General features: G+C 43.6%; 57 protein-coding genes and 1 riboswitch (1 of these 58 running past the window's edge). Of the genes, 40 read left to right on the top strand and 17 right to left on the bottom strand.

The annotated features are described in order from the left end of the window. Together NSQ50_RS22145 and NSQ50_RS22140 are read left to right on the top strand one after the other, a co-directional pair. Nucleotides 1–770, top strand: partial view of an amidase family protein gene (locus NSQ50_RS22145; protein ID WP_076223592.1) — the 3' portion only. It extends 703 nt beyond the left edge of the window; 770 of the gene's 1473 nt are visible here — the last part of the coding sequence; the start codon falls outside the window, past its left edge; it ends in the stop codon at nt 768–770. Between the two features lie 199 nt (nt 771–969). Beyond that, nucleotides 970–1545 carry a dihydrofolate reductase family protein gene (locus NSQ50_RS22140; protein WP_038572611.1) on the top strand — a complete coding sequence of 192 codons (576 nt, stop codon included), beginning with the start codon at nt 970–972 and terminating at the stop codon, nt 1543–1545. A 141-nt stretch (nt 1546–1686) separates the two neighbouring features. Here NSQ50_RS22140 and NSQ50_RS22135 read toward each other — a convergent pair whose 3' ends face one another. Further along, on the bottom strand, nt 1687–1884 hold the full coding sequence (locus tag NSQ50_RS22135; protein WP_036683067.1) for a hypothetical protein: 198 nt from the start codon (nt 1882–1884) through the stop codon (nt 1687–1689). 186 nt (nt 1885–2070) lie between these two features. Between NSQ50_RS22135 and NSQ50_RS22130 the strand changes: the two genes are divergently transcribed. The 4 genes from NSQ50_RS22130 to NSQ50_RS22115 all read left to right on the top strand — a co-directional run bounded on the left by NSQ50_RS22130 (nt 2071) and on the right by NSQ50_RS22115 (nt 5011). Next, the gene (locus NSQ50_RS22130; RefSeq protein WP_036683066.1) at nt 2071–2421 is read left to right on the top strand and encodes an MmcQ/YjbR family DNA-binding protein; all 351 of its coding nucleotides are present in this window, start codon (nt 2071–2073) and stop codon (nt 2419–2421) included. Between the two features lie 77 nt (nt 2422–2498). Then, complete coding sequence (locus NSQ50_RS22125) at nt 2499–2690, top strand: hypothetical protein (RefSeq protein ID WP_036683062.1); 192 nt, start codon at nt 2499–2501, stop codon at nt 2688–2690. A 244-nt stretch (nt 2691–2934) separates the two neighbouring features. Next, nucleotides 2935–3699 carry a GNAT family N-acetyltransferase gene (locus NSQ50_RS22120; RefSeq protein WP_176462640.1) on the top strand — a complete coding sequence of 255 codons (765 nt, stop codon included), beginning with the start codon at nt 2935–2937 and terminating at the stop codon, nt 3697–3699. Between the two features lie 172 nt (nt 3700–3871). After that, complete coding sequence (locus NSQ50_RS22115; RefSeq protein WP_076098609.1) at nt 3872–5011, top strand: 5-methyltetrahydropteroyltriglutamate--homocysteine S-methyltransferase; 1140 nt, start codon at nt 3872–3874, stop codon at nt 5009–5011. A gap of 446 nt (nt 5012–5457) precedes the next feature. On the opposite strand, the gene NSQ50_RS22110 is transcribed toward NSQ50_RS22115, so the two are convergent. From NSQ50_RS22110 to NSQ50_RS22100, 3 genes are all read right to left on the bottom strand, one after another. Further along, nucleotides 5458–6399, bottom strand: coding sequence for an NAD(P)H-binding protein (locus tag NSQ50_RS22110; RefSeq protein WP_076223589.1), 942 nt, complete (start codon nt 6397–6399; stop codon nt 5458–5460). A gap of 78 nt (nt 6400–6477) precedes the next feature. Then, nucleotides 6478–7377 (bottom strand): LysR family transcriptional regulator, encoded by a 900-nt coding sequence (locus tag NSQ50_RS22105; protein ID WP_036683054.1) that lies wholly within the window; start codon nt 7375–7377, stop codon nt 6478–6480. A 91-nt stretch (nt 7378–7468) separates the two neighbouring features. Next, nucleotides 7469–8659 (bottom strand): coenzyme F420-0:L-glutamate ligase, encoded by a 1191-nt coding sequence (locus NSQ50_RS22100; RefSeq protein WP_038572605.1) that lies wholly within the window; start codon nt 8657–8659, stop codon nt 7469–7471. A gap of 147 nt (nt 8660–8806) precedes the next feature. On the opposite strand from NSQ50_RS22100, the gene NSQ50_RS22095 reads away from it, so the two are divergent. From NSQ50_RS22095 to NSQ50_RS22085, 3 genes are all read left to right on the top strand, one after another. Beyond that, nucleotides 8807–10003: a macrolide family glycosyltransferase gene (locus NSQ50_RS22095; protein WP_076148253.1), complete on the top strand. Its 1197-nt coding sequence runs from the start codon at nt 8807–8809 to the stop codon at nt 10001–10003. After that, entirely contained in the window at nt 10000–10947 is a 948-nt protein-coding gene (locus NSQ50_RS22090; protein WP_076223587.1) for a helix-turn-helix transcriptional regulator, read from the top strand. The genes NSQ50_RS22095 and NSQ50_RS22090 overlap by 4 nt, the downstream gene beginning before the upstream one ends. 67 nt (nt 10948–11014) lie before the next feature. Next, nucleotides 11015–11548, top strand: coding sequence for a DinB family protein (locus NSQ50_RS22085; RefSeq protein WP_076223622.1), 534 nt, complete (start codon nt 11015–11017; stop codon nt 11546–11548). 92 nt (nt 11549–11640) lie between these two features. On the opposite strand, the gene NSQ50_RS22080 is transcribed toward NSQ50_RS22085, so the two are convergent. Both NSQ50_RS22080 and NSQ50_RS22075 read right to left on the bottom strand, forming a co-directional pair. Next, nucleotides 11641–13257 carry a response regulator transcription factor gene (locus NSQ50_RS22080; RefSeq protein WP_076098610.1) on the bottom strand — a complete coding sequence of 539 codons (1617 nt, stop codon included), beginning with the start codon at nt 13255–13257 and terminating at the stop codon, nt 11641–11643. 4 nt (nt 13258–13261) lie between these two features. After that, nucleotides 13262–15001 (bottom strand): cache domain-containing sensor histidine kinase, encoded by a 1740-nt coding sequence (locus NSQ50_RS22075; protein WP_036683043.1) that lies wholly within the window; start codon nt 14999–15001, stop codon nt 13262–13264. Nucleotides 15002–15348: 347 nt separating this feature from the next. Between NSQ50_RS22075 and NSQ50_RS22070 the strand changes: the two genes are divergently transcribed. The 4 genes from NSQ50_RS22070 (at nt 15349) to gnpA (ending at nt 20906) form a co-directional block, all read left to right on the top strand. Then, nucleotides 15349–16824: a carbohydrate ABC transporter substrate-binding protein gene (locus NSQ50_RS22070; protein ID WP_036683041.1), complete on the top strand. Its 1476-nt coding sequence runs from the start codon at nt 15349–15351 to the stop codon at nt 16822–16824. Nucleotides 16825–16914: 90 nt separating this feature from the next. Beyond that, nucleotides 16915–17856 carry a carbohydrate ABC transporter permease gene (locus NSQ50_RS22065; protein ID WP_235219487.1) on the top strand — a complete coding sequence of 314 codons (942 nt, stop codon included), beginning with the start codon at nt 16915–16917 and terminating at the stop codon, nt 17854–17856. A 9-nt stretch (nt 17857–17865) separates the two neighbouring features. Continuing rightward, nucleotides 17866–18720, top strand: a complete 855-nt coding sequence (locus NSQ50_RS22060) for a carbohydrate ABC transporter permease (protein WP_051491266.1) — start codon at nt 17866–17868, stop codon at nt 18718–18720. 26 nt (nt 18721–18746) lie between these two features. After that, nucleotides 18747–20906: a 1,3-beta-galactosyl-N-acetylhexosamine phosphorylase gene (gene gnpA / locus NSQ50_RS22055; protein ID WP_218641099.1), complete on the top strand. Its 2160-nt coding sequence runs from the start codon at nt 18747–18749 to the stop codon at nt 20904–20906. Between the two features lie 469 nt (nt 20907–21375). On the opposite strand, the gene NSQ50_RS22050 is transcribed toward gnpA, so the two are convergent. Beyond that, complete coding sequence (locus NSQ50_RS22050; RefSeq protein ID WP_076223582.1) at nt 21376–22281, bottom strand: AraC family transcriptional regulator; 906 nt, start codon at nt 22279–22281, stop codon at nt 21376–21378. 182 nt (nt 22282–22463) lie between these two features. Between NSQ50_RS22050 and NSQ50_RS22045 the strand changes: the two genes are divergently transcribed. Genes NSQ50_RS22045 through NSQ50_RS22035 form a run of 3 tightly spaced genes read left to right on the top strand, consistent with a single transcriptional unit; the run spans nt 22464 to nt 25391 of the window. Next, nucleotides 22464–23312, top strand: a complete 849-nt coding sequence (locus NSQ50_RS22045) for a sugar phosphate isomerase/epimerase family protein (RefSeq protein ID WP_036683033.1) — start codon at nt 22464–22466, stop codon at nt 23310–23312. 20 nt (nt 23313–23332) lie between these two features. After that, entirely contained in the window at nt 23333–24346 is a 1014-nt protein-coding gene (locus NSQ50_RS22040) for a Gfo/Idh/MocA family protein (RefSeq protein ID WP_076223579.1), read from the top strand. A gap of 31 nt (nt 24347–24377) precedes the next feature. Then, nucleotides 24378–25391, top strand: a complete 1014-nt coding sequence (locus NSQ50_RS22035; protein ID WP_076223577.1) for a Gfo/Idh/MocA family protein — start codon at nt 24378–24380, stop codon at nt 25389–25391. A gap of 77 nt (nt 25392–25468) precedes the next feature. Here the strand turns inward: NSQ50_RS22035 and NSQ50_RS22030 are convergent, their stop codons facing one another. After that, nucleotides 25469–25678: a hypothetical protein gene (locus tag NSQ50_RS22030; protein WP_036683023.1), complete on the bottom strand. Its 210-nt coding sequence runs from the start codon at nt 25676–25678 to the stop codon at nt 25469–25471. A 205-nt stretch (nt 25679–25883) separates the two neighbouring features. Here NSQ50_RS22030 and NSQ50_RS22025 point away from each other — a divergent pair, with 205 nt between their 5' ends. The 4 genes from NSQ50_RS22025 to NSQ50_RS22010 all read left to right on the top strand — a co-directional run bounded on the left by NSQ50_RS22025 (nt 25884) and on the right by NSQ50_RS22010 (nt 28637). After that, nucleotides 25884–26198: a hypothetical protein gene (locus NSQ50_RS22025; RefSeq protein WP_076223575.1), complete on the top strand. Its 315-nt coding sequence runs from the start codon at nt 25884–25886 to the stop codon at nt 26196–26198. A gap of 120 nt (nt 26199–26318) precedes the next feature. Beyond that, on the top strand, nt 26319–26852 hold the full coding sequence (locus NSQ50_RS22020; RefSeq protein WP_036683019.1) for a hypothetical protein: 534 nt from the start codon (nt 26319–26321) through the stop codon (nt 26850–26852). Between the two features lie 97 nt (nt 26853–26949). Further along, nucleotides 26950–28068, top strand: a complete 1119-nt coding sequence (locus NSQ50_RS22015; protein WP_038572593.1) for a DNA alkylation repair protein — start codon at nt 26950–26952, stop codon at nt 28066–28068. After that, nucleotides 28065–28637, top strand: a complete 573-nt coding sequence (locus NSQ50_RS22010; RefSeq protein WP_076223574.1) for a type 1 glutamine amidotransferase family protein — start codon at nt 28065–28067, stop codon at nt 28635–28637. Before NSQ50_RS22015 ends, NSQ50_RS22010 begins: the two co-directional genes overlap by 4 nt. Before the next feature lie 65 nt (nt 28638–28702). On the opposite strand, the gene NSQ50_RS22005 is transcribed toward NSQ50_RS22010, so the two are convergent. Beyond that, nucleotides 28703–29296 carry a hypothetical protein gene (locus NSQ50_RS22005; RefSeq protein ID WP_036683014.1) on the bottom strand — a complete coding sequence of 198 codons (594 nt, stop codon included), beginning with the start codon at nt 29294–29296 and terminating at the stop codon, nt 28703–28705. Nucleotides 29297–29504: 208 nt separating this feature from the next. On the opposite strand from NSQ50_RS22005, the gene rnhA reads away from it, so the two are divergent. The 3 genes from rnhA to NSQ50_RS21990 are packed head-to-tail and all read left to right on the top strand — an operon-like array spanning nt 29505 to nt 31308. Further along, nucleotides 29505–30161 (top strand): ribonuclease H, encoded by a 657-nt coding sequence (gene rnhA, locus NSQ50_RS22000; protein WP_076215337.1) that lies wholly within the window; start codon nt 29505–29507, stop codon nt 30159–30161. A 43-nt stretch (nt 30162–30204) separates the two neighbouring features. Next, nucleotides 30205–30873, top strand: coding sequence for a uracil-DNA glycosylase (gene ung, locus NSQ50_RS21995; protein WP_036683009.1), 669 nt, complete (start codon nt 30205–30207; stop codon nt 30871–30873). 30 nt (nt 30874–30903) lie between these two features. Then, nucleotides 30904–31308 carry a hypothetical protein gene (locus tag NSQ50_RS21990; protein ID WP_036683006.1) on the top strand — a complete coding sequence of 135 codons (405 nt, stop codon included), beginning with the start codon at nt 30904–30906 and terminating at the stop codon, nt 31306–31308. 110 nt (nt 31309–31418) lie between these two features. On the opposite strand, the gene NSQ50_RS21985 is transcribed toward NSQ50_RS21990, so the two are convergent. Beyond that, entirely contained in the window at nt 31419–32528 is a 1110-nt protein-coding gene (locus NSQ50_RS21985) for an AI-2E family transporter (RefSeq protein WP_036683003.1), read from the bottom strand. Nucleotides 32529–32719: 191 nt separating this feature from the next. Then, nucleotides 32720–32992, bottom strand: coding sequence for a hypothetical protein (locus tag NSQ50_RS21980; protein ID WP_036683002.1), 273 nt, complete (start codon nt 32990–32992; stop codon nt 32720–32722). Between the two features lie 251 nt (nt 32993–33243). On the opposite strand from NSQ50_RS21980, the gene NSQ50_RS21975 reads away from it, so the two are divergent. The 5 genes from NSQ50_RS21975 to NSQ50_RS21955 all read left to right on the top strand — a co-directional run bounded on the left by NSQ50_RS21975 (nt 33244) and on the right by NSQ50_RS21955 (nt 38668). Further along, nucleotides 33244–34008 carry a DeoR/GlpR family DNA-binding transcription regulator gene (locus tag NSQ50_RS21975; RefSeq protein ID WP_326046995.1) on the top strand — a complete coding sequence of 255 codons (765 nt, stop codon included), beginning with the start codon at nt 33244–33246 and terminating at the stop codon, nt 34006–34008. A gap of 117 nt (nt 34009–34125) precedes the next feature. Further along, on the top strand, nt 34126–35037 hold the full coding sequence (gene pfkB / locus NSQ50_RS21970) for a 1-phosphofructokinase (protein WP_076223573.1): 912 nt from the start codon (nt 34126–34128) through the stop codon (nt 35035–35037). Between the two features lie 38 nt (nt 35038–35075). Continuing rightward, the gene (locus NSQ50_RS21965) at nt 35076–37004 is read left to right on the top strand and encodes a PTS fructose transporter subunit IIABC (RefSeq protein WP_038572586.1); all 1929 of its coding nucleotides are present in this window, start codon (nt 35076–35078) and stop codon (nt 37002–37004) included. Nucleotides 37005–37180: 176 nt separating this feature from the next. Continuing rightward, nucleotides 37181–37681: a Crp/Fnr family transcriptional regulator gene (locus tag NSQ50_RS21960; RefSeq protein ID WP_036682996.1), complete on the top strand. Its 501-nt coding sequence runs from the start codon at nt 37181–37183 to the stop codon at nt 37679–37681. A 315-nt stretch (nt 37682–37996) separates the two neighbouring features. Next, on the top strand, nt 37997–38668 hold the full coding sequence (locus NSQ50_RS21955; RefSeq protein WP_076130250.1) for a YitT family protein: 672 nt from the start codon (nt 37997–37999) through the stop codon (nt 38666–38668). 254 nt (nt 38669–38922) lie between these two features. Here the strand turns inward: NSQ50_RS21955 and trhO are convergent, their stop codons facing one another. After that, the gene (trhO, locus tag NSQ50_RS21950) at nt 38923–39819 is read right to left on the bottom strand and encodes an oxygen-dependent tRNA uridine(34) hydroxylase TrhO (RefSeq protein WP_076223570.1); all 897 of its coding nucleotides are present in this window, start codon (nt 39817–39819) and stop codon (nt 38923–38925) included. 302 nt (nt 39820–40121) lie between these two features. On the opposite strand from trhO, the gene NSQ50_RS21945 reads away from it, so the two are divergent. Then, a complete protein-coding gene (locus NSQ50_RS21945; protein ID WP_036682990.1) occupies nt 40122–40916 on the top strand; it encodes a TIGR00266 family protein in 795 nt (264 codons plus the stop codon). Nucleotides 40917–41563: 647 nt separating this feature from the next. On the opposite strand, the gene NSQ50_RS21940 is transcribed toward NSQ50_RS21945, so the two are convergent. Together NSQ50_RS21940 and NSQ50_RS21935 are read right to left on the bottom strand one after the other, a co-directional pair. Beyond that, a complete protein-coding gene (locus tag NSQ50_RS21940; protein ID WP_340949722.1) occupies nt 41564–42652 on the bottom strand; it encodes a hypothetical protein in 1089 nt (362 codons plus the stop codon). Continuing rightward, nucleotides 42598–42879 (bottom strand): hypothetical protein, encoded by a 282-nt coding sequence (locus NSQ50_RS21935; RefSeq protein WP_036682987.1) that lies wholly within the window; start codon nt 42877–42879, stop codon nt 42598–42600. The genes NSQ50_RS21940 and NSQ50_RS21935 overlap by 55 nt, the downstream gene beginning before the upstream one ends. A 238-nt stretch (nt 42880–43117) precedes the next feature. Here NSQ50_RS21935 and NSQ50_RS21930 point away from each other — a divergent pair, with 238 nt between their 5' ends. The 8 genes from NSQ50_RS21930 to metE all read left to right on the top strand — a co-directional run bounded on the left by NSQ50_RS21930 (nt 43118) and on the right by metE (nt 52529). Next, nucleotides 43118–43564: an NlpC/P60 family protein gene (locus tag NSQ50_RS21930; protein WP_076223616.1), complete on the top strand. Its 447-nt coding sequence runs from the start codon at nt 43118–43120 to the stop codon at nt 43562–43564. Between the two features lie 162 nt (nt 43565–43726). Next, nucleotides 43727–44428 (top strand): response regulator transcription factor, encoded by a 702-nt coding sequence (locus NSQ50_RS21925; RefSeq protein WP_036682984.1) that lies wholly within the window; start codon nt 43727–43729, stop codon nt 44426–44428. Then, entirely contained in the window at nt 44425–45432 is a 1008-nt protein-coding gene (locus NSQ50_RS21920) for a sensor histidine kinase (RefSeq protein ID WP_076223568.1), read from the top strand. Before NSQ50_RS21925 ends, NSQ50_RS21920 begins: the two co-directional genes overlap by 4 nt. A gap of 85 nt (nt 45433–45517) precedes the next feature. Continuing rightward, a complete protein-coding gene (locus NSQ50_RS21915; RefSeq protein WP_036682980.1) occupies nt 45518–46288 on the top strand; it encodes an ABC transporter ATP-binding protein in 771 nt (256 codons plus the stop codon). Continuing rightward, the gene (locus NSQ50_RS21910; protein WP_076098617.1) at nt 46263–48212 is read left to right on the top strand and encodes an FtsX-like permease family protein; all 1950 of its coding nucleotides are present in this window, start codon (nt 46263–46265) and stop codon (nt 48210–48212) included. Before NSQ50_RS21915 ends, NSQ50_RS21910 begins: the two co-directional genes overlap by 26 nt. A gap of 18 nt (nt 48213–48230) precedes the next feature. Beyond that, the gene (locus NSQ50_RS21905; RefSeq protein WP_036682974.1) at nt 48231–48854 is read left to right on the top strand and encodes a DedA family protein; all 624 of its coding nucleotides are present in this window, start codon (nt 48231–48233) and stop codon (nt 48852–48854) included. A 50-nt stretch (nt 48855–48904) separates the two neighbouring features. Further along, nucleotides 48905–49765 (top strand): undecaprenyl-diphosphate phosphatase, encoded by an 861-nt coding sequence (locus NSQ50_RS21900; protein WP_036682972.1) that lies wholly within the window; start codon nt 48905–48907, stop codon nt 49763–49765. 99 nt (nt 49766–49864) lie between these two features. After that, nucleotides 49865–50070, top strand: a riboswitch (cobalamin riboswitch). Nucleotides 50071–50225: 155 nt separating this feature from the next. Beyond that, the gene (gene metE / locus NSQ50_RS21895) at nt 50226–52529 is read left to right on the top strand and encodes a 5-methyltetrahydropteroyltriglutamate--homocysteine S-methyltransferase (protein ID WP_076104363.1); all 2304 of its coding nucleotides are present in this window, start codon (nt 50226–50228) and stop codon (nt 52527–52529) included. 146 nt (nt 52530–52675) lie between these two features. Here metE and NSQ50_RS21890 read toward each other — a convergent pair whose 3' ends face one another. Then, entirely contained in the window at nt 52676–52828 is a 153-nt protein-coding gene (locus NSQ50_RS21890; protein WP_076098619.1) for a DUF1540 domain-containing protein, read from the bottom strand. A 428-nt stretch (nt 52829–53256) separates the two neighbouring features. Between NSQ50_RS21890 and NSQ50_RS21885 the strand changes: the two genes are divergently transcribed. After that, nucleotides 53257–54372, top strand: a complete 1116-nt coding sequence (locus NSQ50_RS21885; RefSeq protein WP_076141630.1) for a DUF4349 domain-containing protein — start codon at nt 53257–53259, stop codon at nt 54370–54372. A gap of 91 nt (nt 54373–54463) precedes the next feature. Here the strand turns inward: NSQ50_RS21885 and msrA are convergent, their stop codons facing one another. Next, nucleotides 54464–55450: a peptide-methionine (S)-S-oxide reductase MsrA gene (gene msrA / locus NSQ50_RS21880; protein WP_038572566.1), complete on the bottom strand. Its 987-nt coding sequence runs from the start codon at nt 55448–55450 to the stop codon at nt 54464–54466. 98 nt (nt 55451–55548) lie between these two features. Next, nucleotides 55549–56169 (bottom strand): TVP38/TMEM64 family protein, encoded by a 621-nt coding sequence (locus tag NSQ50_RS21875; protein WP_076098621.1) that lies wholly within the window; start codon nt 56167–56169, stop codon nt 55549–55551. A gap of 163 nt (nt 56170–56332) precedes the next feature. On the opposite strand from NSQ50_RS21875, the gene NSQ50_RS21870 reads away from it, so the two are divergent. After that, nucleotides 56333–57268 carry a Gfo/Idh/MocA family protein gene (locus NSQ50_RS21870; RefSeq protein ID WP_036682963.1) on the top strand — a complete coding sequence of 312 codons (936 nt, stop codon included), beginning with the start codon at nt 56333–56335 and terminating at the stop codon, nt 57266–57268. Nucleotides 57269–57291: 23 nt separating this feature from the next. Then, on the top strand, nt 57292–57615 hold the full coding sequence (locus tag NSQ50_RS21865) for a hypothetical protein (RefSeq protein ID WP_036682960.1): 324 nt from the start codon (nt 57292–57294) through the stop codon (nt 57613–57615). The last annotated feature ends 56 nt before the right edge of the window (nt 57616–57671 follow it).

Here is a 57671-nt window from a genome sequence, read left to right as displayed (position 1 = left end):
ATGTGACAGATGTTGCGATCTTATTAAATGCACTTACGGGAAAAGATGAAAGTGATCCTGCTACTTGGAAAAATGAATATTCTACTATGGACTACACAGCATTTTTGGATAAAGACGGATTAAATAAAGCGACCATAGGCGTTTTTAGAAATGCTCTACCTAAGAATTATTGTGACATGGGTGAATATGATGAACATTTATTTAATGATGCTGTGGCTAAATTAAAAGATTCTGGAGCCAACATAATAGAAGATATAGATATTCCATCGTTCCATAGAGAGTGGAAATATAACAAAATGAATCTTGAATTTAAGCATTCCGTTGAAAATTACTTATATAACCTTCCGGCTCAACTTCCTGTCCATAACCTAAATGAATTGATTGAATGGAACGAGCGGAATTCGGAAAAGGCTTTGAAATATGGACAAGATATGCTGAACTATCGATCACAGCTAGATAAACCGTTGAATCATTCGGAATATATTGTAGAGTCTATCTCTGACTTATATTATTCGCAAAATATAGGGATCGATCATGCTTTAGAAAAGTATGGATTGGATGCAATCCTGTTTCCTGCTTATGTCGGAGCTGATTTAAGTGCTAGAGCAGGTTATCCAACTATAGCAGTGCCCGCAGGCTTTCAAGAGAATGGAAGAGCCTTTGGGATCACATTTGCAGGAACGGCATTTAGTGAACCGACACTCATTCGGATTGCATTTGCATTCGAACAACAAACGAAACACAGAAAAATGCCGGCTCTAAAGAAATGAAAGATGATTTGAAAATTAGAAAAAGGTGCATTTACAAACGAACGTATGTTTGCTAAAATGTTGATGTGGATAAAAATACCAAAGTGAAGAAAAGAGCGTTTGAGATTAGCAATCCATAAAAAACAACCCAAGTTGAATTCTGCTAAAATGTAGTTAATGTCTAATGTAGATATCCCTCATGAACAAAGGAGAACTGAAAATGAGAAAACTCGTTCTATTTCTTCACGCATCGCTTGACGGTTTTGTAGAAGGGCCGAATGGTGAAATGGACATTGGCTGGGTTTCCTACGATGCTGATTTGGAGAACCATGCGAAAGAAATTCTGAGTACTGCCGACACTGTCATTTGGGGACGTGGGACTTATCAGATGATGCACAGTTACTGGCCATCTGTCCCTTCGAACCCATCAGCTTCGCAGCATGAACGGAATCATGCCGAGTGGATCGAAAAGACAGCTAAGATCGTTTTTTCCACGACGCTGGAGAAAGTCGAATGGAATAATTCCAGACTCGTGAAAGAAGCTGTCGAGGAAGAGATCAATAACCTCAAACAGCAGCCCGGCAAGGATATGGTCATCCTCGGCAGTCCTAGATTCGCACACCACCTTATGCAGCTTGATTTAATTGATGAGTATAAAATTACGGTTTCTCCCGTCCTGATCGGTAAGGGATTGCCATTATTCCAAGGTCTCAAGGAGAAGAGAAATCTTAAGCTAATCGAAAACAAGACCTTTGATTCTGGAGCCATAGGTCTCGTTTACCAGACGGTAAGATGACCTTGTCACTTAAGGTGATTACGCTCACGAGGAACGTTATTGGAACGACAACAGCGGCAGTCTAAGACTTTATTTATCAAGTCTTGGTCCGCCGCTGCTTGTTTTAATGGATCCAGTCTAATACTTTATTTTTACCAAACACTAATCAGATGTTGGTTCTTTCATAAACCATGAAATATGGGTGCATCGCTTACAAATAAGGATGGCAGCGTTTTTGTTCGCCCAGTCAAAGCCTAAAAATGATGCGCCGCTTGTGTTAAGCAGTTTATAATCCAGATCAAAGGTATCGTTTTGACAGCAAGGACAGGTTATTGGTGCGCCTGCAGCACTGTATCTCATTATAAAAACCTCCTGTAGATTTGTATATTACTTTAACGTATTTAAGGTTATTCAGGTTTCGTGCACTTGAAAGGATTACTCACGAGTTCATTTTGCCAAGGGCAAGAGTGTTAGGTTTATTTCAGTTATAATATTTGATATAAGGTATACAGGATTCGTTTTAATGAAGAAGGTGAGGGACTGATTTTGACCCATAATATTATCGAATACTGTTTACAAAAGAATGGAGCAACAAAGGATTTTCCTTTCGGCTTCGATCCAATGGTGATCAAAATTGCCGGTAAAATGTTCGCGCTTATATTTGAGAATAAGGGGAATTATGCTTACATAAATCTAAAATGTGATCCGGTGATTGCAGGGAACTTGCGAGAGCAGCATGAGAGCGTTCGGCCAGGATACCACATGAACAAAAAACACTGGAATACGATTGTTTTGGATGGCTCCTTACCAGAGTCGGATATCTATTTAATGATTGATCATTCTTACGATATGGTTGTCAAAAATCTCCCTAAGAGCCTCCGACAAACGATATATTGAAGGTGGCATTAAGTTGTCGTTAAAATGGCAATGAACTGGTATAATATGGTTTATATTCATGGGAAGGAGTTGTATTTATGTCTGACTTTTTTAATTCAGGACCTAATCCCAATTTGTCGGACCCTGCAGGCCATAAAGCAAACCATGATGTAAATGCGCAAAAATATCATACTGAAGGCGTTCCAGGATTCTGGAGTGAGGTAACCAATCTGTTGATCGTTGTGGCTATAATTGCTATCATTTTTTTAGTTATAAGGTTTGTTTTATGATTACCCTGGTTTAGAGTGAAGACATTGACTTTTAGGAGGCGGTTCCATTGGTAACTATCATTAGGTGGACAGAATTTAGAAGGATAACGCCTACTCGTCCATAAACTGCGTATTTCCTTCTTAATGAGGGTACTAGATGCAAGAATATAAAATTAGTACAATGAAAGACTATTCAAAGCAATCGATTGATCAAATCCGCATATTAGAACATCTTTGCAAGACGTCCGACAGATCAAGTTTGAGGGTGGGTATAGAAAGCCTTAAGGAGATAGACGGAGATGAGGCATTCTTGTGCCAGATCGATAACCAATTAGTCGGATTTCTCAGTTGGTATACTTCGGATGGCATCGAAGCTAATATTAACGGAATGGTTCACCCGGACTTTCGTCGCCAAGGTGTATTCCACGACTTACTGAAAAGTGCCGCATCAGATATGCAAATGCAAGGCATACAAACTTGCCGTTTTAGGATACCTTCTAATTCTGAATCAGGGATGGATTATATACGGTATTTAGGGGCAAGTGCTGCACCGTCTGAATTCCTCATGGTTTTTAATCGGGCACAAATCGCTGGATCAAGCCACTCCGGTTTAGCTGTGCGATTAGAAGAAGATCAGGATTTAGAGTTCATGGTTAAATGTTCATCACAAGCTTTTGGTGATTCAGAGTCCTGGACTAGGAATTATTTAACTCGTACAAGAGAACCGGCACGGATTACTTACATTGCTGTGGACAACATGATTCCGGTTGGGATGATCAGAGTCAATTATTTAGATACAAATACAGCGGTTATACATGATTTTTGTGTGCTTCCTTCGTGTCAAGGCAGAGGATACGGACGTGAAATTCTTTCAGAGGTAGTTAAAATCTTGCGAGATCAGAGGGATTTCCAGATTCGTCTTGGCGTGGTCACTCAAAATAGAAAGGCATTATCCCTCTATCAGTCGATTGGGTTTGAGGTGACTGCGGAGTCTAATTACTATGTAATATCCGTCGATATGATTTATTAAGAAAGAGGCGCTACTCATGCGCCTCTTCTTTTTTTATCATGCCCTTCTAATTATCACGCTGAATCTAGCTATAGTTAATACTTATAACCTGTCATAGCTCATTGGTAGATCGGTTTAGTCAGTCGGTTATGCTATATTTATTCTAATAATTTGTTTACGAGGAGATTAATATATGAGCATTCAAACCGTACCCCAAAAACGAACCGTTACTCCATTTCGATATGATATCGTGGGCAGCTTCCTGCGCCCCCAAGCGTTGAAAGATGCTAGATTAAAATTCAAGAATGGTGAAATTACTGCCGAGCAGTTGAAGGAAGTAGAGAACGACGAAATCGTTAAGCTCGTGCAGAAACAAAAAGAGGTGGGTCTTCAAGCAGTAACCGATGGCGAATTCCGCCGCTCTTGGTGGCACCTCGACTTCTTCTGGGGACTTGACGGTGTAGATCGGACAATTATTGACCAAGGTTACCAATTTAACGGTGCAGAGTCCAGACCAGAAACAGCCCGACTGACCGGGAAAATAAGCTACAGCAGCCATCCTTTTGTTTCGCATTATGAATTTTTAAAAGGTGCTGCTGGTGAGGACGTTGTTGCGCGTCAATCGATTCCTGCGGCTGCACAATTCCTGTTCGAGCTAGATCGGGCGGAAAACAAGGAAAGCACAAATGAATTATACCCGAATCGCGAAGAGCTTATCTCGGATATTGCCAAAGCATACAAAGCATCGATTCTGGCCTTCTATGCAGCGGGCTGCCGCAGTATTCAGATCGACGATTGTACGTGGGGAGCGCTTTGCGACGAACAGTTTATAGCATTTATGAATCAGATTGGCGTGAACGTAGCTGAATATGCAAGCGAACTTGCAAAATTGAATGAGGAAGTTGTAACTGGTCTGCCGGAAGACCTTGTTGTAACGACCCATGTATGCCGGGGCAATTATGTTTCGACTTATGCTGGAGTAGGTGGAGGCTACGAGCCTATCGCGCAAACGCTTCTTAATATCAATAACTACTCGGGTTATTATCTGGAGTTTGATACCGAACGTGCAGGTGACTTCAAGCCATTGCGTTTCTTGAAAGACAATCAGCAGGTTGTGTTAGGTCTGTTCTCATCCAAATTTGGTGAGCTTGAAAGCAAGGAAGATATTCTGAAGCGTATTGAGGAAGCGAAGCAATACGTTGATCTAAACCGGATTTGCCTTAGCCCGCAATGTGGCTTTGCTTCTACGGAAGAAGGCAACCACCTGACAGAAGAGCAGCAATGGCGTAAGCTTGCTTATATTAAAGAAATTGCTGAAGAGATCTGGAACTAACTTTAATTAAAAAGTAGACAGAGATAAAGATAAAGCACCTTTAGCCATTCGGATGTTTATCCGTACGGTTAAAGGTGTATTTTGTTCTACAGTGAGCATACCGATATACTTGGCGAGTTCTATCTATACCGTGACGGAGGATTAGGGAAAACCTCCCTAATAAAAGCCGATAATTGCTCTAAATGAATGAAATTAGGGAATAACTCCCTAAAAACAGAGCAATATCAAGATTTACCATCAAATCAGTCGAATTTCAGGGAGAAATTCCCTGATTATTAGTCTGATGACCAGAATCCTCTGGTAATAAGGGAGGAATTCCCTAATTATCTCCAGGGCGAGCATATGATTGAGCTTTACGGAGTTTTTTTGCCAAGCTCAGTATAAAAGAAATCACCCCCGTTTAATAAACGGGGGTGATTTAGCCTAAGAAGTAAGAGTGTCAGCTTTTAATTGTCTTTAGAGTGTCTTTCGCCAACCTGGAATTCATCGGCATGTTCAAACATATATTTCACGGTCAGAGGGTCATGACCAGTAAGTTGTTTGAAGTCGTCTGTATAAACATCCATTTTTCCTTCACGAATAGCTTGTCCGAAAGTAACCATACCTTCTGAAGAAAAGGGTGCTTCGGAGCCTTCTTTAAATGCACCGTCGGTGGTTCTAGGCACGCCCATTGCTTCGAATACGGCATAATTTTCTTCATCCGTGTTTTCTTTGTAGGTGATATGATTGCCCGTTACTTCATTACCAATCTTAATGAAATCGGTAATTGTCATCAATTCAAGTCCGTTGATATTTAGAATCGCTTCCTGATAATTATTGGAGGCTAGGGCATACGCAACGGCTTTTGCGCAATCCTTCCGCGAGATATAAGCCATTTTACCGTCACCTTGATTGTTTGTTAATACCCCGTCACCCTTCACATACGTGAAGTAATTGGTAATCATGGCTTCCGCGTATTGGGAATTCCGAAGGAAGATATAATCTAGCCCAACGCTTTGAATATAACGTTCGGTATACACATGGTCGATTTTTTCTACGCTTGGATTGCTTTCATCGGCTGCGTTTACTAGAGAAGTATAAATGATCTGTTTGACTCCAGCTTCTTTGGCAGCATCGACCACATGTTTTTGTGCATTTTGGCGTTTTTCTCCAACAAAAGGCATGGAGATTAGAGCGAGTTTATCGGCATGAGCAAAAGCTTCGGCAAGGCCGTCCTTGTTATTAAAGTTGGTCACATGTGTTTCAATCCCTTGTTCCGCATATTCTTTCAAACATGCTGGATCGTAAGCGCAAAAAATGATTTGGTCTTTATCTATCAGCTCCAACAAATATTCCGCAGCTTGCTTCCCTAGATTTCCATCGACACCAGTCAACAATAATTTACCCATGATCGTTGTCACTCCTTGTTGAAATGAATTATACCCTTATAGTATGTGAAAAAAGTAACATAGTCTAACGCATAAAACTTATGGTCGATTGCTAAATCCAATTTGGATTTGTTGCAGGAAGGAAGGCAAGGCCGGGTTTGTATTATTTTTGAGATAACCTGCTTCGATTGCAAAGGTATGGTGTGAATCATCTAAGGGAATTAGCCGGACTTCATCTTGAAGATAAGCGAGCTGATAGTTATCCGGGAAAAAGCCAATCAAATTCTCCGTGATGATATAAAACAATTCTGTCTCCACATCGTCTGCGGTTCGAAGAATGTTCGGCTGATAGCCGTCTTCAATTGCATGCTGGATCATTAGATGATAAGAGTTTCCAATAGCTGTTGGATTCAGCATGACTAGTGGATGTTCATATAACTCCTCTTTGGCGATCGATTCATGATGAAACAGGGGATGGTGGTGACTCACAGCCGCACAATAACGTCCCTTATACAAGGGATAGGTTACAATGTCCTCTTTTCCTTGAAACTCGGAATCAAAGGCAATAGCCACGTCGTAAATCCCTTTTTGCAAGTATTCTGCAATATCTTTTAGCAATACTTTATTCAGTTCCAGCTTAATATTCGGATGATGATCCTGAAACGAGGGAATCAATTTCAACAAACTTTGGATATCCGTCATCGCCGCATATTCGATACTCAAGGATTGCGTATTATACTTTTGAAAGTTTTCCATGCTCATCTTCATATGGTTATATTGCTTCCAGAGGATGAGGGCTTCGCCATAGAAAAGCCATCCGGCTTTGGTTGGCTCAATAGGGATCTGCTTTCTGTCAATCAATTGAATGTTGAATTCCTCTTCAAGCGCGGCGATTTGTTGGCTAATGGTGGTCTGCGATACATAGTTCTTTTTAGCTGTTTCCGTAAAATTTCTGCATTCCACGAGATCTATAAAATATTTAATCCTTCTTATGTTCATAGTATCCTCCGCATGCCGCTGTTTGCTTTTATTATAACCCAGAAAGTAAAAAAGAGAGCCTCGTTTAGAGACTCCCTTTGTTGTACTACTCTTATTTTGTGTAGTTATCGAAATAACCTTGGATATAAATCATTGGTGTTCCTTTATCGCCACTACCAGAAGTCAAATCAGATAATGATCCAATCAGGTCAGTTAATCTACGAGGTGTAGTCCCTTGGGCTTCCATCGCACCAACTAGATCATCATTTTTATTCTGGATGTATTTAGAAATAGCTTGTTTTAACTCTTCACCACGAAGATGAGAGAAGTTGTTATCGGCCAAGTATTTCAATTTTACTTCATTTGGTGTTCCATCAAGTCCGGCGGTGTAAGCAGGGGAGACAACTGGATCTGCCAGCTCCCAGATTTTTCCGACTGGATCTTTGAATGCTCCATCGCCATAAACCATAACTTCTACAGTTTTACCTGTCATTTCTTTGATTTTTGCTTGGATACCATCCACGATAGGCTGGCAGTTATTTGGAAATAGCTTTACACTTTCTTCTGTTGCTTTATTTGATCCTAGCAGACCATAGGCTTCGTTAAAGCCGCTGCCATCGATTGATTGTGTAAGAATATCATCCAAGCCAAATACTTTTTCAGCACCGTTGTTTGTGAGAATACGTTTGGTTCTGAAGCGAGTGTGAATATCGCAAGTTAATACATTTTTTGTATAGTTTAAAATGGTTTTTGGGTTGTTGGAGAAGATGACTTCACAAGCCACACCTTCAGCTTCAATTAAACCTTTATAATATTCAATATAGTCAACCCCTGTGAATGGGTGCTTAATATAGCCGAAAAACTCACGGAACTGAGCTTCTGTTAATACATCCGTCCATGGATTGATACCTTTAGCATCTAGTTCGTCGATGTCTACAAGGTGGTTGCCTACTTCATCAGCTGGATAGCTTAACATTAGGACTACTTTTTGTGCCCCTTTGGCAATACCGCGTAAGCAGTTAGCAAACCGGTTACGGCTAAGGATTGGAAAAATAACACCTACGGTTTCTTCGCCGAATTTCCCCTTTATATCAGCAGCAATATTGTCAATCGTCGCATAGTTTCCTTGTGCCCGAGCAACAATGGATTCAGTTACGGTCACAATGTCACGATCTTCGATCGAAAAACCCTCGACTGTTGCTGCATTCAATACCGTCTGAACTACGATTTCTTCAATGTTATCCCCATTGTTAATGATAGGTCCGCGAAGTCCACGTACAACTGTTCCAACTACTCTTTCCAATATGATCTCTCCTCTAATAAGGGTATACTCTATATTATTAAAATGGTTTTAAAGCCTATATTACTATACCCTTTTAGAGCGATATAAGTAAAATTAATGTTTATAATATCTAATATAAAAATGATTTATAGTTAAGGAGGATTACAATTGGCGCGTGTGTTATTTATTAATGGTGGATCAGAGGGACATATCAATCCCACGATTGGCGTTGTGGAAGAGCTTATTTCGCGTGGCGAAGAGGTAGTGTACTTTTGTATAGAAGCTTACAGAGAGCGTATGGAAATGACGGGGGCTACAGTACGAACATTTGACGATCAGAAATTTATACAAGCTTTTATCTCAGGTGGAAGAAATTATGTACTGGAAAGAATCAACGGCCTTTTACTTACGGCAGATATAGTTATTCCAAGCGTTCTTGAACAGATCAAAGGGGAGCATTTTGATTACATCATCCATGATTCTATGTTTGGTTGTGGACGTTTGCTAGCTCAAATTCTTAAGCTTCCGGCCATTAGCTCCTGTACTTCTTTTGCGCAGACAAAAGCAGCATTCGATGACATGTTAGAACGATTTTATACTACAGTCCCTGCAGAAGTAACTAATCCTATAAAGGATAAATTCCAAAGCTTGACGCAAATGGTGAAGGGCAAATATGATGTGGACATCCAATCCCCTTATGAAGTGTTTTGTAATCCTGCCCCACTTACTATCGTTTATACAACTAGGGAGTTTCAACCTGAGGGAGAAGCTTTTGACCCGTCTTATATCTTTGTAGGACCCTCCATCTCTTCACGATTAGCTCCAGAAAAATTCGATCTCATGGCAATTAAGGGGAAAAGTCTAATTTACATTTCACTCGGCACAGTTTTTAACCAAGCCATTGAATACTATAAACTTTGTTTTGAAGCATTGGGGAACACGGAGCACACTATTGTGATGTCAATTGGAGATAAAGTCCAAATCACTGATTTAGGGGAAATTCCGCAAAACTTTTTCGTGAAAAATTATGTTCCACAAACGGATATACTGCAATACACAAAGTTATTTATTACACATGGTGGAATGAACAGTATCAATGAAGGGCTTTATTACAGGGTTCCGCTAATTGTAATTCCACAAAGTGCGGATCAGCCAATAATTGCGAAGCAAGTCGTCCATGTCGGAGCAGGCATTAAGTTACAAATGCAAAGTTTAACTGCAAATCACCTACGAGAAGCCGTAGATCATGTATTAAGCGATTTATCTTATAAAAAAGCTGTCTCCAATATCAGTGAATCGTTTCGGAACTCGGGTGGGTATCGACGAGCTGTTGATGAGATTGTTCGGGGAGGGGGAGTCGTATGAACAAAATGGACCGGTTGTTAGCTATAGTGCTTGAACTGCAGCGTAACAAAATGTTGCGGGCGGAGGATTTGGCTGCTAGGTTTGAAACGAGCGTAAGAACGATCTATCGGGATATTCAGGCACTGAGTGAAGCGGGCGTATCCATTATAGGAGCGCCAGGGCAGGGTTACTCCTTAATCGAGGGGTATTTCCTGCCACCCGTTAGTTTCACGCTGGATGAAGCAGTGACATTGCTTATCGGAACTGATTTTATCGAGCAGCGGTTTGATGCACACTATGGTAATAAGGCTAGAAGTTCTAAAGCAAAGATAGAAGCTATCCTGCCGGAAGCCATCCGCAGTGAAGCATCACAGATTCGCAAAAGTTTTCGTTTATTTGCATCCGTAGAAGATATAGCACCCATACAAGAGAAGGCATGTTTGGAAGCCATTCGTGGAGCGATATTGGAGGGAAGGAAAATAAGATTTCGTTATTCCAAAAGAATCGCCGAAGCCGATGGGAACCGTCAAAGTGTTCGTACGGTTGCTCCTTATGGACTTGTGCTTCATCACGGGTCATGGGTACTCATCGCCTGTTGTGAATTGCGTCAAGACATCCGTCATTTCCGGTTATCCCGAATGAGGGAGCTTATTAATCTGGAAGATGAATTTATACTGCCAGCAGATTTTCATCTGGAGGTATACCAACCTCCTGATGATCGCAACGTTCATGTGCTTATCTTAGTCCAAGCTGACATAGCCGATAAGGTAAGGGAATCAAATAATTTCTATATGGAAACTATTGAGGAGCATGCGGAGGGGTTACTTGTTACTTTTCGCGTTCGCGAGCCAGGGGAATTGCTGCAATGGGTGCTTGGCTGGGGAGGCGGTATGGTTGTGCTGGAGCCCGAATCTTTCCGTGATCAGGTTAGAAATGAAATAGAAATAATGTTAAAACGCTACTGACATAACGCTGTCAGTAGCGTTTTTGTATACTTGGACCATCAATGACTACAGGAGCTGATATATGATGATTACAACAAAAGAAGCCTTACAACGATTTGAAGAAACTGCGACATACTATATTCAAGAATTGGAGCGATTCAATCTGGAGCAGCTGAAGCAAAAGCCGAGTGAAAACGAGTGGTCCATCGGACAGATGTTTCAGCATCACATTAACTCGGCGCTGTATATGCAGCTTCGTAATATTGATCAATGCCTTGTGCTCGACCAAGATCCCTTAGTAGCTCATGTGGGGAAAACTGAGGATGGTGCGGCTATATTTGCGCAAGGAAGCTTTCCGCCCATTCGTATTCAGGTTCCGCCTTCCGCCCAATATACGCCGGAGCAGCCGGAGAGCAAAGAACAATTAATTCAAGGGTTACGTACAGTCATCCAAAGAATGAGAGAGATCGAACCCTCTCTTGAGAAAGCATCCAAACAAAATACCGTTTCTCACCCGCGATTCGGTGGATTATGCGCGGAGGAATGGTTCCTACTTATTGAAATGCACTATCGTCATCATCTTCTGCAGCTGGAGCGGTTAAACAAAAGAATTGTTGTTTAATTCCATATTTGCACCTAAAGAAGGGTTCATTCAGGTTGTGAAAGGATCATAAAATCAGGAACCGCATTCCAATAAAAAGAGTTGGAATGGTCTTAATTTCCTGAACCAAGCGTGGCCTGAACGTGATTCTTATATTCACTAGGATTAACACCAAAGTGTTTTTTGAATAACCGGGTGAAATAAAATTGATCGTGTATACCGATTTGCGTGGAAATTTCTTTAATGTACGGATTCCCTTTAAGTATTAAATCTGCGGCTTTTTCCATTTTCACAGTATTAATGTAGTGAATGATGCTTTGCCCCACTTCTTCTTTGAAGATTCTGGACAGATAGTTCTCACTTAAGTTGACATGCTTGGCAATCAGAGATAAGGTCAGCTTCTTCTGATAATGTGTGTTGATATAGTCAATCGCTTGTTTAACATCTCTATTGTGTGTAGTTACGATCTGTTGCTTTTGATGGGAGAATAATTGGAACACAAGCTCCATTATAGATAGAACGTCAGTGGTACGTTTACTGCTGGCGATATTTTCTATATAGTTCTTCAAAAGCTTTGGATCCTCGACAATGAGATGGGCATCGCATAAGGGAAGATAATGCAGACAATTTACAATGAACTTTTTGGTTTCAGCAGGATTAATTTGCTTGGATTTACAGATGTCAAGAAATTGCTGAGTTGCTTGAGTAACGGCTTCAACCCCTGAAAGCTTCCAGTTCTGAATTAATTGCGTTGAGAAATCATGTACATCCTCGAAGTCCAGCGTATCCTTTAAATGGACATCCTTTGGATCTATAATCGTTATTTCGTTGTAAAATTGAATTAGCAAGGATTCTTTACATCGTTCTAGGGTTCGTTTTGCTTCAGCATATCCCCGTACAGGATCAGAAAAAACAATGGTAGGGGTGATAGAAATATACATTTTGATTAACCGAATGACCCTCTGGATAAAGTCTGTGCGGATAATTTGATGATCGTCTAAGGTATCACAGGAGATTAGAAGCAGCAGCCCATTAGATTCAAGCTGAATAATTTCCAACTGATCTACGGTCTCCAAGATATCTAAGATGATGTTTTCAATAAAGGATACGGAGATGTGATTTTGTCTTTCGTTATGGGTGGCGTTATTCTGCTCAAAAGTAATGTAGAATAAATAACAGCTGCTTTCGCTGAAAGCGAACGTTATAGCATCATGCTGCTCAAGCTGCCGCACATCGTAATAAGGATCGGTGAAATAATCTTTTAGAAGCGCATTTTTCACACTTTTTAAATTGTGCTGCAATAACTGAGTTTGGGTCTCCTGCTGCTGCCTAGATTGAAGCTGCTCTTGAATTAGCTTCGTAGATTTCTCCAGCAAATAGATCAGATCCCCTGTTTTCATACTAATCTTCAGCATATAATCTATAGCACCAAGCACTAAGGCTTCACGAACTAACTCATACTCCCCGTGGTTGCTGGCCACCAGAATTTTTCCTGCAAACCCTCTGTTATTCAGTTCTTTTATCAGCTGTAAACCATCCATATTAGGCATTTTGAGATCTGTAATGATGATATGGGGATTAAACTTGTCTACAAGTGTTAAGGCTTCAACTCCGTCAGAGGCAGTAGCACAGATCATGTATCCAAGCTCTTCCCATGGAATCATGGTTCTGAGCGCAACTTTAACAATCGGTTCGTCATCCACTAGCATTACATTATACATAGGATACATAGTATCACCCCTTAAGTTCGTATGTTTGTATAGGGATAATCAGGCGGCAGCAGGTTCCATGACCCATTGAGCTTGTGATGAACAGCCCGTAACTCTCACCGTATTGAAGTTTAATGCGATCGGCCACATTTGAAATTCCGATACCCGACAGATTGTCAGCCTTTTCTGATTTGGTGGTGTCAAACCCTTTTCCGTTATCGATGATTTCAATAATAAGGGTATATTCATTTTTTGCGTATACCTTAATTTGGATTAGAACTTTTCCTCCTATATCTGTAACCCCATGAAGAATCGCGTTCTCTGCGATCGGCTGTAGGATGAGCTTGGGGATCATGCTCTGTAATAAAGACTCATCCAAGTCATATTCAATGTCAAACCTGTCGGCATAACGTATTTTTTGAATGGCAAAATAATGATCCAGATTGTTCAGCTCCTGCTTGATGGTGATTTGCTCATCTTGATCGATAATGGTACTACGCAGCAATTCAGCTAGTGAGGAGATGCCGTCGCTAAGGACGGGAACCTGGTTAATCATCGCCAGCCATCGTAAGGAGTTAAGTGTATTAAAAAGAAAGTGAGGATTAATTTGCGATTGCAGCATTTGCAATTCGAGCGAACGTCTTCTTTTCAGATCTTTCTTTTGATCCTTCATCAGCTGTTCCATTCTACTGACCATGCTGTTAATTCTATTGGCCAACACGCCCATTTCATCGTTGCTGTGATCTTCGATCCGACTCGATAGATCACCATAAAAAATTTGGTTGCAGAAGACGATGATTTGTTTGATTGGTTTCAGGATGCTTTTATACAATACGATAATAATTAGAATACACACGACTACAATGATGCTGACAACAATAAGTAGTCCAGTGGTGATTTTACTTGTCTCTGAATTGATATAAGAGAAGGGGACGGTAGAAATCATGTACCAGCCTAATTGATTATTGTTAATATAAGAGATTTGCTGCATTTTTCCATTGACCATGCCTTGGAAGGAATGGTTTTTCTTTGCCTCTTGTGTCTTGATTTGCTTAAAAAGCTCATCTTTATAATAGGGTTCTCCTAGCGGAGTATCCTTTTGATTCGAGGACATTACTTTTCCCTCCCTATTCATAATAAGGAGACTGGAACCTGTACCTAAATCCACACTGGAAAGAATGACTTTTGAAAATAACTCCCCACCAATAAAAACAAACACATGACCTAAGGGAACGCCAATGTCATCTTGATCAAAAATTTTCCGGCCCAGGACAATGGTATTGTAAGCGCGATAGCTTTTTACGTAGTTAAGACTGTCATAAGGGGCATTCAGCTCTACTTGTTTCATAATTTCTTCATACTTAGGATTGGGGATGCCGTCGTAGCCTAATTCATAGATAGGTTGGTTCTTGGCGTCGATGACCCGAACGTTCTGGACATATCCGGGGTAGATGGTTCTATATAAATTGTCCATGGCATGATTAATGGCAGCATTGCTAGGAGCGGGTTCATTTGGTGCTGCCGATAAACGCTCCTGAATAATACTATTGGTAGAAACAGAGCCTGCAAGATATTGATAGTTGTTAAGTTCACTTAACATCGTTCGATTAAGCAGCGTTAAAGCCTGAAATGTGGATTTACTTAATTTATTGTTAATGGATTTGGAGTAAATGGTGTAGGAGTAGAAACCTATAAAGATGATTGGGATCACAGAAACGATTAAGAAAATGACGGTTAAGCGATTTTGAATTTTAACCTTGCGCATGATTTGCGGAGGATTAGGAAAATGCAGCTTCCCTTTACGTCGACTCAGGTGGATGACCTCCCATTCACTATCTTTTACTTACAAGTTAACATAAAAAGAACAATGGAATATATATGCAGCGGCGAAAAGTGAGAATAATCTATGGAATGGATAATATTATCCATTCCGTTAACGGCTAAGTTTACAGGTTATGTGACCCTGATGAATAAGCTTATACGAGCTCGCATTGGAAGATGGATAAGATAATACATAGGTAGGTTTGTATTGTAAATGTAAATATAGCGTAAATCCTTCTATACTTAGATTATTAAAAAAGCGTTTACAAGAATATCTTAAGGAGGGCGTTTATGAAAAAGACTATGAGTACATTATTAGCAGTAATGCTGCTAGGTGTGGGGTTGCTCGGCTGCGGGAACAGCAATAATAAACCTGCTGCCTCTAATGAATCGGATTCAACGAAAGCTGCGAGCACAGCGCAAGCTACAAGTACAACGAACGCCGAGAATACTAAAGAAGAACCTGCTAAAGATTTTGATAACAAGGAACTTAGTATTGCTGTATTCCAAGGGGGATATGGTGCGGATTATTGGAATGAAATTGTCAGCAAATTCGAAAGTACTTATCCAGGTGTGAAAGTGAACATGACGATTAATCCAAAAGTTGGTGAAGTAATCCGGCCGCAGATTGTTGCGGGTAATCCTCCCGACTTCCTGTCTGTTACAGATACAGAGCAAAGTGGCATCGTGCTTTCATTAATTAAAGAAAAAGGACTGCTAGATATCAGCGATGTATTTGAAAGCAAAGCGCTTGATAAAGAGGAGACACTTAAGGACATGATTCTTCCGGGGATGCTGGACAGTACAAGATTTCAGCCTTATCAAGATGGAAAGACGTATCTCGCACCTTTTAATGCTGGACCGATGGGCTTGATTTACAATAAAACACTGTTCGCAGAAAAAGGCTGGAGTGTTCCTGAGACTTGGGAGGAGTTCTTTGCTTTAGGTGATGAGCTGAACAAAGAGGAGAACTACCTGGTTAATGCAGATGGAACTAAAACGAAGCGGGCTTTATTCACTTATCAAGGCATCTATCCGGATTATTTGGAGGAAATTCTCTACCCGGCCATTGCCAGTGCGGGGGGGAAAGAAACGCTGGATAAAGTCTTTGCATATGAAGAAGGTTCATTTAAGAACGACACGATCAAAAAAGTACTGGATATTTTCTATAAAATCTCTAAAGACGGTTATCTGATGGACGGCACGGTTGCCTTGAACCATACACAGTCGCAGACCGATATGATGATGGGTAAAGCTTTGTTTATCGTAAACGGCAACTGGATGGAAAATGAAATGAAGGATTCACCTAGAGAAAATGGGTTTGAATTTGGGATGACAACAGTACCTGTGTTCAATAAAGGTGATCAGAAGTATGTGCTTTCCAGCTACGAGCAATTCTCCATCCCTGCTAAGGCTAAAAATCCTGAGCTCGCTAAGGAATTCTTGAAGTTCCTATATACCGATGAGTCTGTGAAACTATTCGCGGAAAAAGCGAATGGGGCGTATGCGCTTAACGATGCGAAGGAGCTGTCTAAGCCATTTTTAACTAAAGGTGTCTATGACATGTTTGAGGCTTATAATGGTTCCATTTCTATTCTACAGGGCTGGCAATCGTTACCGAAGGGTTCCAAGGTTAGTGTAGTCACTGAAATGTTCAAGAATACGGTCACACCAGTGATGACAGGCCAGATGACCACGGATCAATGGATGGATAATGTGGAAAAAGCTTTTGCACAGATTCGTAAAGAGAAAGCAGCTAGTAAATAATCTATAGTATCTCATGCAAATGCATCCTGTTAGGAATGGATAAGGTTATCTATGAACGGGATGCATTTTGTATGAAGAGGAGTGAGAAAGATGTCTGAAATGCAGCTGGCAGAAGTAGCTCCTAGACAGAGAAAATCAAAGATTAGGACAGCGAAAACCAGAAATCCTAAGCTATTCATAGCGGTATGCACGATTCCTACGCTCTTGTTAACCCTCGTATTTATGATTATTCCAACCTTTCGGGCATTTTTTATGTCTTTTACGGATGCCACCGGGATGAGTGATGAGAACAAGTTTATCTTTTTGGATAACTATAAATATATGTTTCAAGATGAGATGTTCCTCAAAGCTCTGAGCAATACATTTAAACTGATGCTGGTTGTGCCAGTAATTACATTGATTTTTGGGCTGGTGCTTGCTTTTCTATTAACGCAGACGAAGCTGAAGGAAAGAGGATTTTACCGAACCGTATTCTTTTTCCCTAGTATCATCTCTTTGACGGTAGTCGGAATTATCTGGTCCTTTGTGTTTCATCCCAACATGGGCATTTTGAATAATATTCTGGAGAGCATCGGATTAGATCAACTGAGCAGACCTTGGCTTGGAGATAGCCGAACAGCATTGTGGTGTGTAGCCGTTACACTGATCTGGCAAGCGGTTGGTTATTATATGGTCATGTATATCGCTGCGATTGACGGGATTTCTGCGGATGTGTTTGAATCGGCGACTATTGATGGTGCGGGATATTTCCGGAAGCTTACCAGCATTACGATCCCTCTGCTAAAAGATATTATTGGCATTACGTTTGTGTTGTCCCTGGCAGGTACGATCAATTTAAGTTTTATAGTTGTAACTGTAATGACTGGCGGTGGTCCGGCAGGTGGAACTACTGTTTTACTCCACTACATGTACACGCAAGCTTTCCAAAATGCGAACTTTGGTTATGCCATGGCTATTGCTATTTTTACGCTGGTGTTCGCCTTTGTGCTTTCTTTTCTGTCCAGACTACTTACAAATCGAGCAGAAGGGTAGGGGAGAAGGATGACGAGCAATCAACAGAGTCTTATAAAAATGAATATTGCCAACTGGATCACGCGGCTGTTTCTGATTGTAGCCACCATTGTTTTGTTATATCCGTTTGTATGGAATCTCTTAGCTTCATTTAAAAGCAATACGGAATTTCTAACCGACCCCTTCTCCTTACCACAAGCCTTACACTTTGATAACTATGTACGCGCTTTTCAGAAATCCAAGATGGGGAGTTATTTCCTGAACTCTATCTTTCTTGTGGTGTTATCCACGGCGATTCTAGTTATTTTTGTGGTTCCTATGGCTTATGTCTTAACGAGATTTAAGTTTTGGGGCTCCAAACTAATCCTTAACCTTTATATGGCCTGTATTTTTCTGCAAGCCTCCTACATTATGGTTCCTCTATTTCTTCAGGTGAATTCGTTCGGGATGTTGGACAATCGCGGGATGCTCAGTTTAATCTATGCTGTTCTGCAGTTTCCCTTTGCCATCTTTGTATTAAGTGGATTTCTGCGGTCCATCCCTAGAGATTATGAAGAAGCCGCTAAGATTGACGGTTGTGGCAACACGGGAGTGCTCGTCAGAATTGTTGCGCCGCTTGCTAAACCGGGTATTGTGACGGTCTGTATGCTGGCAGCGATGGGCTTTTGGAATGAGTATCCGCTGGCGTTGGTCTTAATTCAAAGTGATAGCAAAAAAACATTGCCAGTAGGTTTAGCCAATCTTTTTGAGGTTCAACGTTATGCTACAGATTGGAGTGCACTTTTTGCCGCGCTGATCCTAGTGCTGATTCCAACGATTCTTTTATATGTGATAGGACAAAAGCAATTGCTCCAAGGAATAAGCGCAGGCGGGATTAAGGGCTGAACAACAAAGACATGGAGGGAAGTTACGTGGACAAAGGAAGATTTACACTGCCTGGTGAAACAGGGATGGAAGAGGTCATAGGTGATCTCGTCGAAAGATGGGGTGTAGATGCCGTACGTGACAGTGATGGCACGAATCTATCACAGGACATTCTCGACATGGGTCTGCAAATTTATTCAACGCTTTGTCTCGTCCGTGAGGACAACGAGTGGGCGAAGCAGCATCCGCAATATAGACAGCAGATCTATCTGATGACTGCTCCAGTAATAGTAACTTCAAAGGTGAAGACTATCGATATTATGGCTGATTTTTTTGCCGATCAATTTATTCCTAACACAGATGTGGATATAAAAAAATATTGGCAGGTTGTAAACCGGACTACAGGAGAAGTATTACCTTCTGAATGTTGGAGTTATGCAGAGGGGATTGTCACATTTGAGCAGGCGGTACAATTTCACAAATATACGGTCAGTTTCTTGGCCTACCAGAAATGGGAGCCGGTCTCCATGTACAACCACATCACGAATGATTGGGATGAGGAGCATCGTTTACCGTTGGATATTCGTTATCCCGAGGCTCAAAAACATGTATTGAGGGTGCTGGAAGATTGGCTGAAGAAACATCCCAAGACAGATATCGTACGTTTTACTACCTTCTTTTATAATTTTGATTTGATTTTTAACAAGGAAGGTAAGGAGAAACAAGTGAATTGGTTTGGCTATCTCAGTTGTGTAAGTCCACTTGCGTTAGAGCAATTCGAACAAGCTTATGGGTACCGATTGACTGCAGAAGATTTTGTGGATCAGGGGCGATATAACACACCATTTAAGAACCCGACCCAAAGATATCTGGACTGGATGGACTTCAATCAGAAATTCATCGCAGGTTATGCCAAACAATGTGTAGATATGGTGCATGATTTCGGGAAGAAAGCGATTATGTTTTTTGGGGATCACTGGGCGGGCACAGAGCCTTATGGCAAATATTTTCCGGAGATCGGGCTCGACGCAGTGGTTGGGGCAGTAGGAGATGGCGTTACAACCCGTATGATTGCGGATATACCTATTAAGGATACCGAGGCACGTTTCTATCCTTATTTCTTTCCAGATGTCTTTTTTGAAGGGGGAGACCCTGTCGGAGAGTCCATGCCGATCTGGATCAAATGCCGGCGTGCGCTCATGCGCAAACCAGTTGGCAGGATGGGGTATGGCGGATATTTAAGTCTAGCGCATCAATTCCCGGATTTTATAGATCATGTGACAGAGATTGCAACGCAGTTCAAAGGGATTCATGCCAATGCAGAAGGGACACAGCCTTTTAAAGCTCCTTTTAAAGTGGCGGTTCTGAATACTTGGGGCTCCCTTCGAAGCTGGCAGACACATCAAGTGGCTCATTCATTATGGAATCAAAGATGTTACTCCTACATAGGGGCATTAGAGTCACTGGCAGGCTTGCCGTTCGACATTGAGTTTATAAGCTTTGATGACATCAGGTTAAGTGGGATTGATCCTAGTATCGGTGTGATTATTAACGCGGGTGATGTCCATACCTCTTGGAGCGGTGGAGATCAATGGAGCGATCCGCAAGTTGTGGCAACACTTCGTGAGTGGGTGGATCAAGGGGGCGGTTTTATTGGGATTGGTGATCCATCAGCTTATGAACATCAAGGGGTTCTTTTTCAACTAGCGGATATTCTAGGTGTTCAGAAGGAGATTGGATTTACAGCAAGCATCAATAAGCCCAAGGTAACGCCTGTGCAGGATCATTTCATAACGGAAGATCTGGAAGGTGAGATCGATTATGGTGAAGGGATGACCATGGTTTATCAAGCGGAGGCCGGAGCAGAAATATTGGATGTGCACCAAGGCAGCTGCAATCTTGCCGTGAATTCATTTGGTCAGGGTCGGGGCGTTTATATCGCTGGACTTCCGTACAGTATTCAGAATACCAGACTACTCAGCCGAGCGATCTTTTGGGCTGCACATCAAGAGGAGCAGTTGTATTCATGGTTCTCAGTGAATCCGAATGTTGAATGTCATGCGTATCCTGAGACGGGTCGATATTGTGCCGTAAATAACACTTCCGAGATCCAAAAGACGACGATCCTGATGGACAATGCCGTGATCCAAGAAATAGAGTTGGGTGGGATGGAAAGTGTGTGGTTTCAATTTGAGATCACACATTAGGAGTCAGCCGTAACTACGGCGAATAATTAGACTTCCGGCCGCTGTTATCTCCAACTTTCCTGAATTGTACCGCTTCGATGGAGTGATTGGGGAATTTCTCCCTGAAATTCCGGGATTTTTGGTCATCAGACTAATAATCAGGGAAAATCTCCCTAAAGTTTAGCTGATTTGATAGCAATTATAGAAATTCCTCTTATTATTAGGGAGGAATTCCCTGATTTCGTTCATTTAGAGCGAATATTGATTATTTTCAGGGAGTTTTTCCCTAATTAGTTTTAGAGCCGTCCCCGCATACTGCATTAACGCAGAAAACACGAACGTTCGCCGCCCCGCATATTGCACATCTCACCGTACAATGTATATTGTTTATCGGCCCCCACAGGTATCATACAAAGCAGATGATCCATCCCCCTCAATGTTTTTGGCAGGTTTTTCTCACTTGGATTGAGATATTCTGGGGTTTCCGTATCTAGAGTATCCGGGACAACTTGCGATAAGCCCGCGGAGAAATCCCCTCATTCGCGGTAAATACCCTGCTGAAATAATGGATATCAGGATAACCAACGTTATCACCGACCTGTTCAATCGGCCAATCCGTTTCGCGCAGCAGCTTGCGTGCTTCCCGATGCCGGATGGAACGGAGATATTCACCAGGAGGCATGCCAGCCACCTCACGAAATAGCTTGGAGAAATGGTCTTCATGCATATTCATGGCACCAGCCATGGATTTATTGCTCCAGCGGTCTGCTAGCTTTGAATCCATCTCATCGATTAAAGCTCTGATCCGCCCGGTATGGACGGAAGATTTGGCAGCATTCCGGGAGCTTTGTGTTCGGAGCAGCGAGGTTAGAACGCCGAGCAGTAACCCCCGACAGACCCATTCATAACCGGCAGGCCGCATCGTAAATTCATGCACGAGCTGTTCCATCGCATGAATACATTCGGGTGGCGGGGTATAAATGGGCTCCTGTGACAATGGCATAAAAGGAGCGGTCACAGCTTCCAAGGCAAACTTCTCGGCCATAACCTCCTCCTCATTGACCAGCATGTCTTCATCGCTTGTAATAATCGATTCCCCAAAAAAATCAAAATGGATCCCAATGAGTTTGGTTTCCGAATCTGACACAATCGCATTCTGATGATATACCCCGGAAGAAAGGAATATCAGTTGTCCTGAATTCAGGATATATTCCTCCGTATCCATTTTTGTTGATAATTTCCCCTGGCGAACATATAGCAGCTCGAAATCATACAATCTTCTTCTTGGAAAGAGGCAAGGTGAGAGGGTTTGGAATTGTGCGTAGTGAATGCCAGGTGACCACTCCCGGGAAGGGACCTGTTTTCTCAGGGGATAACGGGGTTCTTTTTCAGCCACGAATAAACCTCCCATACAGTATAAAATGATTTACTAAATAGACCGGAATCGTGCAAAAAATCTCTTGTTCACCTAAATAAATCTAACTTACAATCTATTATAATATAAATAAATCAAGGATATAAGGGTATTTAGGGCAGGATCTTAAAAGACGGAAAATAACAAATTTGAGGAGGATTCAGATGAAAAAGGGAATAAACATTTGGTCGTTTCGTGAAGGTACTGAGATCGAAGAATGTGCACGTCTGGCTAAAGCGGCGGGGTTCGATGGAATTGAATTGTCTTTGAATGAATCGGGTGAACTTGGCCTGCAAACCACTGAGAAAGAAGCTATTAAGATCAGAAATTCCATTCAGGAGATGGGGTTAGAAATTGCAGGACTGGCGACAGGACTATATTGGTCATATGCCATGACAAGTGAATCCGCGGCGAACCGGACGAAGGCTATCGATGTATGTAAAAAACAATTGGAGCTGGCAGCAACACTTGGCGTAGATACGATTCTTGTCATTCCTGGTGCGGTTGGTGTCGATTTTATTGAGGGCTGTGAAGTAATCGATTATGAAAAAGCTTATGATCGAGCCTTGAAGGCGATCAGTGATCTAGCTCAGGATGCTAAAATGGCGGGTGTTTCTATTGGGATTGAAAATGTGTGGAATAAATTCCTGCTGTCTCCGCTTGAATTACGTTCTTTTATAGATGCTGTAGGCTCCAATTATGTAGGTTCCTATCTGGATGTAGGGAATATCGTTCATTCTGGTTATCCAGAGCAGTGGATACGGATTCTAGGCCATAGAATCAAGAAGGTGCATTTCAAAGATTACCGCCGGGCAGCCGGAGGACTTCATGGATTTGTTGATCTACTTGCTGGGGATGTGGATTATCCTGCTGTTATGGAAGCACTGCAAGAGATCGGCTACAGCAATTATGTTACTGGTGAAATGATACCGCCATATACGCATTATTCGGAGCAAATCATTTTTAATACTTCTGCAGCGATGGATGCTATTTTAGGACGCACTAGTTACTAAGTTTAAGAGAGGTGAAGGCTGTGCTCAGAGTGGGGCTGGTGGGCTTTGGATTTATGGGCCGAATGAACTTTGATCAGTATGTTCAATTGCAGGAAGACGGCCATCCGATTTCTCTGGTTGCCATTTGTGACCCGCAGATTGAAGTCCTTAAACATACTAAATCCGCGGGGAATATGAACACGGCCCACGAGGTATATGATTTATCCCCTTACAATCTTTATGAGAATTTGGAGCATATGCTCGAAAAAGAAGAACTAGATGCTATTAGCCTTGCGGTACCTACGTACTTGCATGCTGAAATGGCTTGTTCGCTGCTGGAACGAGGGTATCATGTGTTCTGTGAAAAGCCGATGGCGAGACATTCCGCAGAAGCTTGGAAGATGGTAGCGGCGGCGCAAAGCAGCGGAAAAAAATTGCTGATTGGCCATTGTCTTCGCTTCTGGCCGGGATATGAATATTTGAAGGGGATCATAGCTAGCGGTGAGTTCGGTGAAGTGACAGAGGCTTATTTTTACCGGGGTTCCGGTGCTCCTAAAGGGTGGCTGGTCAATGATGAGCTAAGTGGTGGCTGTATGCTGGATATGCATGTACACGATACGGACATCATCCATCACTTATTCGGAAAACCGGATAAAGTATCAACGCTTGGGCGGAAGGTTTTACCGGGAAGTGGCTATGATATCGTCTCCACTCATTATTTTTATCAGGATGGAAAAGTGGTCAATGCCCAAGCGGACTGGACACTGGAAGACGACTTTGGTTTTTACATGGGCTATCGGATTAATTTTGAACGGGGGAATGTAGTCTTCGATGGCGCGGAAGTTAAGGTGAATCCTAATTGTCAACCGGGGTTCATTGCGAAGCTTTCTTCGCATACCGGATATTACAGAGAGTTGGTATATTTCTTAAAAGTCATTCAGAACGATGAGCCAGTGACCCTATGTATGCCTGAAAGTGCGGCTCAGTCCATAGAAATCATTGAGGCTGAAATCCAATCGGCTGATCAGGAAGGTACCTGGATACGGATACGTTAAGTGCCATATTTTTAGTAAAGGAGACTTCACGATGTTGAAAATAGGTTTGATCGGTTTTGGATTTATGGGCCGGATGCATTTTGATAATTATGTGCGCTTAACGGAAGAGGGGCAGCCCATTGCCCTTAAAGCCATCTGTGATTTGCGAATTGAGGAATTAAAGGATGGAAAAGCAGCCGGGAATATGAGCACTGCCCAGGAAGTCTATGATTTGTCAGCTTACAATCTATACGATGATCTGGAGAAAATGATAGCCAGTGAGGAACTGGATATGATCGACATTGCGGTTCCTACTTATCTGCATGCGGAAATGACTTGTTCGCTGCTGGAACGTGGATATCATGTATTTTGTGAGAAACCGATGGCCAGAACTTCCGCACAAGCGCTGAAAATGGTGGAGACGGCAGTCCGCTGTGGGAAAAAACTGATGATCGGACATTGTCTCCGTTTTTGGCCGGGGTATGAATATTTAAAAGAAGTGATAGAGAGCGGGCAGTTCGGTCAGGTCACGGAAGGGTATTTTTACAGGGGATCTGGTGCTCCTAAGGATTGGTTTCTTGATGAGACACTAAGCGGTGGAGGCATTATGGATATGCATATTCACGATACGGATATGATTAACTATCTGTTCGGCAGACCGGATAAAGTATCATCCTTAGGACGTAATGTCCTTCCGGGAAGCGGATATGATATCGCATCGACTCACTATTTTTATAAGGATGCAAAAGTAATTAATGCTCAGGTGGATTGGACGCTGGAAGGTGATTTTGGGTTTTACATGGGGTATCGGGTTAATTTTGAACGAGGAAATATAGTGTTTGACGGCAGCGAGGTCAAGGTCAATCCGAATGACAGGGCAGGCTATATAGCGGAACTTTCGCCGGATGTTGGCTACTATAGAGAGCTTGTATATTTTCTGAATGTCATTATCCAGGATAAGCCTATCATTATTTGTACGCCAGAGAGTACAGCGGAGTCTCTAAGAATCGTGGAAGCAGAAATGAAGTCAGCGGATGCTGAAGGCGAATGGATCGTGCTAGATTAGTTGTGTGCAGAGTGAGTAAGGACGTGAGCTGGAAGAGGATCATTCACAATGACCTTTTTCCAGTTCACGTCCTTTTGTCATCGCTGAAATTTGGTATTGTCTCTTGCATAATGGGATACTGATCCGTCATATCTTCTCAGCCGTACTTGTTCATCAGAGAACAGTTCAACAATTCCTGAAGCAACCTCTGAATACATTCCATCAGGATCAAGCTGTAGCGCAGAAATATAGGTTTGGGATAAGGCAGCTATAAAAAAATCAATGTTTTTCACTAGTGTTTGTGGCATGTTATTCCCTCCGGTGACATCTTGTACATGATGATATATTAAACCATAGGAGTTATTTTACCATGATTTATCGTTGAGTTTTAGGAAGAATTCTTTGGTAAAAGTCGAAAATATGAGAAATTTGGTTGAAATTGTATTTAAGATCATCTTTAATGAAACAAAGAGGGGAATTTTACCACTCTAAATAAATTAAGGGGATTACATAATGAAAGACTATGAAGTGCTGGAAATTAACAAAAAGAGTTTTTTTAAAACGACTATCTATTTTATGATCATTCCTACACTGCTATTGTTTATAGTAGGTTTAGGGATGGTGGTGATCGGGCTTATCATTAATGAGACGTTTATGGTTGTTATGGGTATCCCTTATTTGATTATGCCGGTTATTTTGATACTCATTTATGGATTGGTGGGTATGCTGGTAGCGCTGGTATATAACAAGCTGGCGAAGAGATTCGGAGGTCTAGAATTGAAAATAGTGGAGAAAAACCCTCCGGTTGAAGCAAACTATTTACCATAACCCGAAGTTATTAAAGGGCAGGTATTGCGATGATTTCGCTACCTGTCCTTTTTTATCTTTTTAATTTGAAAAGAAACCGGGGAATGGATATGATTTGGATAATGAAAGGATGATTGCCAGATGACGGAACAGACACAAAGAGCCAAGGAGCTGTACATTCAGTTTTTGGGTCATTTTTTAAATATGCATAAAGCAGGAGTGCTTAAGGAGTACAAGAGTTTTGAAATTCCAAGAGAAGTGGAGCTGGAATGGCTGCAGGAATGGGCTACGGAGCACGTCAAGCAGTTGTCGATACGGGACTGGGATGCGATTACGATACTAGAATCCATCTCGCGGAATTATCAGGATAGCTGGATTGTGGAAAAAGTGGCTTCTTTTGCTTCGCGGAATATAATGAGCGCCGATAGTTTGGTTAGACTGATTTATGCGGAAAAAATGCTTGAAATCATTCGTTCTCATAATCAAGTGATCACAAAAGAACTGTTATTTCAAGGATGTAAGGTTGCTGTTCAAATCCTCGAGGATGTAATCTCACAGCCGCTGGTCATTGATCCTGGACACGAACTTAAAGAACATAACCTTAAAGATAAACGTGCGTTAAACAGTCGAGCCCAACAAGGGATTGAAGAGGTAAAGGTACTAATTAATTCTTAGTTGCCAAAGTTGACATACTGTTGTCAAATTGGATGTGCTACGATTTCCTGACAGAATCAAGTTTGCTGATCTAAAGAAGAAAATGAGGGATTATCGAATGGCTGAACCTTTAAAAGCAATGTACAATGAACAATTTCTGCGTGAGTTCGGCGAAAAGATTCGTGGCGTACATAATGTCTTCGAGACAGAGGCATTTGTAAGCTCAGCCATGACTGAACCGTGGGAAACGCTTGAGCTGAAGGCAAGAATGCGGCGGATCACCGAGACGTTGGGCAGCCACTTACAGCTTCCTTATGAGGAAGCGCTGGCTATCCTATTCGCCATTGCTGAGGAATGTGTAGGATTTCCGTATTTAATTTTTCCGGATTTCGTTGAGGTATATGGCCAAGGAGACGAACATTGGGCGTTGTCTATGCAGGCGCTGGAAAGATTCACAGCGAAATCATCGGCTGAATTTGCAGTTAGGCCGTTTCTCTTACGGGAACCAGAACGGATGATGGCTCAAATGCTGGTATGGGCGAAGCACCCTGATGAGCATGTACGTAGGCTGGCTAGTGAAGGCTGTCGGCCTCGTCTGCCTTGGGGACAGGCGCTCCCCATGTTCAAGCTTGACCCAGCTCCGGTATTACCTGTACTTGAGCAGCTTAAGGCGGATACATCCCTGTATGTGCGTAAAAGTGTCGCTAATAATTTGAATGATATTGCGAAGGATCATCCGGAAGTGGTGCTCGATACCGCTCGGCGCTGGAAGGGAACACATCCCGATACAGACTGGATTGTGCGGCACGGCTGCCGTTCTTTGATTCGTAAAGCTGAGCCAGAGATTATGGCTTTATTCGGATACGCAGAGCAGACAGACGAAGCTACTCCACTTATAACGAGTGCTTCAATTCTATTGGAACCTTCTATCCTGACCATTGGCGAAAGCTCTGAATTACAGTATAAGCTTCAAGTTCGTGAGGGAGCTCCGGCACGGATTCGGATTGAATACGGAATCTATTTCGTGAAAGCGGCAGGTCGAACCTCTCGTAAATCTTTTTTGTTATCGGATAAGACCGTACCTGGAGGTACAATTCTGTCAGGTAAACGGACACATCGTTGGGCTGATTTAACAACTCGGCGTCATTATCCAGGAGAGCACCGGATTGTGCTGCTGGTAAATGGGCGAGAAGTGGCGGAAGTGGCGTTAGAACTTAAAGGGAGTGCTAATATATGAAAAAAGAAGTTTTGATGTTTCTATCCAATGGCTACGCTGATTGGGAAAGCGGATATATTAGTGCCGAACTAAATAAGCCGGAGAGTGAATTTAAAGTAAGCACAGTTGCTTTAACTAGCGACAATGTCAAATCTATGGGTGGATTTACTGTTGTACCTGACTATACTTTAGACAGTTTACCTGTTCAGTATGAAATGTTAATTTTAATCGGGGGCACAGGCTGGAAAGATAATTCAGCTATTACTCCAGTGATTGAAAAATGTTTGCAGGAGAGTGTACCTATTGCCGCTATATGTGACGCTACAACTTTTTTGGCTGAAAATGGCTATTTAGACAACATACCGCATACCGGAAATTCATTGGATTATTTAAAACAAAACGCTCCTAATTATAAAGGAGATGCAAATTATATAGAAAAACAGGCAGTTTCGAGTGAACATATCATTACTGCTAATGGTACGGCTGCTTTAGAATTTGCAAGGGAAGTTATGAAGAAGTTAGAGGGTTTCCCAATCGAAACCGTCGAGGGATGGTACAATTTTTTCAAAGATGGTTTTTATCAAGAATAAAAATGTATATAAAAAAGGTGGTCTCAAGTCTTAACGACTTCAGATCACCTTTTTGGGGTTGAAGCTTATTTTTTCACTTCTGTAACACCAGTTACTTTTCCTTGATCGGATGAATTAAAGGTGGATTTATATTGATCGTTTGCGAAGTAGACATTGCCTTCAACGGTTGCGTTCACCAGGGTAAAACCATCCGCTTCTACGTATACATCTCCAATAAAAGTGCCGCCTTGAATACGGGCGTTTTTACTCTTGATGGTCAATTTTGGAGCAGTCAGTTTGAAGGAGTTGGTGATGTTGTGATCCGCATCTTGTGTGTATAGAGCAATTTTTCTGGCGGGTTCCTCTTTATTCATGAATTCTCCATCCACGACGAGATCTTCGGTGAAGGTTAAGTCTTTAAGTGTGGCAGCAATCCAGGTTCCCTCTGGACTGATGGCGCGTTTGAAGGCTTCTTCATTATCTACTACGGAAGCTGAGGTTACAGCATCTGTGGTGTTATTTTGATTATTAGCGGTGCCTGCATTATTAGTGGTACCCGCGTTATTTGTGTTCTCAGGAGTGCTTGTTGCAGTAGCATTATTAGCATTATCTGTTGCATTTCCACATCCGACCATTAACACAAAAGCAAATACCGCAGCAACACTTGCTATCTTTCTCATCTGTATAACCTCCCTAAGTAATTGTACTGATATCCTTCGAGCTTACTATAGAGTGATTAGTTAGTAATTTACCAATCAATCTACAAATGGTAATATAGGCCTGGACATCTCTGGCGTATAGTATGACCTGAAAAATGTGATTTATCCGATGAATTCACGAGCAATATGGATTACAATAAGTACAGGCAGTAGAAAAGGAGCATTATCCATGGCCAAGCAGAAATATTATGTAGTCTGGGAAGGTAAACAACCGGGAGTCTATAGCACTTGGGCAGAATGCCAGGCACAGACAGATCATTATACCGGTGCAAAATATAAATCCTATGAATCCAAAGCAGCAGCTGATGCGGCATATAAAGCGGGCTGGAAGGGGAATTGGGGAACAGGGGCAGCTGGTGCAGCAAAGTCTAAGGGGACAAGTTCTTTTAAACGCAGTGCTACAGTAGAGAACTCTGAGGAGATTGATTACAACAGTATTTCAGTAGATGTGGGGACTCGTGGTAATCCGGGGCCTGTTGAATATAAGGGTGTAGATACACAAACGGGAGATATCATTTTCTCCTGTGGTCCGATCAAAAAGGGCACTAATAATTTAGGTGAATTTTTAGCGATTGTCCATGCCTTGGCGTTGTTGAAGAAAGAGGGAAGCGATAAAACGGTTTACAGTGATTCTGTAAATGCAATGAAGTGGGTGAAGCAGAAGAAGGTGGCAACAACCTTGCCGCGCGATTCTTCAACAGAGGAAATTTGGGTGCTTATTGATCGGGCAGAGCGTTGGTTGCAAACCAATACATATGACAATAAGGTGCTCAAGTGGCACACAAAAGAGTGGGGCGAGATCAAAGCGGATTATGGTCGGAAATAAAAAACTATATCGCTATGGTTTCGGTTAAAGGAGGAGTTTGGGGATGTTTGGCAACGATTGGGATGAGGTATTGCAGGATGAAATGCAAAAGCCTTATTTTTTAAAATTAATGGATGTACTAACAGAAGAATATAAGGAACATACCGTTTATCCGCCAAAAGAATTATTGTTCACAGCATTAAAACTAACGCCTTATAAGGAGACTCGTGTAGTTATTTTAGGTCAAGATCCTTATCATGGTCCCGGACAAGCTCACGGACTAAGCTTCTCTGTCAATCCGGGGGTACGTATCCCTCCGTCACTGCGCAATATTTATGCAGAGCTGAAGGAGGACGTCGGTGTGCCTGTTCCAAACCACGGCTCTTTATTGCACTTAGCAGAGCAGGGAGTGTTGTTGCTGAACACCGTACTGACGGTACGTGAGGGTGAGGCGGGTTCACATAAAGGTCTGGGCTGGGAGACATTCACAGACACCATAATGCAAAAGCTGAATGAAAGAACTACGCCCATGGTATTTATATTATGGGGGAGTCATGCGCAGAAAAAAGGTGCTTTCATCGACCAAAGCCGGCATAAGGTGCTGCAATCACCTCATCCAAGCCCTCTCTCGTCGCATCGTGGATTCTTTGGCAGTCGTCCGTTTTCGAAGGCCAATCAATTTCTAGAGTCGCAGGGTATGGAAGGAATAGATTGGTTCATTCCGGACTTATAATTTATGGAGTGATGCGAAGGGGAGGTAGCTATGAAGCATTGGGTAGGTAAACCCGTTATAATGTACTGCGGAGAGAAACCTTATACCATTATGAAGGGAATCCTGCGCAAATGGGACCTTTCCGCATCGGTGGCGGTCATTGGCCATCAGGAAATTGCTGTGCCGTTTCGGGATATTGTTGTTATTAAGGCTCTGGCTCCAAAAGAAAGAGCGCTGCCTCCAGTTCTCCATTCCGTGGGTTATGTGATGAGGGATCGGCAGCAATTTGACAATGCAGTGTATTTTAAATCGGCGGTCAGCGTCTGGAAAGAGGATCAGCTTATTGCCTTTAATACGATTATTACCTCACATACGAAAGGTTCAGTTACACTTCAGAACGGCCAAAACCTGATGAAGGGCAATCACATCTTTGTAGTTCGTTCTTTACGAGGGTGATTTCAGGAACCTGTAAAGAATAAAAAAGGGTACGACTCCGAGTGATTGGAGACGTACCCTTTTTTATTTTATAGTTAAGCTCCGCCCGTTCACGAAGTAGATTACAACCGTTATAGCTCCTCTTTTTTGATAGGCTCAGCTTCATCTTTACGGTCTGCAATAATAATCTCATACACGCGCAGGAAAACAATTTTTATAATCATATAAACAGGGAGCGCAATAAGAACTCCGATAATACCGTAGAAGTCTCCACCTATAAGGACAAGGATGACCGTAGTCAGTGGATGAACATCCAATGATTTTCCGTAAATAATCGGTGAGAGTACATTATCCTGGATCTGCTGGGCAATGAAAATTATGACTAGAGACCATATGGCCATCGTCGGTGATTCAATGAAACCTACTATTATTACCGGAATCGCTGCTAAGAATGAACCCACATATGGAATGAAGTTAAGAGGCACTGAAATTACGGCGAGTAACAGGGAGTAAGGCAGTCCGATGATAAGGAATCCTATATATAACATAATACCGAGTACGACATTTAGCACCACACGTGTGACGATGAAGCTGCTTAAGGCGCTGTCGATATCTCCAAGCATCTCTTGGCCTTCCTTCCGATATTTTCTCGGAATTAAGCCTTGAAGTTTAGGCGATAGCTTATAGTCATCTTTTAGCATGTAGTACAGAATGATGGGCAAAGTGGCGATTAACACTACAATGCTGGAAACAACGCCAATCAAATTGGACATGGAATTGGTAACCCAGGTAATAGTATCGCTAAGAAATTCTGATAAACGGGCCGCGACGTCAGAATCCCCTTTGAAAAAACGTGACAGTGTCGGATTCTCCCTCAATGCATTGAACTGATCCTGCAAACCTTGCACGAGGTAGGGAGTGTTATCAATAAAGTTCTGAATTTGTTCTTGCAGTGTCGGCCAGACTAGAATCCAGAAGAGAACGAACAAGCCCGCAATCAGAAAATAAATGAGCAGGATGGAGAACGCCCGGTTTAATTTTCTTTTCTCTAGGATTCTTACTAATGGACGCAGCAGGTAGTACATAAACCCTGATAACATCATGGGAACAAGTAATAATTTGAAAATGGCACCTAGTGGCGCGAAGAGAAACATTACTTTGGAGCCTAAGTACAAAATCAGTAAAAAGGCGATAATAGCAAGGCTTGTCCGAAAATACTTCTGTTGTGGCAATAAAAACATCCCCCAAAATTCAAATTTATATCTATGTAGTTTAATAACCCTAATTTACAAGTATTGATTCAAAAGCGTGTAATTCCTTATAGGTAGTTCTTGGCATACCCATATAGAGGTTCTAGTTACAAAGGTTACGCCAAGTAAAAAGATCGCAATATAACAAGGGTATATCACTACTTCGCTGCTTTTTTCGTGGATTATCTTGACTTTCGTTTATGAGATTTTCTAGTGGATAAAGTGAAGATTTCAGGAACTACCTCCTCGCCTCCAGTTTCTTTGGTAACTTGTCTTGCTTTAACAAGAGATAAAAAGGAAAAAATCTCACCTAATGCTACAAGTCCAGCTGCGATGATCTCATAATCCTCAGCGCTAAGTTCTGCGGATTCCACTGGATTAGTGTTATTGGTGGTCCCATTCTTATTAGCATTGCTGTTACCGTTATTTCTCCCACGGTTTCTTCCATTGGCCATTTCTGATCACCCGCTTTTCCCGGTATGTATTATTAATATGTTATAAATGCCGTATATGAGATAGGCAATTGGGATGTAATTTTGCACTGTCTCTTTTTAGCACTTTACATAGGATGAAAACGCTGTTAAAATCATAAACGAGCACAAATGATCAATAACGGTCACATATAATCAATTAACGGTCAAGAAAATTCATAGATGAGCGCAAGGAATTGCACAGGTCGCGCTCTCACATAAAGGAGCGAGCCACGATGATGTTTGAGGAAGAGAGAAAACAAAAAATCATGCTTTTTGTGGAAAAAAACTCAAGAGCTTCTGTACAGGAGCTAAGTCAGGAAATGGGCGTATCCGAGTCTACTGTGCGCCGTGATCTGAAGGAGCTGGAAGAAGCCAAGCTATTAAAGCGTACTCATGGCGGAGCGGTTTCCTTGCAGAGTGTCAATTTTGAGGCGGCTTATCCTGATAAGGAAGATCATTTATTGGATGAGAAGCAACGGATTGCCCGCAAGGCAGTGGAGATGATTCAGGAGGGTGACGCTATACTGCTTGATGCAGGAACAACAACACTGCAGATTGCCAGAGAGCTGAAGAACTTTTCGAATATCAAAGTCATTACGAACTCGATTATGGCGCTGAATGAGCTGCGGGATTGCCGCAATATCGAAGTCTCAATTACAGGTGGTATGCTTCGCCCGGATACGATGGCTTTTGTTGGACCGATGACAGAACGTTCCTTAGATATGGTGAGAGTGGATAAAACTTTTCTTGCTACTAATGGACTGGATTTGCGGGAAGGCATCACAACCCCGAACATGTTAGAGGCAGCTACAAAACGCAAAATGATCGCAGTCGCCAAGCAAGTTATTCTACTGGCAGATCACAGTAAGCTGGGGCAGGTATCCTTTAGCAAGGTTGCTGATGTGACGGAAATGGATCATTGCATTATAGATTCAGGAGCGTCTGACAAATTCATCCGTGAGATCACGCAATTGGGTGTGGATTTCACGCTGGTATAAATTCTATATAGGATAAGCAATTATGAATTACCGTGTGATCGTTTGGAGAAATTACAGATGCCGTATTTTTGATCGGTAATCTATGGCTTAGAAAACCAACATAATTGAGGGATAATCATGATCTATACTGTAACGCTTAATCCTTCCATTGATTATATCGTGGAAGTGGAAGATTTGAGACTGGGTGACTTGAACCGGATGAAACGTGATTTGAAGCTTCCCGGAGGGAAGGGGATTAACGTATCCCGAGTGCTTAAACAGCTTGGGGTTCAGAATAAGGCTATGGGATTCCTTGGGGGCTTCACCGGCCGATATATTGAGGATTGGTTACACGAAGAATCAATTTCAAGCGATTTCGTGTTTGTTTCTGATGATACGCGGATTAACATCAAGCTCAAGCATGGAGAAGAAACGGAGATTAACGGTGTTGGACCCGCCATTCTTGTTCCGGAAGCCGACGCACTATTGCAAAAGCTGGCTGCTCTGAACGCGGAGGATGTAGTGATTTTGTCGGGAAGCGTTCCCCCATCACTGGGTGCAGATTTCTATGACAAGCTTATATCTGTGTGCAAACAGAGTGGAGCGGAATTCGTCATTGACACTACTGGTGCTGCACTTCAAAAAGCGCTGGCGTATCAGCCATTGCTGGTTAAACCGAACCATCATGAGCTTGCAGAGCTATTCGGCGTAACAATAGACACGAGGGAAGAGATTATTACTTATGGACGCAAGCTGCTGGATGCAGGAGCGAAACATGTACTGGTTTCCATGGCGGGTGAAGGGGCTTTGTTCATTACGGAGCAAGGGGTATACCACGCCAACGCACCAAAAGGTAAAGTGAAAAATTCTGTAGGTGCAGGGGATTCCATGATCGCTGGTTTTGTAGGGACACTGTCTTTGACAGGAGACTTGTTGGAGGCGTTCCGTGCAGGCGTTGCCTCGGGTAGTGCAACCGCATTCTCTGATGATTTAGCGGACAGAGAATTCATTGAACAGCTGAGACCGCGGATCCAAATCTCAGAAGTGTAAGCCGACAGCATTCAAAGTACTTAAGGGAGTTGAACATGATGAAAATAACGGATTTAATGATAAAAGAAACTATGATCATGGATCTAAAAGCTACAACTAAGGAAGCTGCAATTGATGAATTGATTGCAAGTCTTGCTGCTAGTGGCCGAATTAATGATCCGATCCTTTTTAAAGAGATGATTCTGAAGCGCGAAGAGCAATCCAGTACTGGGATTGGTGGCGGTATCGCGATGCCGCACGCTAAGACTAAAGCGGTAAATGAAGCGACGGTTGTATTTGCTAAGAGCGCAAAGGGAGTGGAGTTTGAATCCCTTGATGATGAGCCAGCACGTATCTTCTTTATGATTGCCGCTCCAGAAGGAGCAGGCAATATGCATCTTCGTACACTGGCCTCATTGTCCAGACTACTGATCGATAGCGAGTTCATTGAACAGCTTATGAATACTCAGACTCCGGATGAGGTATCAGCTTTGTTTGATGCCAAGCAGGCGGAAGGCGAAGCTAAGGAGAAAGAGAACGAAGCCGCTGAAACTGCCGCAAAGTCAGAGCCTGAACGTGTAATCGTGGGCAACCCGGATTCCCAAGCTTTTGTCGTAGCTGTAACTGCTTGTCCTACAGGCATTGCGCACACTTTTATGGCTGAAGATGCCCTTAAGAAAAAAGCTCTAGAAATGGGAGTTAATATCCGTGTAGAGACGAATGGTTCAGAAGGGGCCAAAAACGTACTCACCCCTGATGAGATTCGGCGTGCAAGCGGTGTAATTGTTGCAGCTGATAAAAAGGTGGAAATGGCCCGTTTTGACGGTAAACCTGTACTGCAAAGACCGGTAAGTGATGGCATCCGTAAGTCGGAAGAGCTTATTCGTAAAGCTATGAATGGGGAAGCGCCGATCTATCACAATGAAGGTCGCGGTGGCAATGACGAAGGGTCTAAAGAGAAATCTGGCAGTATCGGCAGTAAAATATATAAGGACTTAATGAATGGGATCTCCCACATGCTTCCGTTTGTAGTCGGTGGCGGTATTCTGCTAGCAATCTCCTTCCTGATTGAACAAGTAGGTGGAGCAGATCATCCGCTGTTCCAGTTACTGCAGACAATCGGTGGCGGAGATGGTGCCTTCCATTTCCTAATTCCAGTCCTTGCTGGATTTATAGCGCTCAGCATTGGTGATCGTCCGGCTCTGATGCCAGGTATGGTTGGGGGCTACATGGCCTTGAATTCCAACGCTGGGTTCCTCGGCGGGCTGGCTGCTGGTTTCTTGGCGGGTTATGTAATTATCGGACTACGTAAAGTATTTGCAGGTCTGCCTAAAACACTTGACGGACTGAAGCCGATCCTGTTATACCCGGTATTCGGGCTTCTAATTACCGGTGGATTGATGTATTACCTGTTCGATCCGGTCTTTAGCTGGATCAATGTAGGACTGATTGATTGGCTTAATGATCTTGGAACTGTTAATGCTGTTATTCTGGGCCTGGTTCTCGGTGGCATGATGGCCATAGATATGGGTGGACCTTTCAATAAAGCTGCTTATACTTTTGCCATCGGTGTATTCACTACCAGTGGCAATACCAACGGCTTCATGATGGCTGCTGTAATGGCCGGGGGGATGGTGCCTCCACTTGCAATAGCACTGGCTTCTACTTTCTTTAAGAATAAATTCACGGAAGAAGAACGTAAATCAGGCTTAACGAACTATGTGCTGGGCTTGTCGTTCATTACGGAAGGGGCCATTCCATTCGCCGCAGCCGATCCGCTTCGTGTCCTAACCTCTTGTATTCTTGGTTCGGCCGTTGCTGGAGGTCTTACACAGCTTTGGAATATCAACGTGCCTGCTCCGCATGGCGGGATCTTTGTAGCTGCCCTTTCAAGCCACGCGCTGTTGTTCCTGTTGGCTGTTCTGATCGGTTCGGTCATCTCCGGATTGATGCTCGGATTATGGAAGAAACCGCTTGAAGCAAAGTAACTTTATAAGTAAATTGAACTGCTGGGTGCCAGAATTTTCATTCTGGTGTCCAGCAGTTTTTGCATGGACTTTAATCTACCCCTTTCCTCGCCCATAGGTAGATTTATCTCCATAAATGAGGTTTAATTTTATATAATTGAAAATATATATAATCAGAAGGAAAAGGAGCGAGCGAGATGATATTACATAAGGGGGAAGTCTTGTTCCGCCAAGGAGACAGCTGTGATTTTTTATTTAAGGTAAAAAGCGGGCTGTTCAAGGTCACAAGACTTCATGAGAATGGGAACATGGTGTTATTTAACATCCTGTATCCTGGTGAGATGGTTCCCCATCATTCACTCATTTCGCCAAAGGAGGCGCATGGAACGGCAGTTGCGATGATGAAGAGCGAGGTGGAGGCAGTTCCATCAGCAGAATGGTATCAACAGCTGCGGGATGATCCTGGTCAAGCGATGGAAATCGCCAGACTGCTTCAGGAGAAGGTACGGTTTATGCAAACACGGCTGGATCATCTTACTGTAGGTACACCTGCAGAACGTATGGAATTGCTAACCCGCTGGTTTAATGACTATTCTCATGGCGCAGCGCTAACAGAGTTATTGACCCAGGAAGAAATAGGGCAATTGATCGGTGTAAGACGTGAAACAATCAACCGTTTGCTGCGGAGTACAGAGTGATTCCTGCTTTTTTCTGGCAAACTGTTTAGAGTAGGGTGGCTCCGTGGTATAATGTAAACAGAACTTATCAAATTAGAGAAAGGATCAGGATACCATGTGTCCCCGAAGGACGATTCCCCAAAGGACGATTTGGAAACGTTATGATCTGTCTTATACTTAGCTTCCCTGTAGAAGGTGCGTAAACCGTTGTTACTTGACGAACCGCCTCTGCGAGGGGAAGGAGTATATATATGCGAAGGAGCAATACCTCCGGTTTTACCCGTCGTAGAGGTTGGTGGGACGTCTAGCCGCCATATACGATAAGGGGAGACCTGTATGAGGAACCACAATTACGGAGTGAATGTACTGCTCCGATTGACAGTCATTTTGTTTGGAACATTTTTGCTTGCATTTACTTATTATCACATCAATTTTCAGAATCATTTGTCAGAGGGCGGATTCGTAGGATTATCGCTGCTCGGCAAATACGTATTAGGAATTTCACCTTCGATTTCAACTCTGCTTCTAGACGTTCCAGTACTCTTGATAGCATGGATGTTCAAAGGGAAAGCGTTCGTGTGCAACACTTTTGTTTCTGTAGGAGCTTTTACAATCTTCTACGGTCTCATGGAACGTTATTCCGGTTTGGTCATCAACTTGCAGGACAATTTGGCATTAGCAGCTCTTTTGTCCGGCGTACTGACAGGTTTAGGAGCGGGAATTATCCTGCGGAGTGGCGGGGCTAGCGGTGGAGACGATATTTTGTCGCTGCTGGTTAGTGAATGGAAGGGAATCAAAGTAGGTACGGTATTCATCATGATGGATGTAATCGTTCTGGCACTATCACTCTTTTATATGCCTGTTAAAGAAACGATGTATACAGTGATGGCAGTAGTCGTAGCCGGCTATGTGATCACCTTTACAACCTCTTTAGGCAAACCAAAGCTAGTGAAGGCGCCAAAGATTCAATCTACTTTGCGTAAACCTCATGATGGTACGGTAATGTGAATAAGGCTGTATAAACAGCTTATTTCGGGGATATACTACATTTAAGGTCAGCCAGAATTTCTGGTTGACTTTTTTTTGCTGGATATGACGTAATTTAAAGGGTGTAGTCCTTAGGGGCGTTGCTTGGATGTTTCGCTCATAACAAAAGGTGGCGTACAGTGAAAATTCTGTACGCCACCTTTTAGTTAACTTAAGACTCACTTGTGCTCGTCTTTGAATCGTGTAGAGACATTTGCGACCAGCTTGTCTTTTATTTAGCCCACGGTATTCGTGATAGCTTCGCATTCGTCCGAACAATGACCACTGTGCTGTGTTTCACAGTCCTCACAGCAAATATGCTGAAGATGACAAGCATCATTGGCGCAATTGATAAATTGGTCAGCTGGCTGACCGCAGTGATGGCAACGTCCGACAACGATATCCTCGTCGGTATGATTAATCTGTACGGAGATCCGCTCATCGAAGACATAACATTTTCCATCAAACAGTTGGCCCTGTACCTCAGGGTCTTTACCATAAGTCACAATGCCGCCATCCAACTGGTACACCTGCTCAAAGCCTTCCTTCATCATAAACCCGCTTAATTTCTCGCAGCGGATCCCGCCTGTACAGTAGGTCAGGATTGGTTTATCCTTAAGGTCGCTCATATTCTCGCGAATCCAGTCCGGGAATTCTTTGAAGCTGTCTACTTCGGGGCGGATGGAGCCGCGGAAATGACCAAGATCGAATTCGTAGCCGGTACGACCATCCAGAATCACCACATCGTCGCGCTGCATCATTTCGTAGAAATCTTTAGGCGCCAGATGCTCTCCGGTAATCACGTTAGGGTCCAGTTCATCCTCGACCCGGAACGTCACGAGTTCCTTTTTATAACGAACGAAGATCTTTTTGAAGGCATGACCATCAGCCTTATCGATCTTGAAGACGATATCGCTAAACAGAGGGTTTGCGCGCAAATCCTTCATGTATTGCTCGGTTTGGGCAACCGTACCTGATAGTGTTCCGTTAATGCCTTCATCAGAAATAAGAATTCGTCCCTTTACATCAAGCTCTTTGCAGTAAGCCAAATGCTCCTGGGCGAATAGTTCTGCATCCGGCACTTTTACAAATTTATAGTATAGCAGAATTGCATATTCCGATTGTGGATTCATTCATTTCACCTTTATCATTAGAATTAGACTACTAAATAAACATTTAAGTATAAAAAGTATTGTAACATATTATCAAGTATTGACAAGAGATGTGGTACAGTAACCTGAAGAAAGCTGGTATAAATATCATTATTCAGGGATACCAGGATTAAGGTCAGCCAGAACCTCTGGTTGATTTTTTCTGCAGGATATAGGCGGTTTTCATGGATAGTTATGATTAGCGAAACCGTGAATCGCAACGCACGTATATATTTTCATTCATAAGTCACATGATGACTTTAATTATAAGGAGGAACTGCGGGATGAGTGCTCATGAGATTGATTATGCCATTATGGGTGAGGAAATACAGTGTGTAGAGGTGCAGCTTGACCCAGGAGAGAGTGTAATTGCCGAAGCCGGGAGCTTTATGATGATGGATCAGGAAATAACAATGGAGACGATATTTGGTGACGGCAGCGGAGGCTCGCGTGGAAGTGGCTTGATGGGGAAGCTGATGGGCGCGGGCAAACGTCTGTTGACAGGTGAAAGCTTGTTTATGACTGTCTTCACACACAGTGGTTCTTATGGGCGTAAAAGTGTTACCTTTGCTGCTCCGTACCCAGGCAAAATCATCCCGCTCGACTTGCAGCAATACGGTGGAAAAATCATCTGTCAAAAGGATGCGTTCCTTTGCGCGGCAAAGGGCGTTTCAATCGGTATTGAATTTCAGCGTAAGCTGGGTACTGGCTTTTTTGGTGGGGAAGGTTTTATTATGCAAAAGCTGGAGGGTGATGGACTTTCATTTGTACACTCTGGCGGTTATGTTATGGAACGCACACTTCAACCGGGAGAGACGCTTAAGCTGGACACTGGCTGTCTAGTCGCTATGACGTCTTCGGTGGATTACAATATTGAGTTTGTAAAAGGGGTCAAAACCGCGCTGTTCGGCGGTGAAGGCCTGTTCTTCGCAACGTTGCGCGGACCCGGCAAGGTGTGGGTACAATCGCTGCCATTCAGCCGAATGGCCGATCGCATCCTGTCCGCTGCCGGCAACAGCGGTCGGAAAGAAGAAGGAAGCGTGCTTGGTGGGCTTGGCAATTTGCTGGATGGCAGATAAGTCTGCGTGAGCGAAGCGCATAGCGTGGGAGTAGAGGATATATGGAATGTGGAGTGAGCGTGGAAAGCATATGAAGCAAAGAGCGTACGAAATATGGAGTGAGCGTGGAATTGCTGAGCATATGAGGCAAAGAGCGCGCGAAATGTGGAGTGAGCGTGGAAATACTGAGCATATGAGGCAAAGAGCGCGCGAAATGTGGAGTGAGCGTGGAAATGCTGAACATATGAGGCAAAGAGCGCGCGGAATATGGTGAGCGTGGAAATGCTGAACATATGAGGCAAAGAGCGTACGAAATATGGAGTGAGCGTGGAATTGCTGAACATATGTAGCAAAGAGCGTACGAAATATGGAGTGAGCGTGGAATTGCTGAACATATGTAGCAAAGAGCGTACGAAATGTGGAGTGAGCGTGGAATTGCTGAACATATGTAGCAAAGAGCGTACGAAATATGGAGCATATGAGGTATACAACATTACAAGAGGACGCATCGTTTCAGCGGTGGTTCTATATTGGGATGGTGAAACAAGGGCAGAAATGCCCTTGTTTTGCTGTAAAGGTTTAGTATCGCGCGAAAGAAGGGCGAAAGTACCTTTGATTTGCTCGAATGAGCTAGTGTGACGCGAAAGAAGGGTAAAAGTGCCTTTGATTTACTCGATACTGCCAAATGAAGTGTATAAATCCCGTAGAATGGAGCCGATGGAGCACATATAGCCAAATGAACGGTATAAATCCCGTAGAATGGAGCCGATGGAGCACATATAGCCAAATGAACGGTATAAATCCCGTAGAATGGAGCCGTTGGAGCACATATAGCCAAATGAACGGTATAAATCCCGTAGAATAGAGCCGATCGAGCGTATACGGTCAAATGAACGGTATAAATCCCGTAGAATGGAGCCGATGGAGCACCTATAGCCAAATGTACGGTATAAATCCCGTAGAATGGAGCCGATGGAGCACCTATAGCCAAATGAACGGTATAAATCCCGTAGAATGGAGCCGACGGAGCACCTATAGCCAAATGAACGGTATATATCCCGTAGAATGGAGCCGACGGAGCACATATAGCCAAATGTACGGTATAAATCCCGTAGAATGGAGCCGACGGAGCACATATAAGCCAAATGAACGGTATAAATCCCGTAGAATGGAGCCGATGGAGCGTATATGGCCAAATGAACGGTATAAATCCCGTAGAATGGAGCCGATGGAGCGTATACGGTCAGATGTACGGTATAAATCCCGCAGAATGGAGCCGACGGAGCACCTACGGCTATATGAACGGTATAAATCCCGTAGAATGGAGCCGATGGAGCACCTACAGTCAAATGAACGGGATAAATGCCGTAGAATAGAGCCGATCGAGCGTATACGGTCAGATGAGCGGTATATATCCCGCAGAATAGAGGTGATCGAGCACCTATAGCCAAATGTACGGTATAAATCCCGTAGAATGGAGCCGATGGAGCACCTATAGCCAAATGTACGGTATAAATCCCGTAGAATGGAGCCGATGGAGCATATATGGCCAAATGAACGGTATAAATCCCGTAGAATGGAGCCGATGGAGCGTATACGGTCAAATGAACGGTATAAATCCCGTAGAATGGAGTCGATGGAGCGTATATGGCCAAATGAACGGTATAAATCCCGTAGAATAGAGGCGATCGAGCGTATACGGTCAAATGTACGGTATAAATCCCGTAGAATGGAGCGGATGGAGTAGTTGCGGCCAAAGGAGCGGTATAATCCCATAGAATAGAGCCGATCGAGCGTATACATCTCTATAAGCGCTATATATCCACAGATAAGTTACTTCAACAAGCAATAAGTTACTTATGTTCGATGGGATATCACCGTTCGGCGTTTGCAATATCAACTCTAAATTGTCCTCCACTACCGTTATCGCTGCCACTGCTGCCACCACCACTGCTGCCACTGCTGCCACCACCACTGCTACCACCACTGCTACCACCACTACTGTATTCTTAAACCAATTTATAGTTTGTTAAAGCCGTAATGGGCTATGCTCATTTACGGTTTTTTATGTTTTTGTAAGTAATGGTTGGCCGAAGTAGATGACCACTCAGGTAGGATTGGGATAGTTTAATTAATAACTATATAATACCAGTTCATGAGTAGCTGGTTCAGGTATGATGTGTTCAACACTAAATCGTACTTTGGAGGAATGTATATTGGTAATGGACGTGGAATTTGGCAAGGAAATTGGGAATGCTATTAGTTGGGCTAAAGAGCGGCTGGGGTCGCAGGAGTATCCGCTGCGTTGTCTTGCTTTTGTTGAAGATGCATATGAAAGAAGCAATGGGATCGAAATGTGGGGAGGCAGCGATGCACGTGAATCCGCTGAGCTGTACGATGCGCACAAGAACACCGGGGCTCCGCCAGCTGGCGCGTTTGTTTTTTATACTTGCTCAGGTTTGGTGGACGGTGAGCTTAAGGATTGGGGGCATGTAGCTTTGGCCCTTGGGAATGGCGAGGCCATTCATGCCTGGGATAAAGTAAGGATAGATCACTACATGGAAATTTGCCATCTGCAAGCTGCTCCAGGCTGGAGCCAACCAGAACTTATCGGCTGGGCACCTGTAGAGCGAGTTCTTGCCGGGATTCAGAAGAAACAATGGGACTAGTTGATATCCTCAAACCTAACTTATCCAAGAACCTAGAAGGTGCCGTAAATAGGTGCTTCATGGGTTCTTTTTTCTTCCTTCTGATTTGACTAACCCTATGCACGGTGTATATATTATTTGGCAGACCCCCTTATATTGTTAAGGCTGGACCGGAGGTATGATATGTTTAAAATATTTATTATAGAAGATGACCGTGGACTTGTGGCTTTGCTGCAGGATTATTTACATAAGTTTGGATATGATACGCAGGCGGTGAGTGATTTTGAGCGGGTCCGCACTCAGTTTGAGGCGTTCGCGCCACATCTGGTGCTCCTTGATGTTAATTTGCCAAAATACGATGGTTATTACTGGTGCCGCCAAATTCGCGGAATTTCAACCTGCCCTATTCTTTTTATATCTGCCCGCGATGGCAAAATGGACCAAGTAATGGCGCTGGAAAATGGAGCCGACGATTATATCACTAAGCCTTTTGATTACGAAATCGCGATGGCCAAAATCAAAAGTCAGCTGCGGCGCGCCTACGGCACCTATGCCGGAGGGAATAATGAACGCACACTGAACGTTGCGGGAATGACGCTGGATGTAGAGCGGCTAATCCTTACCCGAGGCGAAGCTAAAGTGGACTTAAGCCACACGGAAGCCAAAATACTAGATGAGCTGATGCAAAAGTCCGGAGTCATCGTTACCCGGGACAGGCTGCTCGAAAAAATCTGGGATGATCAAGCCTTCGTGGATGAAAATACATTAAATGTATATGTTACACGTGTACGCAAAAAACTTGCTGCTCTCGCTATCACAGATGGACTACAAACCGTGCGCGGTCAAGGCTACCGTTTGATTCCGAATTGGGGGGATGAGGAATGAAGTTGTTTTTAAGGGAACAGTTCCCCCTGATCGTGGTTTATCTAGCCCAGCTAGTCCTGATCACATTAGTGTATCGGCTGGATGGAGGCAGCGGTCTGAATGTAAGTTTATATGCCGCGCTGCTTAGCACTTGTCTACTGATTGGCTACCTCGCTTACCGTTATGTCACCAATCGCACGTTCTATGAACGTTTGGAGACTACGCCCTCCTCTCTCGATGAGGCAGGTGGCCCTGCACAGGATTCTCCGCTAGCCGTAAGCTTGCGAGGTTTACTGGGGTCGCAATTCCGCCTCTACAAAAATGATTTGCACAGCTACCGCCACAAATTAGAAGAACATATTCACTTTATTAATCAATGGGTACATGGCATGAAGACGCCGTTGTCTGTCATTCATCTGATCATTCAGGATAAGGATGGCCCTCCTTTTACGGCAATTGGTGATGAACTGGATCGTCTGAAAAAAGGACTGGATACCGTGCTTTATACGGCCCGTCTGGATACTTTTGAACACGATTTCTATGTGGAACGGCTGAATTTGGAGACAATCGTGCGTGGTGTGACCTCTGAGCAGAAGCGGCTTTTTATTCGAAAAAGAGTTTTTCCAGCTATACAAATAGATGAGCAGATTACCGTAACTACGGATGAAAAATGGCTCACTTTTGTCCTTACGCAGCTGATTACGAACGCTGTACGTTATACGACTGTAGAGGGCAAACATGTTTTTTTTCAAGGGATGGTCACGGAAGATAAGCAGACTGTGCTTGAGATCCGGGATGAAGGAGTGGGCATACCAGCAGGAGATCTGCCGCGCGTGTTCGATGCATATTTTACCGGGGTGAATGGACGAACCTTCCAGGAATCTACGGGGATGGGTTTATATCTCGTGAAGCAGATCTGCGGCAAGCTTGGACATGAGGTGAGTATCCGTTCCGAAGAAGGAAGCGGGACCACCGTGCGGATTGTATTTAGGGAGCAGCATATAACAAACCTTACAAATGTGTAAGGGCATTGTAAGTTTCAGAAATAGCAGCCCATGTGTACACTTTGTATAATGAAGGCAATCCAGTCGAAAGAAGGAGAGGTAACACTTGCCCATTCTAGATGTTCATAATTTATCAAAAATATATGAGGGTAAAGTGTCCACTCAGGCGCTGAATCATATCCGCTTTTCTGTAGAAAAGGGGGAGTTCGTTGGCATAATGGGCCCATCAGGGAGCGGGAAAACAACGCTGCTCAACACGATTGCCACCATCGACCAACCGACCTCCGGTCAGATTCTGATCAACGGCCGAGATCCTAATCTGCTTAGCAGAAAAGAAAAGGCACTTTTTCGCCGTCATGAGCTAGGCTTCGTCTTTCAGCATTTTAATCTACTGGATACGCTCACTGTAGAGGAGAACATCGTATTACCTTTAACGCTTGCAGGTGCCCGTGTCCCAGAGATGGAGAGCAGGCTAAAAGAGGTCACTACCTTGCTTGGTATCGAACATTTACTGAAGAAGCGCACGTATGAGGTCTCAGGCGGACAAATGCAGCGGGCGGCTATCGCCCGGGCGATGATTCATCGTCCAGCGTTAATTTTGGCGGATGAGCCCACAGGCAATCTGGATTCCAAAGCCTCAGGGGAAGTCATGAATATGTTGACAGAGGTGAATAAGGAAGAAGGAGCTACGGTGCTGATGGTCACGCATGACGCAGTGGCTGCAAGCTTTTGCAACCGGGTCATCTTTATTAAAGACGGACGTTTCTATAGTGAAATGTACAAAGGCAGTAATAGAGGCGCTTTCTTCCAAAGTATTATTGATATGTTGTCTCTGCTTGGGGGAACCAGCCATGACCTTTCGGCAATTCGCTTATAGGAATGTAACACGTAATAAACGCAAATATGCCGCTTATTTTGTCGTCAGTGCTTTTTCGGTGATGATCTTTTTCGTGTGCGCTTTGTTTATTTACCATCCGGATATTTCAAAGAGCTTAATTTATAGTACGGCGGCTCATACGATGATGGTGGCAGAGGCAATTATTTATGTCTTTTGTTCTTTGTTCGTGCTCGTATCCGTTGGATCCTTCCTGCAGTCGCGGAAGATGGAGTTCGGAATTTTATTGATGCATGGAATGACGAAGAGACAGCTAAACACCATGGTTTTTCTGGAAAATATGATGATCGGCACCTCTGCCATCCTGACGGGTACCCTTCTCGGGTTACTTCTGGGCAAATTATTTCTGATGATCGGATCCACTTTTTTGGGAATTCCCCTGTTAACCTTTCATCTCCCATGGCAGGCACTTGTGCTTACGATCTGCAGCTTCGTGTTATTGTTTTTTCTGATATCGCTTTGCACCTTTGTTTTTATCGGCAATGAGTCACTGATGCGTCTGTTTCAGGGAGAGCGTAAGGCAGAAGAAGAACCCAAAGTATCCTTTGTATTATCTATTATTACTGCTGTATTGCTGATTAGTGGTTATTATTTGGCGGCTACTGCAAAAGCTGCTTCCGTAGAGAAAGTCATGTTTCCGGTCGTTGCAATTACGGTTATCGGGACGTATCTCTTTTATACCCAGCTAAGTATTTGTGTGGTTAAGCTGCTTAAGGACATTCGGCGCTTGTATTGGCATCGTACGAATATCATCACTTTATCGGGCTTGTCCTACCGCTGGAAAGAGAATGGCCGAATGTTTTTTATGGTGACGATTGTATCCGCAGTCTCCTTCACTTCAGTAGGGGTATTTGCATCGATACATACACTTTCCAGAGAGCTGAAATTGGATTATCCTGCAGCAGTGGGTTATGTAGCTAAAGGAAATCAGGCGGATGAACCCTTTGATCAGCATCTGAACGAAATTAAGGAAGAGCTCAAGACGCACGGACTCCCTTATGAAGCGCTTAGTATCCCGATTAAATATGCTGAGGTCGAAGCTCAGACTGGACCCGATCGCACTTTACGCCTTCCCTTGATTGCTTTTAGTGATTATAATCTCGCCCTGCAGCGTGCAGGTTTCACAACGGCTGAGCGTGCTCTGGTGGGCAACGAAGGTCTGGTGATGATTGGTTCACAGCGGGATCGCAGTTTAACAGAAGGCAGAGTAAAAGCGGTCTATTCCTTGCAGCAAGGACTTGCCATTAAAGAAATAGGTTATACCGCGCAAGTCCCCATTGCTGAATATTTATTGCCGGAGCTGGATGGTAGAGATGGCGGGGATTTTAGTGGTGTCGTGATCAGTGATGAGCTCTACAGCGCTATTGATCCCGTGCAGACGGATCTTTATACAGGTTTTTATGTAGAGGATTTTCCACAGACGGTAGGTATCGCAGATGATCTTGCCCATAAAGGCAAACAGTCCTATGAAAGTGATTCTCCGTATGCGATTGTGATCAGCGGCACGCTGTTTGAACTTCAGAAAACATTGTATAACACAATGCTTTTTGCTTCATTGCTGGTGGGTACTGTCTTTTTTATCGCGGCAGGCAGCTTTCTTTACTTCCGGTTATATACCGATCTTGATCATGATCGCAATCAATATTCCACTTTGTCCAAGATGGGGCTTACGGATAAAGAACTCAATCGAATAGTCACAATTCAGCTCGCTCTATTGTTTTTTGTGCCGGTCGGAATAGCTATTTTACACAGTGTGTTTGCCTTTATTGCGCTTCAACGGTTGTTCTACTTATCTATCGCAACGGAGACAGGCGCGGTGTTACTCGGATATTTGGCTGTTCAAGGACTATACTTCTTTTTTATTCGCAGCCGCTATTTACGCAACCTGAAGAAGAACTTGATATGAGAAATGGGGGTAACAAGAATGCAAGCATGGATTACAGATTTTATGGAGCAGTTTGGTTACTTCGGTATTTTTCTGATGCTGGCCTTTGAAAATATATTTCCACCAATTCCTTCAGAAGTGATCCTGCCCTTTGGAGGATTTATGACCACTACGACGAGCTTAACGATCCCTGGTGTAATCATTGCTGCCACTGCTGGATCACTACTGGGTGCAGTAATTCTCTATTATATTGGCCGATTATTGGATGTGAGCCGGTTAGAGAAACTGGTTGAACGCTGGGGGGGTCTAATTCGCGTTACTAAAAAAGATATCCACAAGGCTGACGCCTGGTTTGATAAATATGGCTATTGGACTGTATTGTTTTGTCGGATGGTTCCGCTGGTCCGCAGTCTGATTTCGATTCCGGCGGGAATGTCAGGTATGAAATTTGGAGTATTTATGATCTTCACAACGATTGGCACATTGGGATGGAATTTGCTGCTTGTGCTTATTGGCGCGGCTTTGGGCGAATCCTGGGAAGACATTGCCATGTACATGGATGTGTACTCCAATGTGGTCTATGTACTAATTGCTGGCGGATTAGTTATTCTTGGGTTTCTGTACTTCCGCAAACGCAGCCGGAGAATGAACACTGAGGGCTAAGCGGGTGGAGGACTGATAATAGAAATGACTATTAAAAAGGAGGGAAACACATGGAGCTATTAACGATTATTAAAGCCATTATTTTGGGGCTTGTTGAAGGTTTAACCGAATTTGCTCCAGTATCCTCCACGGGTCATATGATTATTGTTGATGATATGTGGCTGAAATCACAGGAGTTATTTGGACAATATACGGCAAATACCTTCAAAATAGTTATTCAACTGGGTTCTATATTAGCGGTTGTTGTGATTTTTAGAAATCGATTCATTGATCTGTTGGGCTTAAGGCGTTTCAGCCGTAAGCAGTTGGACCCTGTAACAGAGAAGCTACCGCAGTTAGAGCAGGGCGGGCACCTCAAGCTGACACAGGTTCTGGTAGGGTTAGTGCCTGCAGGTGTGTTAGGTGTTCTGTTTAATGATTATATTGATGAGCATTTATTCTCTACCTCAACGGTGTTAATTGGTCTAGTGATCGGGGCTATATTAATGATTATTGCGGATCTGTTTGGGCCGAAGAAGATCAGAACTGAGAGTGTAGATCAGATTACATACAAACAGGCACTTGGTGTAGGTCTTGTACAGTGTTTTTCGTTATGGCCTGGATTTTCACGCTCGGGCTCGACGATTTCTGGTGGCGTAATCCTCGGGATGAGCCATCGTGCCGCTGCTGATTTTACGTTTATTATGGCAGTACCCATCATGGCAGGTGCCAGTCTGTTGTCACTGATGAAGAACTGGCAATATTTCACCATGGACGCGCTGCCGTTTTTTATTGCAGGCTTTATTAGTGCCTTCCTATTTGCGCTGTTATCGATGCGTTTCTTCTTAAAACTGATCAATCGTATCAAGCTCTTACCGTTTGCTATATACCGTATAATTCTTGCTGCTGTAGTATATTTCGTATTTTTCTAAGTCCGTTATAAGGAATCGATATAACAGAAGCCCCAGTAATCTATTGCAGATTGCTGGGGCTTTCACGTATGATGACATCAGATTAAGACACTCAAATGATGAATGATATCGGAGACAGGTGCTGACCGGAAAATAGTAATTCGGTAGGCTTAATAGGGAAATTCGGTTCGAAGCCGATGCGGTCCCGCCACTGTAACGGAAGAATCTCGAGCAACAGAGGTCACTGGCAATTTACTACTGCTGGGAAGACTGCTCAAGATGTTGACGCCGCTAGCCAGGAGACCTGCCTGTTTCAACAGCACTGCTTCACCTACGGAAGATAGGGAGGTGTTAGACGTTAACCATGGGTATATCATGGGCGTCTTTCCCTTTGACTTTTTTAGGGAAGGGCGCTCTTTTTTATAGGAAAGCAAGTAGTTTTGGAGTTTGAAATAAGAGATTGAAGAGGGAGTGTATCGAAATGACGAATAAGGTAAAAGTAAGCAATCTTGGATATCCGAGAATCGGAAAGAACCGCGAATGGAAAAAGGCACTGGAGGCATTCTGGCAGGGGAAAATAAATGAGGAGCAATTCCGCTCCGAAATGGCAGCAATCCAGCTGCAGCATTTGAAGACCCAGCAAGAAGCAGGAATTGAGCTTATTCCGGTAAATGATTTTACATTTTATGATCATGTGTTGGATGCGGCTGTTATGTTTGGAATCGTACCTCCACGGTATGCGTATGATGGCGGCGACATCGGGCTTGATCTTTATTTTGCAATGGCCCGTGGTAATGCTGAGGCTACTGCCTGCGAGATGACCAAATGGTTCAATACGAACTATCACTATATCGTTCCAGAGATCGGCACACAAACACCACGCCTGACTGAAAACAAACCTCTAGCGGCTTATCGTTTTGCTAAATCGCAGGCAGGGATTGAAGGTAAACCGGTACTTTTAGGTCTGTATACCTTCCTTAAGCTGTCCAAAGGTTACGCAGCGGCAGATATCGCCAAGATTGCTGCACGTTTTGTTCCAGTCTATGTTCAACTGCTACAGGAACTGAAGCAAGAAGGGGTAAGCTGGGTACAAATCGATGAGCCAGCGATTGTTACAGGCATAAGTAAAGAAGAATTAACACTGCTTAACTCGATATACACAGACATTGCCGGCTCCGTGCCGGGCTTGAATATTATTTTACAGACGTATTTTGAAGCTGCTGAGCCGCTGGAGGCACTGCTAGAGCTGCCTGTTCAAGGCTTGGGTCTTGACTTTGTGCACGATGGTGGAACGAATCTGGCTTCCATCGAACGTCTTGGCTGGCCGAAGGACAAATGGCTGGGTGCCGGAATTATTGATGGACGGAACATTTGGCGTTCCGATTTAGACGCTAAGCTGCAACTGGTAGAAAAGCTCAGCGTTCATGTACCGCTTGATCGTCTTATTCTTCAGCCTTCTTGCAGCCTGCTGCATGTCCCAGTCACCGTTCAAGGTGAAGTGAAGCTGAAGGCGACAGTTAAGAATGCGTTAGCCTTTGCCGATGAGAAGCTTAAAGAGCTTAGTCTGCTCGGAGCAGCCGTCGCAGATAAAGGAGAAGCTTCTCAAGCAGCGCTGGCCGCTAGTCGTGAAGCTATTGCAGCGTTCCGCGCACTACCTGAGCGTGGCCGTAAGGATGTGGCGGAGCAAGTGCTTGCACTTGCAGCTCTACCAGACCAACGCAGTCTGCCTTTTGCTGAGCGCTTAAAGGTGCAGCAAGAGAAATGGCAGCTTCCACTTCTGCCAACCACTACAATTGGTAGCTTTCCGCAGACAGTCGAAGTGCGCCAGGCGAGATTGAAATGGCGTAAAGGGGTCTGGAATCAGGAGCGTTATGATGGATTTGTTCGTGAGCAGATCGCGGATGCAATTACCTTCCAAGAAAAGCTAGGTCTGGATGTTCTGGTCCACGGCGAGTTCGAGCGTACAGATATGGTGGAGTTTTTCGGAGAAAAGCTGGATGGATACTTGTTTACTAGTAATGGCTGGGTTCAATCCTACGGTTCCCGTTGCGTTAAGCCGCCGGTGATCTACGCGGATATTGCATTTATACAGCCTATGACTGTTAAAGAAAGCGTCTATGCACAATCGTTGACGAAGCTTCCGGTTAAAGGAATGTTGACGGGCCCTGTTACTATCCTCAATTGGTCATTTGTACGTGATGATCTCAGCCGGGAAGAGGTAGCCAATCAAATTGCTCTTGCCCTTCGCCATGAGGTAAAAGCGTTGGAAGATGCAGGCATCGAAATGATTCAAGTGGATGAGCCGGCTATTCGTGAAGGACTTCCGCTAAAGGCAGAAGACCGTGAGCATTACCTGAACTGGGCAGTGAAGTCGTTCCGTGTTGCCACGAACCATGTGAAGGCTACGACACAAATTCATACGCATATGTGCTATAGCGAATTTAATGACATGATCGATTCAATATCGGCTATGGATGCTGATGTAATCTCCATTGAGACTTCACGTAGCCATGGTGAGCTGATTATCAGCTTTGAGGAGCAGGCCTATGATAAAGGAATCGGTCTTGGAGTGTACGACATCCATAGCCCGCGGGTTCCAGCTGTCGAAGAAATGACTGCGAATATCGATCGTGCGCTGCGGGTGCTTGACCCTGAACAGTTCTGGATTAATCCGGATTGCGGTCTGAAAACGCGGGGCTGGCAGGAGACAGAGGATGCACTACGTAACATGGTAAGAGCTGCTGCTATTGCGAGGGAAAAGACAGGGGTTATTGCTTCTAAATAGACTTAAATAAATTAGAGCCAGGGTAATTTACCCTGGCTTTTTAGTTCAATTATTTTTTTGTAATCAGCTACTTGATAATAATTCTCAATCTTGTTAGAATGAAAAAGAAAAAGAAGGAACCGTGGAGGGTCCCTTTAGGCATTTACTTATTTACTTTCGAAAGTTTTGCAATCTGTTTCTTCTGCGCGTTTTGGTTCTTGGGAGCTGTGGAAAGCTACGAAGATCGATTCAGCGCTGCATTTGTTCTCTTCTGCCCAGTGGGTGCAGGAGTTAACTTCACAAACTACGTCTTTTGCCATGAGGGTTCACCTCCCCTTTTAGTAATTGACAGTATCATTCAAAGAACGGCTCTGTTCAGCAAGGTGGAGCTTGTCTCAGCAAAGCCGTGTCACGCCCTCATTCATTATGAATAGAGGGTATTTGGATTTTTTTACTAGGTTAGACGTGGTAATTGTACCAAATAATGAGTTTGTAAGCAAATGAGTTCTTTAACTTTCGGGACCCCTCCCATATAAAAAATATGTCCAATAAGAGTCGCAGAAATGCGGCTTTTTGTGTATTTCAACAAGAAAAACCAAAAGAAATTTACCGAAATTCCATATTCCAGTGCAACCTTCCAAGTTTTGGGGCGTCAAAGAAATGAGAGACGGAAGAGATCTGTATAGAACATGACATTCCGTAACGTTACAATGCTAGGGATTACCACTACATTTTTGGAGGAATGAGAATGCGCAAATGGGGTCTGCATTACTTATGTTTATTAATTCTTGCGGTGGTATTGGCAGGTTGTGGCTCGGGTGATAACAATTCGGCAGCTGACAAATTAGCTAGTGACGGCGGAAATACGAGTAATTCTGCTGCAGCAACAACTGAGCAATCTTCAAAAGCTACATTAGCGGATAAGAACACCTCAGCAGAGGCTGAGACAGCAGCGGGAGGCAACGAAGCCCCAGTTGAAAAAGGTTTGACATCAGAGAACACGGATCAAGCAAACGCGGGATTTACGGGCAGTGATGTCGTGGAAGGATTGAACAAGAAGCTTATCTATCATGCCAATCTGACTATGGAAGTAGAAGACTACGGTAAAGCTCAGACTGAAATTCGAAACATGGTAACGATGGCTAAAGGATATATTATAGAGTTTAACGAGAACATGTCGCAATATGAGCAAGGGGGGACGTTTATCCTTAAGGTGCCAGCCTCCGGATTCTCTCCTTTTCTGAATAATTTGGAAAAAGTAAAACACGAATCGCTACAGCGCAGCATTCAAGGTCAGGATGTCTCGGAGGAGTATATTGATCTAGAGTCGCGTCTGAAGGCAAAGCAGTTAATGGAAGCTCAATATACTGAGTTTATGAAAAAAGCAACGAAATCAAGTGATCTGGTCGCCTTTGCAAACGAGCTTGGTTCGATTCAAGAAACGATTGAGCAGATCAAAGGCAGAATGCGATATATAGATCAGAACGTATCCTTTTCAACGGTAGAGCTTAGAGTGTACCAGACGGATGAGAGTTTAGCTGTGAAGGAAAAGGCAGAGCAAGGTCCATTGCTGGAACGCGCATCAGATGCTTTAAAAGGAAGCCTGAACGCACTATCTGTTATGTTTCAGTGGCTTTTTGTAATTCTTGCAGGCGCATTGCCGATTCTAATCGGTGTGGGCATTATTTTAGCCATCGTTTGGTTTGCCCGCAAAAATATCCGCGTACGACGGGAGCAGCAGACCCAGCGGATACGGCAGGAAAATCGGGAGCTGAACAAGGAGGTACTCCCTGCACCAGCAGAGCCAAAGGTGACAACCTCAATAAAGGATAAGAAAGCGAACGAGGACGAGAATAAAGAATAAGCTCCTATGAATTAAAAAGCCTCCAATTCATGGTATACCGTGAATTGGAGGCTTTTCTATAAGACAGTACAGTTTCGCACGTTATCGAAGATTAGGCAGGCTGGAAGAGTACACGATACTCGCCATAGCCCTCTTTCTCCAGATCCTCTTTCGGTATAAATCGCAGTGCCGCTGAATTAATGCAGTAGCGCAGGCCGTTTTCCCCTGGACCATCGTCGAAGACATGACCTAGATGGGAATCTGCTACTTTGCTGCGCACTTCTGTGCGAACCATCAAATGGCTGAGGTCCGTCTTTTCCTTCACGGCGTAATCGCGGATTGGACGTGTAAAGCTGGGCCAGCCACAACCGGAATCGTATTTATCCTGCGAACTGAATAATGCTTCACCAGATACGATATCTACATAAATGCCTTCTCCGTGGTGATCCCAAAAATCATTTCGGAAAGGTGACTCTGTAGCGCTATTCTGAGTGACTTCATATTGAAGTGGCGTCAGACGTTCTTTCAAGCTTAGTTTATCTTCTTTATGTGTCCAGTGGGTTTCGATAAAATCCTCTCGGCCGGAACCCTTACGGTAACGTTTGTAGTGGCCCGGGTTCTTACGATGGTAGCCCTGATGATATTCTTCGGCAGGATAGAAGGTTGCTGCCGGGAGGATCGGGGTAACAATCGGGCTAGCGAATCGTCCGCTTTCTTGCAAAGCTGCCTTGGAAGCCTCTGCTTGTTGCTTTTGCTCTTCAGAATGGGTGAAGATAGCCGTTCCGTAAGAGGTGCCGCGATCATGGAATTGTCCACCCGCATCGGTTGGGTCAATTTGCTGCCAGAATAACTCAAGCAGCTTGCTATAAGGGAAAATTTCTGGGTTGAACGTAATTTGTACCGCTTCAACATGTCCTGTGGTTTCGGAGCATACCTCTTCATAGGTAGGATTCACTGTATGCCCGCCAGTATAGCCGGAGACGACACTAATAATGCCTGGCAATTCCTCGAACGGCGAGACCATGCACCAGAAGCATCCACCTGCAAAGGTTGCTTTTTCCGCCTTGGAATTTATATGGTTAGTCTGATGTTCACTCATTAATATCCCTCCATTCATGTAATGCAATTAAATAGATCACAATCTAATTATAAAGCAAATAACCACAGCCTGCCAGCTTCCGCCAAATAAGCTCTCTGTTACCTAGTGTTTCTTACTTCCTGTGAACTGTAACGAAAGCTTAGTCCGGCTATAATAAGCACAATGGCATAAACAACGATGGCTATAATCGCATTTCCAGGGTTCTGGAACAGTTGATCCCCAAGGAAGGCATACAAGGCGATGCCTGGGATTTTTCCAATAGCTGAGGCAGCTAGATAACTCCAGAAGGGCAGCCCGGCTGCTCCGGCATAGATGTTAACTGCTGTCTGCGGGATAATCGGCAAGAGACGTGCAAAGACAATAGAAGCAAAGGGCCGCCGTTCTATGCCTTTTGTGAATTTTTCAAGTAGGGGAATAGAAGTCAGATAAGCTCTCGCTTGATCTTGAAATAAGAACTTCACTACGCCGAAAAGGAATGCGGCAGCAAGGGTTGTAGCTACCCAGCAAATTAAAGCACCAGCCAAACTTCCGTATGCATAACCAAAAAATCCGATGACCGCTTTGTACGGTACAACTGGAAAGAGAGCCAGTAAAGTTGCGATCCCTATAGAGCCGAAAAGATTATGATCCTCTTTCATCCAGCTAAGGATGTCATATCTGTAGATAAACGCAAGGATTGTGCCCGAAACATAAAGAATAATCGAGAACCATTTTCTCATAGCTAATATACCCTTTCTTCCACTCATTCATCTCATCATACGGGATAAAAAGTAAATTTTGAAGTGAAGATCATTGTCGGCGAACGCCAAGCAGGTATAATAGCATTTATAGAGAACAAAGAGAGAGATAAATTCTTGAATTATAAAGAGGGGAGTTAGATCAGTGATCGTTTCTGTACGCAAAAGAGTCGCCATCATCGGGATTGGCAATATCGCCCGCAAAGTATATTTGCCACTGCTCTCTCAGCATGGACAAGTTGAGGTAGTGGGGGTTCTCAGTCACTCATCCACAACAGTAGAGCAAGCTGTTAATGCCTATCGCTTTCCTAAAGGTACGACAAATTTAGACGAGCTGTTGTCTTGGGATCTGGATGCAGTATTTGTGCATAGCCCAACGACGACCCATTATGATATAGTAACAAAATGTCTCGAACAGGGGATTTCGGTGTATGTAGATAAGCCGCTGTCCTATGATCTGGAAGAATCCAGAAGGATGGCAGAGCTGGCAGAAAATAAAGGGCTGCTGCTAGGAGTGGGCTTTAATCGGCGTTTTGCCCCAATGTATGTCACCGCCAAGAGTTGGCTCGAGGAAGCTGGAGGCATTAGCCATTGCCACGCGATTAAACATCGCACGAAGCTGCAATTAGGCAGCAGCCGTGAGACTGTACATGACGACTTGATTCATATGCTTGATCTGCTGTTATGGTTATGTGGAGATCAGTATGAGCTGCTTCGCAGTAATCTTCAATCCAATGGAGAGGGGCGACTTGTCCAGGCATCTGGAATGCTGGGTTGGGAGCAAGGCTCAGTGGGGATGTATAGCATGGTTCGTGAGGCTGGTGTTGATTTGGAGAAGCTGGAGCTGCACGGTAATGGCCGTTCGGTGGAAGTGGCAGATCTGGACCAAGCCATCCTATATGAAAAAAATGCTTTGCCACGGACCCAGAGCTTTGGAAGCTGGGATACGGTGCTGGATAGAAGAGGTTTCGGTGGAGTGGTAGATCATTTTCTGAACAATATAAATACACCAGAGTTATGCAGTATTGCTGCTTCAGCAGTTCTGCCTAGTCATAGATTGGCAGCTCAGCTTGCTGAATGAGGTCTCTAAGAAAGGAGTAAAATATGGAAGACAACCGTAAATTAGTGGAGGAACAAATCATCGAAAGCTATAAGCGGGAGGAAGAGATGATGATCCTTGTATTCGCCCAGTGGTGCGTGAATCAAGGACTCGACCCGCACAGTTTATATTTGCAGGCTTATCCACAGCAAGAAGGGAATGAAGCCTTGCGAAAAGCGCTTGCCCTAACGGTTTCTGCGGAGGAAGCAGGGGATATTTCCGATGACACAGTTCTCGGCGTACTCTCCTTATTCGGAAATGATGACTTGGCGCAAATCGTGACAGAAGCGATTGCTCAAAGGGAATCTAAAGCACATACAGGGGATTGACAACGAGGATATAATGATAATGTCAGATGAACTTTTTTTAGTAAACGATGTTCATC

It is taken from the genome of Paenibacillus sp. FSL R10-2788, from assembly GCF_038003885.1.
Classification (GTDB): domain Bacteria; phylum Bacillota; class Bacilli; order Paenibacillales; family Paenibacillaceae; genus Paenibacillus_AQ; species Paenibacillus_AQ odorifer.
The sequence above is the reverse complement of the archived record's forward strand: the minus strand, read 5'-3'. Positions and strand labels throughout refer to the sequence as shown.

Excerpts from the sequence above, each read along its gene's own strand:
- NSQ50_RS22115 (WP_076098609.1), top strand. The coding sequence starts at position 3,872 with ATGAGCATTCAAACCGTACCCCAAAAACGAACCGTTACTCCATTTCGA.
- NSQ50_RS22090 (WP_076223587.1), top strand. The coding sequence starts at position 10,000 with ATGAACAAAATGGACCGGTTGTTAGCTATAGTGCTTGAACTGCAGCGT.
- NSQ50_RS21990 (WP_036683006.1), top strand. The coding sequence starts at position 30,904 with ATGAAGCATTGGGTAGGTAAACCCGTTATAATGTACTGCGGAGAGAAA.
- NSQ50_RS21945 (WP_036682990.1), top strand. The coding sequence starts at position 40,122 with ATGAGTGCTCATGAGATTGATTATGCCATTATGGGTGAGGAAATACAG.
- NSQ50_RS22070 (WP_036683041.1), top strand. The coding sequence starts at position 15,349 with ATGAAAAAGACTATGAGTACATTATTAGCAGTAATGCTGCTAGGTGTG.
- NSQ50_RS21885 (WP_076141630.1), top strand. The coding sequence starts at position 53,257 with ATGCGCAAATGGGGTCTGCATTACTTATGTTTATTAATTCTTGCGGTG.
- NSQ50_RS21985 (WP_036683003.1), bottom strand. The coding sequence starts at position 32,528 with ATGTTTTTATTGCCACAACAGAAGTATTTTCGGACAAGCCTTGCTATT.
- NSQ50_RS21975 (WP_326046995.1), top strand. The coding sequence starts at position 33,244 with ATGATGTTTGAGGAAGAGAGAAAACAAAAAATCATGCTTTTTGTGGAA.
- NSQ50_RS21920 (WP_076223568.1), top strand. The coding sequence starts at position 44,425 with ATGAAGTTGTTTTTAAGGGAACAGTTCCCCCTGATCGTGGTTTATCTA.
- ung (WP_036683009.1), top strand. The coding sequence starts at position 30,205 with ATGTTTGGCAACGATTGGGATGAGGTATTGCAGGATGAAATGCAAAAG.
- NSQ50_RS22125 (WP_036683062.1), top strand. The coding sequence starts at position 2,499 with ATGTCTGACTTTTTTAATTCAGGACCTAATCCCAATTTGTCGGACCCT.
- NSQ50_RS21925 (WP_036682984.1), top strand. The coding sequence starts at position 43,727 with ATGTTTAAAATATTTATTATAGAAGATGACCGTGGACTTGTGGCTTTG.
- NSQ50_RS21965 (WP_038572586.1), top strand. The coding sequence starts at position 35,076 with ATGAAAATAACGGATTTAATGATAAAAGAAACTATGATCATGGATCTA.
- NSQ50_RS22110 (WP_076223589.1), bottom strand. The coding sequence starts at position 6,399 with ATGGGTAAATTATTGTTGACTGGTGTCGATGGAAATCTAGGGAAGCAA.
- NSQ50_RS22065 (WP_235219487.1), top strand. The coding sequence starts at position 16,915 with ATGTCTGAAATGCAGCTGGCAGAAGTAGCTCCTAGACAGAGAAAATCA.
- NSQ50_RS22045 (WP_036683033.1), top strand. The coding sequence starts at position 22,464 with ATGAAAAAGGGAATAAACATTTGGTCGTTTCGTGAAGGTACTGAGATC.
- NSQ50_RS22035 (WP_076223577.1), top strand. The coding sequence starts at position 24,378 with ATGTTGAAAATAGGTTTGATCGGTTTTGGATTTATGGGCCGGATGCAT.
- msrA (WP_038572566.1), bottom strand. The coding sequence starts at position 55,450 with ATGAGTGAACATCAGACTAACCATATAAATTCCAAGGCGGAAAAAGCA.
- NSQ50_RS22080 (WP_076098610.1), bottom strand. The coding sequence starts at position 13,257 with ATGTATCCTATGTATAATGTAATGCTAGTGGATGACGAACCGATTGTT.
- NSQ50_RS21930 (WP_076223616.1), top strand. The coding sequence starts at position 43,118 with ATGGACGTGGAATTTGGCAAGGAAATTGGGAATGCTATTAGTTGGGCT.
- NSQ50_RS21955 (WP_076130250.1), top strand. The coding sequence starts at position 37,997 with ATGAGGAACCACAATTACGGAGTGAATGTACTGCTCCGATTGACAGTC.
- NSQ50_RS22075 (WP_036683043.1), bottom strand. The coding sequence starts at position 15,001 with ATGCGCAAGGTTAAAATTCAAAATCGCTTAACCGTCATTTTCTTAATC.
- trhO (WP_076223570.1), bottom strand. The coding sequence starts at position 39,819 with ATGAATCCACAATCGGAATATGCAATTCTGCTATACTATAAATTTGTA.
- NSQ50_RS22025 (WP_076223575.1), top strand. The coding sequence starts at position 25,884 with ATGAAAGACTATGAAGTGCTGGAAATTAACAAAAAGAGTTTTTTTAAA.
- rnhA (WP_076215337.1), top strand. The coding sequence starts at position 29,505 with ATGGCCAAGCAGAAATATTATGTAGTCTGGGAAGGTAAACAACCGGGA.
- NSQ50_RS21980 (WP_036683002.1), bottom strand. The coding sequence starts at position 32,992 with ATGGCCAATGGAAGAAACCGTGGGAGAAATAACGGTAACAGCAATGCT.
- NSQ50_RS21865 (WP_036682960.1), top strand. The coding sequence starts at position 57,292 with ATGGAAGACAACCGTAAATTAGTGGAGGAACAAATCATCGAAAGCTAT.
- NSQ50_RS22140 (WP_038572611.1), top strand. The coding sequence starts at position 970 with ATGAGAAAACTCGTTCTATTTCTTCACGCATCGCTTGACGGTTTTGTA.
- NSQ50_RS22010 (WP_076223574.1), top strand. The coding sequence starts at position 28,065 with ATGAAAAAAGAAGTTTTGATGTTTCTATCCAATGGCTACGCTGATTGG.
- NSQ50_RS21875 (WP_076098621.1), bottom strand. The coding sequence starts at position 56,169 with ATGAGAAAATGGTTCTCGATTATTCTTTATGTTTCGGGCACAATCCTT.
- NSQ50_RS22030 (WP_036683023.1), bottom strand. The coding sequence starts at position 25,678 with ATGCCACAAACACTAGTGAAAAACATTGATTTTTTTATAGCTGCCTTA.
- pfkB (WP_076223573.1), top strand. The coding sequence starts at position 34,126 with ATGATCTATACTGTAACGCTTAATCCTTCCATTGATTATATCGTGGAA.
- NSQ50_RS21910 (WP_076098617.1), top strand. The coding sequence starts at position 46,263 with ATGACCTTTCGGCAATTCGCTTATAGGAATGTAACACGTAATAAACGC.
- NSQ50_RS22135 (WP_036683067.1), bottom strand. The coding sequence starts at position 1,884 with ATGAGATACAGTGCTGCAGGCGCACCAATAACCTGTCCTTGCTGTCAA.
- NSQ50_RS22020 (WP_036683019.1), top strand. The coding sequence starts at position 26,319 with ATGACGGAACAGACACAAAGAGCCAAGGAGCTGTACATTCAGTTTTTG.
- NSQ50_RS22015 (WP_038572593.1), top strand. The coding sequence starts at position 26,950 with ATGGCTGAACCTTTAAAAGCAATGTACAATGAACAATTTCTGCGTGAG.
- NSQ50_RS22005 (WP_036683014.1), bottom strand. The coding sequence starts at position 29,296 with ATGAGAAAGATAGCAAGTGTTGCTGCGGTATTTGCTTTTGTGTTAATG.
- NSQ50_RS21900 (WP_036682972.1), top strand. The coding sequence starts at position 48,905 with ATGGAGCTATTAACGATTATTAAAGCCATTATTTTGGGGCTTGTTGAA.
- NSQ50_RS22105 (WP_036683054.1), bottom strand. The coding sequence starts at position 7,377 with ATGAACATAAGAAGGATTAAATATTTTATAGATCTCGTGGAATGCAGA.
- NSQ50_RS21890 (WP_076098619.1), bottom strand. The coding sequence starts at position 52,828 with ATGGCAAAAGACGTAGTTTGTGAAGTTAACTCCTGCACCCACTGGGCA.
- NSQ50_RS22060 (WP_051491266.1), top strand. The coding sequence starts at position 17,866 with ATGACGAGCAATCAACAGAGTCTTATAAAAATGAATATTGCCAACTGG.
- metE (WP_076104363.1), top strand. The coding sequence starts at position 50,226 with ATGACGAATAAGGTAAAAGTAAGCAATCTTGGATATCCGAGAATCGGA.
- NSQ50_RS21905 (WP_036682974.1), top strand. The coding sequence starts at position 48,231 with ATGCAAGCATGGATTACAGATTTTATGGAGCAGTTTGGTTACTTCGGT.
- NSQ50_RS21960 (WP_036682996.1), top strand. The coding sequence starts at position 37,181 with ATGATATTACATAAGGGGGAAGTCTTGTTCCGCCAAGGAGACAGCTGT.